Annotated in this window: 52 protein-coding genes and 1 tRNA gene (2 of these 53 only partly in view); 35 read left to right on the forward strand and 18 right to left on the reverse strand. The window is 63.9% G+C overall.

What is annotated here, in order from left to right; all coding sequences use genetic code 11:
• Window positions 1–542, forward strand: partial view of an antibiotic biosynthesis monooxygenase gene (locus tag IVA92_RS25585; RefSeq protein WP_247276889.1) — the 3' portion only. Its footprint begins 436 nt before the window's first position; the window shows 542 of its 978 coding nt (coding positions 437–978); its start codon lies beyond the left edge, outside the window; its stop codon occupies window positions 540–542.
• Window positions 543–570: 28 nt separating this feature from the next.
• Complete coding sequence (locus tag IVA92_RS25590) at window positions 571–1,473, forward strand: ribonuclease Z (RefSeq protein WP_247276890.1); 903 nt, start codon at window positions 571–573, stop codon at window positions 1,471–1,473.
• A gap of 15 nt (window positions 1,474–1,488) precedes the next feature.
• On the opposite strand, the gene IVA92_RS25595 is transcribed toward IVA92_RS25590, so the two are convergent.
• Window positions 1,489–2,340, reverse strand: a complete 852-nt coding sequence (locus IVA92_RS25595) for an IclR family transcriptional regulator (protein WP_247276891.1) — start codon at window positions 2,338–2,340, stop codon at window positions 1,489–1,491.
• A 102-nt stretch (window positions 2,341–2,442) separates the two neighbouring features.
• Here IVA92_RS25595 and IVA92_RS25600 point away from each other — a divergent pair, with 102 nt between their 5' ends.
• From IVA92_RS25600 to IVA92_RS25635, 8 genes are all read left to right on the forward strand, one after another.
• Complete coding sequence (locus IVA92_RS25600; RefSeq protein WP_247276892.1) at window positions 2,443–3,363, forward strand: dihydrodipicolinate synthase family protein; 921 nt, start codon at window positions 2,443–2,445, stop codon at window positions 3,361–3,363.
• 26 nt (window positions 3,364–3,389) lie between these two features.
• On the forward strand, window positions 3,390–4,835 hold the full coding sequence (locus IVA92_RS25605) for an FAD-binding oxidoreductase (protein ID WP_247276893.1): 1,446 nt from the start codon (window positions 3,390–3,392) through the stop codon (window positions 4,833–4,835).
• Entirely contained in the window at window positions 4,832–5,938 is a 1,107-nt protein-coding gene (locus tag IVA92_RS25610) for a four-carbon acid sugar kinase family protein (RefSeq protein ID WP_247276894.1), read from the forward strand. The genes IVA92_RS25605 and IVA92_RS25610 overlap by 4 nt, the downstream gene beginning before the upstream one ends.
• A complete protein-coding gene (pdxA, locus tag IVA92_RS25615) occupies window positions 5,935–6,972 on the forward strand; it encodes a 4-hydroxythreonine-4-phosphate dehydrogenase PdxA (RefSeq protein WP_247276895.1) in 1,038 nt (345 codons plus the stop codon). The genes IVA92_RS25610 and pdxA overlap by 4 nt, the downstream gene beginning before the upstream one ends.
• Before the next feature lie 11 nt (window positions 6,973–6,983).
• The gene (locus IVA92_RS25620) at window positions 6,984–8,114 is read left to right on the forward strand and encodes an iron-containing alcohol dehydrogenase (RefSeq protein WP_247276896.1); all 1,131 of its coding nucleotides are present in this window, start codon (window positions 6,984–6,986) and stop codon (window positions 8,112–8,114) included.
• Window positions 8,115–8,257: 143 nt separating this feature from the next.
• Window positions 8,258–9,229, forward strand: a complete 972-nt coding sequence (locus tag IVA92_RS25625) for a tripartite tricarboxylate transporter substrate binding protein (protein ID WP_247276897.1) — start codon at window positions 8,258–8,260, stop codon at window positions 9,227–9,229.
• A 265-nt stretch (window positions 9,230–9,494) separates the two neighbouring features.
• Window positions 9,495–9,568: transfer RNA gene (locus IVA92_RS25630), tRNA-Gln, on the forward strand.
• 173 nt (window positions 9,569–9,741) lie between these two features.
• Entirely contained in the window at window positions 9,742–10,104 is a 363-nt protein-coding gene (locus IVA92_RS25635; RefSeq protein ID WP_247276898.1) for a DUF1428 family protein, read from the forward strand.
• Between the two features lie 9 nt (window positions 10,105–10,113).
• On the opposite strand, the gene IVA92_RS25640 is transcribed toward IVA92_RS25635, so the two are convergent.
• From IVA92_RS25640 to IVA92_RS25650, 3 genes are all read right to left on the reverse strand, one after another.
• Window positions 10,114–10,680: an invasion associated locus B family protein gene (locus IVA92_RS25640; protein WP_247276899.1), complete on the reverse strand. Its 567-nt coding sequence runs from the start codon at window positions 10,678–10,680 to the stop codon at window positions 10,114–10,116.
• A gap of 64 nt (window positions 10,681–10,744) precedes the next feature.
• Complete coding sequence (locus tag IVA92_RS25645; protein WP_247276900.1) at window positions 10,745–13,891, reverse strand: multidrug efflux RND transporter permease subunit; 3,147 nt, start codon at window positions 13,889–13,891, stop codon at window positions 10,745–10,747.
• Window positions 13,888–15,060: an efflux RND transporter periplasmic adaptor subunit gene (locus IVA92_RS25650; protein WP_247276901.1), complete on the reverse strand. Its 1,173-nt coding sequence runs from the start codon at window positions 15,058–15,060 to the stop codon at window positions 13,888–13,890. Before IVA92_RS25650 ends, IVA92_RS25645 begins: the two co-directional genes overlap by 4 nt.
• A gap of 376 nt (window positions 15,061–15,436) precedes the next feature.
• On the opposite strand from IVA92_RS25650, the gene IVA92_RS25655 reads away from it, so the two are divergent.
• From IVA92_RS25655 to IVA92_RS25680, 6 genes are all read left to right on the forward strand, one after another.
• Complete coding sequence (locus tag IVA92_RS25655; protein ID WP_247276902.1) at window positions 15,437–15,676, forward strand: hypothetical protein; 240 nt, start codon at window positions 15,437–15,439, stop codon at window positions 15,674–15,676.
• Window positions 15,677–15,899: 223 nt separating this feature from the next.
• Window positions 15,900–18,302: a TonB-dependent receptor gene (locus IVA92_RS25660; protein WP_247276976.1), complete on the forward strand. Its 2,403-nt coding sequence runs from the start codon at window positions 15,900–15,902 to the stop codon at window positions 18,300–18,302.
• A 2-nt stretch (window positions 18,303–18,304) separates the two neighbouring features.
• The gene (locus tag IVA92_RS25665) at window positions 18,305–18,994 is read left to right on the forward strand and encodes a Fe2+-dependent dioxygenase (RefSeq protein ID WP_247276903.1); all 690 of its coding nucleotides are present in this window, start codon (window positions 18,305–18,307) and stop codon (window positions 18,992–18,994) included.
• Window positions 18,991–19,956, forward strand: coding sequence for a tonB-system energizer ExbB (gene exbB / locus IVA92_RS25670; protein WP_247276904.1), 966 nt, complete (start codon window positions 18,991–18,993; stop codon window positions 19,954–19,956). The genes IVA92_RS25665 and exbB overlap by 4 nt, the downstream gene beginning before the upstream one ends.
• A gap of 3 nt (window positions 19,957–19,959) precedes the next feature.
• Window positions 19,960–20,418 (forward strand): TonB system transport protein ExbD, encoded by a 459-nt coding sequence (gene exbD / locus IVA92_RS25675; RefSeq protein WP_247276905.1) that lies wholly within the window; start codon window positions 19,960–19,962, stop codon window positions 20,416–20,418.
• 9 nt (window positions 20,419–20,427) lie between these two features.
• Window positions 20,428–21,243, forward strand: a complete 816-nt coding sequence (locus IVA92_RS25680; protein ID WP_247276906.1) for a TonB family protein — start codon at window positions 20,428–20,430, stop codon at window positions 21,241–21,243.
• On the opposite strand, the gene IVA92_RS25685 is transcribed toward IVA92_RS25680, so the two are convergent.
• The 3 genes from IVA92_RS25685 to IVA92_RS25695 all read right to left on the reverse strand — a co-directional run bounded on the left by IVA92_RS25685 (window position 21,231) and on the right by IVA92_RS25695 (window position 23,339).
• A complete protein-coding gene (locus IVA92_RS25685) occupies window positions 21,231–21,653 on the reverse strand; it encodes a hypothetical protein (RefSeq protein ID WP_247276977.1) in 423 nt (140 codons plus the stop codon). The two genes, IVA92_RS25680 and IVA92_RS25685, sit on opposite strands and share 13 nt — an antisense overlap.
• Window positions 21,654–21,716: 63 nt before the next feature.
• Entirely contained in the window at window positions 21,717–22,397 is a 681-nt protein-coding gene (locus tag IVA92_RS25690; RefSeq protein ID WP_247276907.1) for a site-2 protease family protein, read from the reverse strand.
• 78 nt (window positions 22,398–22,475) lie between these two features.
• Window positions 22,476–23,339, reverse strand: a complete 864-nt coding sequence (locus IVA92_RS25695) for a LysR family transcriptional regulator (RefSeq protein WP_247276908.1) — start codon at window positions 23,337–23,339, stop codon at window positions 22,476–22,478.
• 89 nt (window positions 23,340–23,428) lie between these two features.
• Here IVA92_RS25695 and IVA92_RS25700 point away from each other — a divergent pair, with 89 nt between their 5' ends.
• On the forward strand, window positions 23,429–24,337 hold the full coding sequence (locus tag IVA92_RS25700; RefSeq protein WP_247276909.1) for a DMT family transporter: 909 nt from the start codon (window positions 23,429–23,431) through the stop codon (window positions 24,335–24,337).
• 2 nt (window positions 24,338–24,339) lie between these two features.
• Here the strand turns inward: IVA92_RS25700 and IVA92_RS25705 are convergent, their stop codons facing one another.
• From IVA92_RS25705 to IVA92_RS25725, 5 genes are all read right to left on the reverse strand, one after another.
• Window positions 24,340–24,732 carry a GFA family protein gene (locus IVA92_RS25705; RefSeq protein ID WP_247276910.1) on the reverse strand — a complete coding sequence of 131 codons (393 nt, stop codon included), beginning with the start codon at window positions 24,730–24,732 and terminating at the stop codon, window positions 24,340–24,342.
• 7 nt (window positions 24,733–24,739) lie between these two features.
• Window positions 24,740–25,486 (reverse strand): SDR family NAD(P)-dependent oxidoreductase, encoded by a 747-nt coding sequence (locus tag IVA92_RS25710; RefSeq protein WP_247276911.1) that lies wholly within the window; start codon window positions 25,484–25,486, stop codon window positions 24,740–24,742.
• Between the two features lie 19 nt (window positions 25,487–25,505).
• Window positions 25,506–26,237 carry an SDR family oxidoreductase gene (locus IVA92_RS25715; protein WP_247276912.1) on the reverse strand — a complete coding sequence of 244 codons (732 nt, stop codon included), beginning with the start codon at window positions 26,235–26,237 and terminating at the stop codon, window positions 25,506–25,508.
• A 135-nt stretch (window positions 26,238–26,372) separates the two neighbouring features.
• A complete protein-coding gene (locus IVA92_RS25720) occupies window positions 26,373–28,199 on the reverse strand; it encodes an IlvD/Edd family dehydratase (protein WP_247276913.1) in 1,827 nt (608 codons plus the stop codon).
• Window positions 28,200–28,321: 122 nt separating this feature from the next.
• The gene (locus IVA92_RS25725) at window positions 28,322–29,422 is read right to left on the reverse strand and encodes a LacI family DNA-binding transcriptional regulator (RefSeq protein ID WP_247276914.1); all 1,101 of its coding nucleotides are present in this window, start codon (window positions 29,420–29,422) and stop codon (window positions 28,322–28,324) included.
• 201 nt (window positions 29,423–29,623) lie between these two features.
• Between IVA92_RS25725 and ugpC the strand changes: the two genes are divergently transcribed.
• The 14 genes from ugpC to IVA92_RS25795 all read left to right on the forward strand — a co-directional run bounded on the left by ugpC (window position 29,624) and on the right by IVA92_RS25795 (window position 42,701).
• On the forward strand, window positions 29,624–30,691 hold the full coding sequence (ugpC, locus tag IVA92_RS25730) for a sn-glycerol-3-phosphate ABC transporter ATP-binding protein UgpC (protein ID WP_247276915.1): 1,068 nt from the start codon (window positions 29,624–29,626) through the stop codon (window positions 30,689–30,691).
• Between the two features lie 42 nt (window positions 30,692–30,733).
• Window positions 30,734–32,053 (forward strand): ABC transporter substrate-binding protein, encoded by a 1,320-nt coding sequence (locus IVA92_RS25735; protein WP_247276916.1) that lies wholly within the window; start codon window positions 30,734–30,736, stop codon window positions 32,051–32,053.
• A gap of 64 nt (window positions 32,054–32,117) precedes the next feature.
• Window positions 32,118–33,071 (forward strand): sugar ABC transporter permease, encoded by a 954-nt coding sequence (locus tag IVA92_RS25740; protein ID WP_247276917.1) that lies wholly within the window; start codon window positions 32,118–32,120, stop codon window positions 33,069–33,071.
• The gene (locus IVA92_RS25745; RefSeq protein WP_247276918.1) at window positions 33,064–33,999 is read left to right on the forward strand and encodes a carbohydrate ABC transporter permease; all 936 of its coding nucleotides are present in this window, start codon (window positions 33,064–33,066) and stop codon (window positions 33,997–33,999) included. Before IVA92_RS25740 ends, IVA92_RS25745 begins: the two co-directional genes overlap by 8 nt.
• A gap of 64 nt (window positions 34,000–34,063) precedes the next feature.
• Window positions 34,064–35,050 carry a D-erythronate dehydrogenase gene (gene denD / locus IVA92_RS25750; protein WP_247276919.1) on the forward strand — a complete coding sequence of 329 codons (987 nt, stop codon included), beginning with the start codon at window positions 34,064–34,066 and terminating at the stop codon, window positions 35,048–35,050.
• 23 nt (window positions 35,051–35,073) lie between these two features.
• On the forward strand, window positions 35,074–36,060 hold the full coding sequence (locus IVA92_RS25755) for a sugar kinase (RefSeq protein ID WP_247276978.1): 987 nt from the start codon (window positions 35,074–35,076) through the stop codon (window positions 36,058–36,060).
• 16 nt (window positions 36,061–36,076) lie between these two features.
• Window positions 36,077–36,727 carry a bifunctional 4-hydroxy-2-oxoglutarate aldolase/2-dehydro-3-deoxy-phosphogluconate aldolase gene (eda, locus tag IVA92_RS25760; RefSeq protein WP_247276920.1) on the forward strand — a complete coding sequence of 217 codons (651 nt, stop codon included), beginning with the start codon at window positions 36,077–36,079 and terminating at the stop codon, window positions 36,725–36,727.
• A 59-nt stretch (window positions 36,728–36,786) separates the two neighbouring features.
• A complete protein-coding gene (locus IVA92_RS25765; RefSeq protein ID WP_247276921.1) occupies window positions 36,787–37,956 on the forward strand; it encodes an acetyl-CoA acetyltransferase in 1,170 nt (389 codons plus the stop codon).
• 121 nt (window positions 37,957–38,077) lie between these two features.
• Complete coding sequence (locus IVA92_RS25770; RefSeq protein WP_247276922.1) at window positions 38,078–38,284, forward strand: hypothetical protein; 207 nt, start codon at window positions 38,078–38,080, stop codon at window positions 38,282–38,284.
• 122 nt (window positions 38,285–38,406) lie between these two features.
• Window positions 38,407–39,606 carry a CoA transferase gene (locus tag IVA92_RS25775; protein WP_247276923.1) on the forward strand — a complete coding sequence of 400 codons (1,200 nt, stop codon included), beginning with the start codon at window positions 38,407–38,409 and terminating at the stop codon, window positions 39,604–39,606.
• A gap of 129 nt (window positions 39,607–39,735) precedes the next feature.
• Window positions 39,736–40,872 (forward strand): thiolase family protein, encoded by a 1,137-nt coding sequence (locus tag IVA92_RS25780; RefSeq protein WP_247276924.1) that lies wholly within the window; start codon window positions 39,736–39,738, stop codon window positions 40,870–40,872.
• Window positions 40,869–41,228: an OB-fold domain-containing protein gene (locus IVA92_RS25785; protein WP_247276925.1), complete on the forward strand. Its 360-nt coding sequence runs from the start codon at window positions 40,869–40,871 to the stop codon at window positions 41,226–41,228. The genes IVA92_RS25780 and IVA92_RS25785 overlap by 4 nt, the downstream gene beginning before the upstream one ends.
• Window positions 41,229–41,845: 617 nt before the next feature.
• A complete protein-coding gene (locus IVA92_RS25790) occupies window positions 41,846–42,373 on the forward strand; it encodes a carboxymuconolactone decarboxylase family protein (protein WP_247276926.1) in 528 nt (175 codons plus the stop codon).
• Window positions 42,374–42,398: 25 nt separating this feature from the next.
• A complete protein-coding gene (locus tag IVA92_RS25795) occupies window positions 42,399–42,701 on the forward strand; it encodes a nucleoside triphosphate pyrophosphohydrolase family protein (RefSeq protein WP_247276979.1) in 303 nt (100 codons plus the stop codon).
• A gap of 54 nt (window positions 42,702–42,755) precedes the next feature.
• Here IVA92_RS25795 and glsA read toward each other — a convergent pair whose 3' ends face one another.
• From glsA to IVA92_RS25815, 4 genes are all read right to left on the reverse strand, one after another.
• Window positions 42,756–44,603 carry a glutaminase A gene (glsA, locus tag IVA92_RS25800; RefSeq protein WP_247276927.1) on the reverse strand — a complete coding sequence of 616 codons (1,848 nt, stop codon included), beginning with the start codon at window positions 44,601–44,603 and terminating at the stop codon, window positions 42,756–42,758.
• 21 nt (window positions 44,604–44,624) lie between these two features.
• Entirely contained in the window at window positions 44,625–46,700 is a 2,076-nt protein-coding gene (locus tag IVA92_RS25805; protein ID WP_247276928.1) for a TRAP transporter permease, read from the reverse strand.
• A 9-nt stretch (window positions 46,701–46,709) separates the two neighbouring features.
• Window positions 46,710–47,876 carry a TAXI family TRAP transporter solute-binding subunit gene (locus IVA92_RS25810; protein WP_247276929.1) on the reverse strand — a complete coding sequence of 389 codons (1,167 nt, stop codon included), beginning with the start codon at window positions 47,874–47,876 and terminating at the stop codon, window positions 46,710–46,712.
• 145 nt (window positions 47,877–48,021) lie between these two features.
• Window positions 48,022–48,243 carry a biotin/lipoyl-containing protein gene (locus IVA92_RS25815; RefSeq protein WP_247276930.1) on the reverse strand — a complete coding sequence of 74 codons (222 nt, stop codon included), beginning with the start codon at window positions 48,241–48,243 and terminating at the stop codon, window positions 48,022–48,024.
• Between the two features lie 94 nt (window positions 48,244–48,337).
• Between IVA92_RS25815 and IVA92_RS25820 the strand changes: the two genes are divergently transcribed.
• From IVA92_RS25820 to IVA92_RS25835, 4 genes are all read left to right on the forward strand, one after another.
• Window positions 48,338–49,312, forward strand: coding sequence for a helix-turn-helix domain-containing protein (locus tag IVA92_RS25820; protein ID WP_247276931.1), 975 nt, complete (start codon window positions 48,338–48,340; stop codon window positions 49,310–49,312).
• Complete coding sequence (locus tag IVA92_RS25825) at window positions 49,242–50,801, forward strand: carboxyl transferase domain-containing protein (RefSeq protein WP_247276932.1); 1,560 nt, start codon at window positions 49,242–49,244, stop codon at window positions 50,799–50,801. The genes IVA92_RS25820 and IVA92_RS25825 overlap by 71 nt, the downstream gene beginning before the upstream one ends.
• A gap of 111 nt (window positions 50,802–50,912) precedes the next feature.
• Window positions 50,913–52,610, forward strand: coding sequence for a GMC oxidoreductase (locus IVA92_RS25830; RefSeq protein WP_247276933.1), 1,698 nt, complete (start codon window positions 50,913–50,915; stop codon window positions 52,608–52,610).
• Window positions 52,611–52,881: 271 nt separating this feature from the next.
• Window positions 52,882–53,475 carry a hypothetical protein gene (locus IVA92_RS25835; protein ID WP_247276934.1) on the forward strand — a complete coding sequence of 198 codons (594 nt, stop codon included), beginning with the start codon at window positions 52,882–52,884 and terminating at the stop codon, window positions 53,473–53,475.
• 101 nt (window positions 53,476–53,576) lie between these two features.
• Here the strand turns inward: IVA92_RS25835 and IVA92_RS25840 are convergent, their stop codons facing one another.
• Both IVA92_RS25840 and IVA92_RS25845 read right to left on the reverse strand, forming a co-directional pair.
• Window positions 53,577–55,052, reverse strand: a complete 1,476-nt coding sequence (locus IVA92_RS25840; protein ID WP_247276935.1) for an FAD-binding oxidoreductase — start codon at window positions 55,050–55,052, stop codon at window positions 53,577–53,579.
• A gap of 211 nt (window positions 55,053–55,263) precedes the next feature.
• A protein-coding gene (locus IVA92_RS25845; RefSeq protein WP_247276936.1) for an MFS transporter crosses the window boundary here: on the reverse strand, window positions 55,264–56,431 show its 3' portion. Its footprint extends 128 nt past the window's final position; 1,168 of the gene's 1,296 nt are visible here — the last part of the coding sequence; its start codon lies beyond the right edge, outside the window — the gene reads right to left on this strand; it ends in the stop codon at window positions 55,264–55,266.

The following is a 56,431-nucleotide window of genomic DNA, read 5'->3' on the forward strand; positions in this document are numbered from 1 at the left end:
TTTTGCGCCACAAGATCGAGCGACCGATTCCGGGCCTGCACGACGAATGGATCATCATCCTGTCGTTCGACTGTGATGCCAACCTCAATGCGTGGCTGGACTCGCCGTTGCGGCAGTCGCTGCTGAGGGAAGGCGAGCGCTTCAACGCCGGCATGAGCGTGAAGCGGGCGAGCTACGGCTTCAATTTCTGGTTCCCGGCCGGCAAGGCGGCGGAGCAAGGACCTGGCCTGATCTGGAAGAGCAATCTCATCGTCCTTCTGGTGCTCTATCCCGTCGTCTACCTCTGGGGCTACTTCATCAGCGCGCCGTTGATCGACAGCCACGGCGTGCCGGTCTGGCTGTCGCTCTTCGTCGGCAATCTCGTCAGCACCCAGCTGCTCGGCTGGTGGCTGGTGCCCGCCGCCTTCAAGGCGCTCGATTGGTGGATCGCGCCGAAGGCGAGGATCGGACGCCAGATCGCAGGATACGCACTCCTCGCCGCGCTCTATGCCGCGTCGATGGGCTTGTACGCGCTGCTGCTCGCATGGCATTGGGGGCGGTGAGACCGTCCACAGCTGGACACGTGAGACCATGTTCGCCCTGACATTTCTCGGAACCTCGGCCAGTGTTCCGTCGGCGGAGCGTAACCATCCGGCGCTCCTGGTCGAGGCGGCGGGCAAGCGCGTTCTGGTCGATTGCGGCGAGGGCACGCAGCGCCAGTTGCTGCGCGCTGGCGCCGGCTTTCGGCGGCTCGACCGCATCCTGCTGACGCATGCCCATCTCGATCACGTGCTCGGCATTCCCGGTCTCTTTTCAACGCTGGGGTTGCGGCAGAGCGCCGACATGATGACCGTTCATGCAGGGCAGCGCACGCTCGACCTCGTCGTCCGCCTGCTCGCAAGCCTGTGGGGCGCGGGCAGGGCGCCGATCGCGGTGGAGTTCGCGCCGCTGACCGAAGGGCAGGTCATCGATGCCGGCGCCTTCACCATCGGCTGCTTTCCGGTTCGCCATCGCGACACCGACAGTTTTGGCTTCGCCTTCCAGAGTCCCGCCCGCCGCCGTCTTCGGCCGGAGCGCCTTGCTGAGCTGGGCGTTCCAGACGGGCCGATGCGGGGAGAATTGGCTGCGGGACGAGCAGTCGTGCTCGCTGATCGAACCATCGACCCGGGAGACGTCCTGGGGCCGCCGAGCGGCGGCAGGAAGCTCATCGTGATCGGCGACACCGAAACGACCGAAGACCTCTCCAAATACGTTTCTGGCGCCGATCTGCTGGTGATCGAGGCAACGTTCCTCGATCGCGACGCATCGACCGCGCGGGACTATGGGCACCTCACTGCGCGCGATGCGGCTGCATTTGCGGCCGAAACCGGCGTCGGCCAGCTTGTGCTCACGCATCAGTCGGGCCGCTATGACGACGATGAGGTCCTTGCGGAGGCAGCCAGAATTTTTCCGAACACCCGGATAGCTGCCGACTTCGACCGCATTGCCGTCTAGCACTCGCGACGGCGTTCAGGTCGTCAATCCCGACTTGATGGCGAGGTCCTGCACCTGGCGCGTCACCTGCATCAGGCGCGGGAGCGCCTGATCGCGAAAGGCCGGCATGTCCATGCGCACCGCATCGATGGTGACGCTCAATCCCCCGATCGCGAGCCCCTGAGCGTCGAAGATCGGCGTTGCCAGCGTGCGCAGGCCGTAGGCGTTCTCGCCGTCGGAGACGGCGTGCCCCTTCTTTTTCACCTGGTCGAGTCGGGCGAGCAGGGCGTCGAGGTCGGTGAGCGTTCGCTCCGACAGCTTGACGCGCGGTCGCGACTCCAGCCGCTCGATCTGCTCGTCCCGCGCCAGATGCGCCAGCATGACATGGCCGAGCGCGGCGCTATAGGCCGGGATTCGCGTGCCCGGCCGGCGATCCATCTTGTGACGATCGAGGCCCGCGCCGACCCGTGCGAGATAGACCACGTCGCCGCCATCGAGGATGCCGAGCGAGGCCGCATCGCCGACATCAGGAACGAGGTCGCGCAGCAGCGGCTCGACGATCGGCCGCAGCGATCCGTGCGACAGCACGGTATAGCCGAGGTCGAGACAGGCAACGCCCAGGCGAAACCGGCGGCTCTGCGGAACGGCCTGAAGGTAGCCAAGTTCGATCAAGGTCTGGATCAGGCGGAATGCGGTGCCGCGATCGAGGTCGGCCCGTGCGGCAATCTCACTCAGGGTGAGCTCGAAGGCTTCGCCGGTGAAGCTCTTGAGCACGGCAAAGGCCTTGCCGACGGATGCGACGTAGTTCTTTGGATTCGTTGCGCCAGCGCCCGGTACGCGTTTCGTGGCCTTCTTTTCGACCTTGGGCACGTGCGAATGTCTCGCCATGACATGTCCCCTTGACGTGGCGGCAAGCTGATTTTACCACGGGCCAACTGCATAACAAATGTTCGCATTCCGAACAATATCGATTTAAGGATGGGAGGAAGTTTGTCGACATCATCGCTGCACCCTCATGGCGTGTTCTCCGCCGCGCTGACGCCGCTCGACGCCGAGCTCGCTCCCGATCATGCGCGCTTCGTCGCGCATTGCCGCTATCTGCTCGACCAAGGCTGCGACGGCATCGCGCTGCTCGGCACGACCGGCGAGGCGAACTCGTTCTCGGCCGCCGAGCGCATCGCGCTGCTCGAAGCGGTGGTGGCCGCCGGCATCGCGCCGCAGCGGCTTCTTCCGGGCACCGGTGTCGCCGCGCTCAGCGAGACCATCGCCTTGACGCGTCATGCGCTCTCGGTCGGCGTCGACACCGTGGTGATGCTGCCGCCGTTCTACTACAAGGGCGTCACCGACGACGGCATTTTCGCATCCTACAGTGAGGTCGTGCAGCGCATCGGCGATGCCAGGCTCAGGATCGTGCTCTATCACATCCCGCAGATGTCAGCGCAGCCGATCTCGCATGCGCTGATCGAGCGATTGCGTGCGGCCTATCCGGCGACGTTCACCGGCATCAAGGATTCCTCCGGTGACTTCGTCAATATGACCGCGATGGTCGAGCGCTTCCCCGGCTTTTCGGTACTGGTCGGCGCCGATCCGTTGCTGCTGCCGCTGCTCCGCAAGGGTGGTGCCGGCTGCATCACCGCGACCTCCAATCTCGTCGCGCGCGACCTTGCCTATGTCTATAAGCATTTTCGCGACAGCGACGACGACGCCGCCCTCAAGGCGGCGCAAGCGCGTATCGTCAAGGCGCGCGAGTTGGTTTCGCGCTTCGCACAGATGGCGTCATTGAAGGCGCTGGTGGCCGAGCGCACCGGCCATGCCGGATGGCAACGGCTACGTCCGCCGCTGGAATCCTTAGCGTCGGCCCAAGTGAAAGAGCTGCTTGCGGATGCCGCCGCATTCGCAGCCGCCGTTTAGTCGCGACGCGGCAGCGAGGCGATCCGATGTCCGACTCCTTCCAGGATGCGCTGCCCGGGCTCGCTGACATCGTCGGCGACAAGCACGTCATCCCGTCCGGACCCGACCATGAGCCCTATGTGGTGGACTGGCGCGGTCGCTATCACGGTCGCGCAATCGCGGTGGTGAAGCCCGCCTCGACCGCCGAGGTCGCCTCAATCGTCAAATACTGCGCGGCAAGGCAGCTCGCGATCGTGCCGCAGGGCGGCAACACAGGCATGTGCGGGGCCGCGACGCCGGACGATCGTGCGGGCAATGTCGTGATCCGGCTCGACCGTCTGCGGGCCGTGCGCGACGTCAGCCCGCTCGCCAACACGATCACGGTGGAAGCTGGCTGTATCCTCGCCGAGGTGCAGAACGCAGCCCGTAGCGTCGATCGCTATTTTCCCTTGAGTCTGGGTGCCGAGGGCTCCTGCCAGATCGGCGGCAACATCTCCACCAATGCCGGCGGCACGGCCGTGCTGCGCTACGGACCGACACGCGATCTGGTCCTCGGGCTCGAGGTCGTGCTGCCCGACGGGCGTGTCTTTAACGGCCTGCGCGCGCTGCGCAAGGACAACACCGGTTACGCGCTCAAGCAGCTCTTCATCGGCGCAGAAGGCACTCTCGGCATCGTCACGGCGGCGGTCCTGAAACTGTTTGCACCGCCGCGCAGCTTCGCGCTGGCGCTGCTGAAATTGCAAGGCGTCGAGCAGGCGCTCGAGATCATGCAGCGCCTGCGCGGCACAGTCGGCGACCGGCTCGGCAGCCTCGAGATCATGTCGCGCTCGCAAATCGAAGCGATTGCGCAGACCGTGCCGCATGTCACGATCCCATTCGAGCTGACGACGCCTTGGTATCTGATCGTCGAACTGACCGACACGCTCGCAGGCGTTGACCTCGACGAACCGCTCGCCACGGTGCTCGCGGCAGCGATGGAGGCCGGGCTCGCTGAAGACGTGATCTTCGCGTCCAACCTTGCGCAAGCCAAGGCGATCTGGGTGGTCAGGCACAGCGTGTCCGAAGGCAACAAGCGCAGCGGCTATGTCGTGTCGCATGACAGCGTGGTGCCGCTGGAGAGGCAGGCGGCCTTCGTGACCAATGTCGAAGCCCGGATCAAGGCCGCCGTCCCGCATGCGCGCGTCGTGATGCACGGCCATATCGGCGACGGCAACATCCACGTGATCGCCCTGATTGACCGCGCGCGTTGCCAGGATGGCGCTGCCACGGCCGCGCTGGTGGCGGAGATCAACGAGATCGTCGACGACGAGACCGCCGCGCAGGGCGGAGCCATCAGTGCCGAGCACGGCATTGGCATCACCAATTGCGGCCGCCTCGCTCGCGTTACTGATCCCCTCGACATCGAGCTGATGCGTGATATCAAGCGCTTGCTCGACCCGAATGGACTGATCAATCCGGGCAAGATCTTTAGTGCCGGAGGCGCGCGACGATGACGAGCGTCCGCCTGCTTGCCGACGATCTCTCCGGTGCACTCGACACCGCGGCGGAGTTCGTCGGTCTGTGCGGGCCGTTCGACGTCACCTGGCTACCTGCGCCTGCAGTACCGAACAGTCGGAGCCTCGCGATCGATAGCGGTACCCGCGAGCGGTCGAAAGCCAAGAGCGTCGAGATCGTTGGACGACTGGCGCCGCAGCTCCGCGGGGCGACGATCGCCTACAAGAAGGTCGATAGTCTCCTTCGTGGCGCGTGGGCGGCCGAGCTCGGCGCCTGCCTGCATAGCGGCGATTGGGCGTCCTGCGTAGTCGCGCCCGCCTTCGACTATCAGGGGCGCCGCACCGTGGATGGCCAGCAATTCGCGCGCACGCTACAAGGCGAGTGGCATCGCGTCGGCGACAATCTCCTGACCGAGCTGCGGCAGGAAGACATCGAGGCGCGGCAGGGCGGGGCCGATACGCTATCGCAGGGCGGCGTTCAGGTTTTCGATGCCGAAAGTGATATCGACCTCGATCGTATCGTCCAGATGGGACGGCGGATGCCAGGGCCTGTGCTGTGGTGCGGAAGCGGTGGGCTCGCCGGCGCGCTCGCCCGCAGCCATCGCGCCGAGGCGCCGGGCCAATTGAAGCTGCCGGTGCTGGGGCTGTTCGGCTCGGATCAGCCTGCGACTGCGTCTCAGCTGGCCGCGTGCGGCGCGGCAACCATCGCACTTGCGGAAGGCTGGAGCGCGGCGCCTGTCCGGCACAAGCTTGCCGATGACGGCGTGGCACTGGTCAAATTCGCTCTCGCCGAGGGCCTGGCCCGCGCCGAGGCGGCGCGGCGGATTGCGCGCGAAATGTCGGCACTGATCGCGGCGCTCGAACCTCCGGGCACGCTGATCGTTGCCGGCGGCGAGACCCTGAAGGCGGCGTGCGTTGCCCTTGGCGCGCATGCGCTCCAGGTGACGGGACGTATTGTGCCGGGACTGCCGCGCTCGATCTTGCAGGGCGGCCGTTGGGCCGGCGTCGACGTCATCTCGAAATCCGGTGCATTCGGACCAAGCGAGCTCTGGCGCGATCTACTCCGGGACAATCATTTGCTCAATATGGGGAGCCCGACATGACCTCTTGTCATCTTGCCATCACCATGGGTGATCCCGCCGGGATCGGGCCGGAGATCATCGTCAAGGCTTGCGTCGCGCTGAAGGACCGGATCACGAAGGGCGATCTGCGCCTGTTGATCATCGGCAGCGGCGCGGCGCTTGATGGCGCGAGAGCGGCACTCGGCGCCAATGTCGCCATTCCCGAAGTCAGTGTCGAGGACCCCGACTGGTCCAATCTCTGTTTTCTTCAGGCCGACGTCGAGGGCGACCCGATCAGGCCTGGCGTGCTCAGCGCCGATGGCGGCCGCTTTGCCTACAAAGCGATCGAGCAGGGCGTGCGCCTGACGCAGGCGGGCCGCACCGCCGCCATCGTCACGGCGCCGCTGAACAAGGAAGCGCTCAACAGGGCCGGCTATCATTTTCCTGGACATACCGAGATGCTCGCACATCTCACCGGCGTGCGCGGCTCGGTAATGCTGCTGGCCCATGGCAACATGCGCGTCAGCCATGTCTCGACCCATGTCGCGCTGGAGGACGTGCCGAAGCGCCTGACGCCGGAGCGCCTGCGCATGGTGATCGACCTCACCGATGGCGCGCTGCGCCGGCTCGGCATCGAACGGCCGAAGATCGCGATCGCTGCGCTCAACCCGCATGCCGGCGAGGGCGGTCTGTTCGGCCGGCAGGACATCGACGTCTCGGCGCCGACGATCGCCAGGGCGGTCGCCGACGGTCTCGACGTCGTCGGCCCCGTGCCTGGCGATACCATTTTCGTCAAGCTGCGCGCCGGCCAGTACGATGCTGCGGTCGCGATGTATCACGACCAGGGCCACATCCCGGTCAAGCTGCTCGGCTTCCAGGTCGATCCCGCGACCGGCCGCTGGCAGGAGCTCTCCGGCGTCAACATCACGCTAGGCCTGCCGATCATCCGCACCTCCGTCGATCACGGCACCGCCTTCGACATTGCCGGCAAGGGCATAGCCAACGAGCACAGCCTGATCGAGGCCATCGATTATGCCGAGCGGCTGGCCGCAGGCGCTTCCGCATCCAAGTCATGAGATCGAACACGATGACCAACGCCTTCACGCCCATTGAAATCCTCCGCCCGACTGCGATCGAGTTCGGCTGCGGTACAATCGCCGCCGCAGCGCGTTTCGCCGAGCGGATCGGCGCCAAACGGCCGCTGGTGATCTCGGACCCATTCAATGCGCAACGCGTCGATACGCTTGCGTTGCCGGGCTCAGTGAAGGTGTTCGGCGATGTGAAGCCCGAGCCGGACTTGCCCAATCTCGAGAAGGCTGTTGCCATGGCGCGCGACGCCAAGCCCGATCTCGTCGTCGGGTTCGGCGGCGGCAGCGCGATGGATCTGGCCAAGCTGGTCGCGGTGATGTGCACGAGCGACGTGGCTTTCGCCGACATCGTCGGGTCAGAGAAAGTGGCCAGCCGCAACGTGGCGCTGATGCAGATTCCCACCACGTCGGGCACTGGCAGCGAAGCCGGCACCCGCGCGCTCGTCACCGACCCCGTGAGCCAGAACAAGCAGGCGGTGCAGAGCCGCGTCATGCTGGCTGACATTGCCATCGTCGATCCGGATCTGACAATGACCGTGCCGAAGGAGGTCACTGCGGCGACTGGCGTCGACGCGCTGGCGCATTGCGTCGAGGCTTATACCAGCCGCAAGGCGCATCCGATGATCGACCTCTATGCGCTCGAAGGCGCGCGCCTGGTTGGGCTGTATCTCAAGCGGGCGGTGGCCGATGGTGGCGATCGCAAGGCGCGCGCGGGCCTGGCGCTGGCCTCGCTCTATGGCGGCTATTGCCTGGGACCGGTGAACACGACCGCCGGCCATGCGGTCGCGTATCCGCTCGGCACGCGTCACCATGTGGCGCATGGGCTTGCCTGCGCGGTGATCTTCCCGCACACCCTGGCCTTCAATATGCCGGCCGTGGAGGCGAAGACCGTCGCGGTGCTCCAGGCGCTTGGATTGCCGAAGCAGGGCGATGCAAAGCTGGCGTTCGACGCAACCTACAAGTTCTGCGCCGATCTCGGTATCGAGATGCGGTTGTCGGGGCTCGGCGTGTCCAGGGACGACCTCGGCGTGATGGCCGACGAGGCGTACGCCATTCGCCGCCTGCTCGACAACAATCCGCGCGATCTTAGCCGGGATGCGATCCTGCACATGTATGAGGTCGCGTTCTAAAGCATGATCCGGAAAAGTGTGTAGCGGTTTCCGAAACGATCATGCTCAAACAAAAACCTAAAGCGCGATGCATCACGCTTTAGCCATCCCCGCCGCTCGTTCGCGGCAGCCAATCAACAACACTGAAAACAGAGGAAACTTCGATGAGATCGCTGTGGCTTGTTCTTGCCTCACTCATGCTGCTGGCGGCGTCGCCGGCCAAGGCCCAGGACGGTTATCCGTCCAAGCAGGTGACGGTGATCGTGCCCTTCGCCGCCGGCGGCACCGCGGATATCTTCGCGCGCATGGTCGCCAACGATTTGCAGGTGAAGTTCGGCAAGCCCTTCGTGGTCGAGAACGTCGGCGGCGCCGGCTCGATCCTCGGCGTGACGCGGTTAGCGAGGTCGGCGCCGGATGGCATCACGCTCGGTCTTGCTAGCACGTCTGCGCTCGCAATCAACCCCACGCTCTACGGGCCGAAGCTCAGCTATCAGGCGGACAAGGATCTTGCGCCGGTCGCCCAGATCAGCGTCGTGCCCAATGTGCTTGTCGTGAACCCCAACAAGATCAAGGCGCGCACCGTGCCGGAGCTGATCGCCTATCTGAAAGCCAATCCGGACAAGGTCTCGTTCGGCTCGGCCGGCGTCGGCACCTCGCAGCATCTGGCAGCCGAATTGTTTCAGCAGATGACCGGCACCAAGATGGTGCACGTACCCTACAAGGGCTCCAGCCAGATGCTAACTGACCTGTTGAGCGGCCAGATCGATCTCGCCTTCGACAACGTGCCGCTGCTGTTGCCACAAGTGAAGACCGGCCAGCTCGCGATGCTTGCGACCGCAACGCCGAAACGCGCCACTTTCGATCCTGAAGTGCCCGCCGTCGCCGAATTCCTGCCGGGCTTCGAGGCCGTGGCCTGGCACGGCTTCTTCGTGCCATCAGGCACACCGAAGCCGATCGTCGAGAAGCTCTCGGCCGAAATCCGCGTCTTCATGCAGCAGCCGGAGACGGTGCAGAAGATGGCCGAACTCGGCGCCACCGCGGTCGCGGTGGATTCCGAGCCCTTCAAGGCCTACATCGTCTCCGAGACCGAGCGGTGGAAGAAGGTGATCGAAGCCGCGAACATCAAGCTGGACTAAGCGCCTAAGGCGCTGGCGACGTTCGAGACGTCTGCGGGGCCGGACCGTGACCCGATCGCCTCATGCGGTCGGGCGCGGTCCTTGTCGCCGCGGACTCCGACCTCTCGTGCCATCGCCCGTCGAGACAACCCAGTACCGCAGCGCTTGCCAGCCCAGAGCCGAGCGGGTAGAACGCTGCCACGCCTGAGCCGTGATTTGCGCCAAACGCGCTTCCGGCCACGGTCGAGCAAGTCGACAAGTCCTTGAATTTGTTCGACTATTCCGGTGGGGAATGGTGTAACGGTAGCACAACAGACTCTGACTCTGTTTGTCTTGGTTCGAATCCAGGTTCCCCAGCCAATTCCGGGCGCTTTTTCCCAGACTTAACCCCCCGGCCTCTCTGCGGCAGGGACCAAAATTCGTTGACGGCACCATCGATCGCGACCGTTTGCCTCATCTGAAAATCGCGTTTCGTGTCGGATCGCAGTGCGCCCCATCGTCCTCGGACCACACACAACCGAAGGAGATCCGTGATGCCCTATGTCGATGGTTTCGTGCTGGCCGTGCCGAAGGACAAGATCGAGGCCTACAAGGCGCTGGCGACGACCGCCTGCGCGCTCTGGCTGGAGCACGGCGCGCTCGACTATGTCGAATGCATCGGTGACGACGTTCCCTATGGCGAGCTCACCTCGTTTCCGCGCGCGGTCATGGCGAAGGAGGACGAGATCGTGGTTTTCTCCTGGATCGTCTACCGCGACCGGGAGACCCGCGATGCCATCAACAAGAAGGTGATGGCGGACCCGCGGCTCAAGTGCACCGACATTCCATTCGACGGCAAGCGCATGATCTATGGCGGCTTCTCGACGCTGCTTCGGGCAGGCGACATCGCGACCTGACGGCGCTCGTTACTTGATCTTGTCGTAGGCCGCGGCGAAGTCGTTGAGTGGCATCGGGATCGCGATCGTTTCCTTGGCCATGTTCTGGAAGGAAACCTTCAACTGCTTGCCCACCCGCAAGGCGGCGAGCAGATCCGGCGCGACCGGCGTCGAGGCGTAGCAGCCGCGGTTCTCGCAGGTCTGGATCTCGAGATCGAACGTCTTGCCCTCGTCGACCTGGAGCTTGGCGCCGACGGGCAGGTTGAGGCCGAGCGGCAATTGCAGCAGCGCGATCGGCGTGCGGGTGTCGGGCGCGATGCGGATGTTGATCAGGATGACGGTCTGGCCGGTCTTGGTCAGTACAGCGTTCTGCTCCATTGCGCATTCGAGCGGCGCGTCGCGGCTCGCGCTGGTGCAGCGCACGATCCAACCGGGCTGGCCCGGAGCGCCGTCCGCCTGCGCTTGCGTCGGGACAGGCGCGGGATGTGCGGTCGAGGTAGGCGGAGCGGCGTTCTTCTTGGCGCCCTGCTGGGCATACGCAGCGCTGGTCGACAACAAGACAGCGGCGAGGGCGACAAGTCTGGATTGCATGAACATGGCGAAACCGCGTTAGCGTGAACCGTGAGTCCCGCTGTAGCGTCGCGAGAGGTGCGGTGCAAGCTTACTCGGCGGCTTGCTTGACGGTGCTGTGCTCGGGCGCCTCGTCGCCTTCGCCGTCACCCGAACGGCCCCAGGTGGAGAACCAGTTGTTGAGCTTGTCGAGATAGAGATAGACCACCGGCGTGGTGAACAGCGTCAGCGCTTGGCTGACGATCAGGCCGCCGACCATGGCGTAGCCGAGCGGTTGGCGGATCTCGGCGCCGGTGCCGTGGCCGAGCATCAGCGGCACGCCGCCTAGCAGCGCGGCCATCGTGGTCATCATGATTGGCCGGAAGCGAAGGAGCGCGGCCTGGCGGATCGATTGCTCCGGCGTCTTGTGTTCGTCGCGTTCGGCGGCGATCGCGAAGTCGACCATCATGATGCCGTTCTTCTTCACGATGCCGATCAGCAGGATGATGCCGATCAGCGCGATCAGGCTGAAGTCGAAGCCGGCCGCCATCAAGATCGCGAGCGCGCCGACGCCGGCCGAGGGCAGGGTCGACAGGATGGTGATCGGATGGATATAGCTCTCGTAGAGGATGCCGAGGATCAGGTAGACCACGACGAGCGCGGCGAGGATCAACAGCGGCACGGTGCCGAGCGATTGCTGGAACGCCTGCGCGGTGCCCTGGAAGCTCGAATTCAGCGTCGGCGGCGCGCCGAGCTCGGTCATCGCCCGCTGCACGGCTTCCGTGGCCTGGCCAAGCGCGGCGCCTTGCGCGAGGTTGAAGCTGATCGTGATCGCCGGGAACTGACCCTGATGGCTGATCGAGAGCGGGCGGACCGGATCGGTGGTCCAGGTCGCGAAGGTCGACAGCGGCACCTGCTCGCCGGTCAGCGGCGATTTCAAATAGAGCTTGTTCAGGCTTTCGAGATCGCCCTGCATCTCGGGCAGGATCTCGAGGATCACCTTGTAGGTGTTGAGCTGGGTGAAATACTGCGTGACCTGCCGCTGGCCGAAGGCGTCATACAGCGTGTCGTCGATCATCTGCGGCTGGATACCATAGCGCGAGGCGGTGTCGCGGTTGATCTTGAGCTGGACCGTGGTGCCCTGCGTCTGCTGGTCCGTCGCGACGTCGCGCAGCTCCGGCAACGTCTGCATCTTGGCGAGGATCTTCGGTGCCCAGTCGTTGAGCTCGGCGAGATCGGCGTCCTGTAGGGTGAACTCGAACTGCGTGCGGGTCGGCCGGCCGCCGAGCCGGACGTCCTGGGCCGCTTGCATGTAAAGACGGGCGCCCTCGACCTTGTCGAACTGCGGACGCAGGCGCGCGATGATCTGCTGAGCCGATGCCTCGCGCATATCGCGAGGCTTCAGTGTGATGTACAGGGCGCCATTGTTGCCGGCGCGTCCGCTGCCGCCGATCGCCATGGCAACGCTCGCAACGTCGGGATCGGCCAGGATGATCTTGCCGAGCTGCTCCTGGCGTCTGAGCATCTCCTTGAAAGAAATGTCCTGCGAGGCTTCGGACGTGGCCGTGATCAAGCCGACGTCCTGTTGCGGGAAGAAGCCCTTCGGGATCAGAATGAACAGGTAAATCGACAATCCAAGCGTGGCGAAGAAGATCGCGAGCGTGGTGCGGCGCCAGGCCAGAGCGTGGTCGAGCACATATTCGTAGCCGCGCAACATGCCGTCGAAGGCGCGCTCACTCCATTGGTAGAACTTGCCGTGGGTCACCTCGCCATGCGCGCGCAGGAAGCGCGAGGCCATCATCGGCGTCAGCGTCAGCGACACGAACATCGAGACGAAGATCGTCATCGCCAGCACTACGGCGAATTCGCGGAACAGGCGCCCGATGATGCCTCCCATCAGCAGCAGGGGAATCAGCACCGCGACCAGCGAGATGCTGATCGAGACGATGGTGAAACCGATTTCCTTGGAGCCCTTGAAGGCCGCCGCGAGCGGGGATTCGCCTTCCTCGATATAGCGGGTGATGTTCTCGAGCATCACAATGGCGTCGTCGACCACGAATCCGACCGCGATGGTGAGCGCCATCAGCGACAGATTGTCCAGCGAATAGCCGACCACCCACATCAAGGCGCACGCACCCAATAATGCCAATGGCACCGTCACCGTGGGAATGACGGTGGCCCAGAAGCTGCGCAGGAAGATGAAGATGACCATGACCACGAGCGCGATGGTCAGCAGCAGCGTGAACTGGACGTCCTCGACCGCGGCACGGATCGTGGTGGTGCGGTCGCTGATCAGCTCGATCTTGATTGCGGGCGGAATAGCGGCCACCAGCCTGGGTAGGGTGGCCTTGATGCGGTCGACAGTGTCGATGACGTTGGCACCGGGCTGCTTGAAGATCACCAGGAACACGCCGCGCTTGCCGTTGGCCCAGGCCGCCTGCTTGGCGTCTTCGGCGCCGCTGACCGCCTGGCCGATATCGCGGATTCGCAAGGGGCCGCCATTGCGATAGGCGATGATGACGTCGTTCCAGTCCTTGGCGTGGGTGAGCTGGTCGTTGGCGTAGATCGTGTAGGCGCGCTTGGGCCCGTCGATATTGCCCTTCGGGCTGTCGACGGTGGTAATGGCGATCTGGCTGCGGACGTCCTCCATCGACAGGCCCTTGGCGACGAGCTTCGCCGGGTCGATTTGAATGCGGATGGACGGCTTCTGCTGGCCGCCGATGAAGACCTGCGCGACGCCGGAGAGCTGGCTGATTTGCTGGGCGAGCTGGGCGTCGACGGCGTCGCTGACGCTGGTCAGCGGCAGTGTCTCGGAGGTGGCCGACAGCAGCAGGATCGGGGCGTCCGCAGGGTTGACCTTACGGTAGGTCGGCGGCGAGGGCAGGTTCTTCGGGAGCTGGCCGCTGGCGGCGTTGATCGCCCCCTGAACGTCGTTGGCGGCGCCGTCGATGCTGCGATTGAGGTCGAACTGGATGGTGATCGACGCCGTGCCCAGATAGCTCGTCGAGGTCATCTGGGCGATGCCGGGAATTTGGGCGAATTGCCGCTCGAGCGGTTGCGCCACCGACGAGGCCATCGTCTCGGGGCTGCCGCCCGGCAGGTTGGCGGTGACCTGGATGGTCGGGAAGTCCACCTGCGGCAGCGGCGCAACCGGCAGCAGGGGATAGGCGACGAGGCCGACGAAGAGAATGCCGGCCATCAGCAGCGAGGTGCCGATGGGATAACGGATGAAGAGTGCCGAAATCCCGCCCTCGGTCATTCCTGTCGCACCTTGTTCTGGGCCGGATCCGAGCTCGCCACCGCTGTCGAGACGAGGCTTCCAGGCTGCACCTTGAACTGACCGCCGGTGATGACCTGCTGCCCGGGCGTGAGGCCTTCATCAATGACCGAACGTCCATCGATGCCATAGCTGACCTTGATCTTGTGCACTTCGGCCTTGTTGTCCTGATTGACGGTATAGGCGTACAGGCCGTTGGTCGAATGCTGGACTGCATCATCGGGAACGACGGTCGCATCCCTCAGCGTCCGCACCAGAAGACGCGTCGAAACCGACTGGCCCGGCCACAGCGAGTGGTCCTTGTTGTCGAACACCGCCTTGAGCCGAATAGTCCCGCTGCTCGCGTCGACCTGGTTGTTGATGACGGCGAGCTTACCTTCCGCCAGCGTCTTCTTGCCGTCGGTGGTGAAGGCGATCACCTTGAGCGCGCCGGCCTTCTGGCCTTCGCTGATATAGGGAAGCTGGTCTTCCGGTGCCGTGAAGATCACGGCGATCGGCTCGACCTGCGAGATCGTGACGATGCCGGTCTGCGTCGATGCGTTGACGATGTTGCCAATGTCGACCTGGCGCAGCCCCGCGACGCCCGTGATCGGCGCCTTGATCTGGGTGTAGTCGAGCTGGGTCTGGGCGTTGGCGATCGCTGCTTCGTCGGCGGCGATCTGGGCGGTGAGCTGGGCGACGGTGGAGCGCTGGGTATCGACCCGCTGTGCGGTTGCGAATTCGCCGAGCCTCATAGCGCGCTGGAGTTCGAGATTGGCGTTGGCGAGGTTTGCCTCGTCCTGCGCCTTCTTGGCCTTGGCCTGATCGAGGGCGGCTTGATAGGGGCGGGGATCAATCGAGACCAGAAGCTCGCCTTGCTGGACGATCTGGCCTTCGCGGAAGGCGAGCTTGTCGATCTGACCATCCACCCGGCTGCGGACTTGGACGGTGTTGAAGCCCTGAACCGTGCCGAGACCGGTCAGATAGACCGGAAAGTCGGTCTTCTGGACCGGGGCAACGCTGACCGGGACGGGCTGCGGCCGGGGCGGAGCTTTCTCGGCTGTCTGGGTCTTTCCGGCCCCAGGCGAGCCGAATTTCTGCCAACCATAGTAACTCGCGGAGCCCACGGCCGCGATAATCAGAATCCAGAGGATCGGCCGTGTTTTTTTCATATCGGCTCGGCGGCTCTCGTGCCCCCAAGCTACGAATTATGGGGCAATCATAGGGTTCCAGCGCGCTTGTATAATACACGCCAAGTTTAAGTGTAAACAGCACTATCGGTCGAGAATCCTAAACAATTGGAAAGCTTTGCACCCCATGCAGCAGTCTGGCGCGGCGGTGTGCAATGCTGCTTTTTTCCGACTCGAACGATCCGCGTGCGAGCGCTGCCCAATGCCCCGGACGCCGTGTGTGTGGCGCTGGGGGACAACGCGGAAAGCCACCAGGTCGGCAGGTCACGAGAAGGGTTCTAAATCGCGCGCAGCCCGTTTCGGTTGTCAGGAAAATCAGCATCGGTCATATCGGCGCCGCCACGAATGGAGCGCAGCGATGGACGAATTGAACGGCAAGCTGATCGCGTGTCAGATTCTGATCACGGGGCTGATCGCGCGCGTCGCCAACGAGCAGCGCGATCCCTTCCGCTTTCTCACCGACTTCCGCGACGAGATCAAAGCCGTCGTCAACGGCGTCAACATCGCGGGGATGGGCAACACCGATCGCGTGCGTGCGGTCGCGCAGAAAACTGTCGACGAATTGTTCTCGCTGATGAAGCCGCCGAGCAGCGACTGATGCCACGAGCACGACGCCGATTTCGCGGCGTTTTCGCGCTCGTTTTAGAACGACTCCAATCTTTGGTTAGAATGATTTCAAACAGCAGTTTAGAATCGTTTTGATCTGGACCTATTCAAGCGTTCTCGCGGCGTGCTCGCATTGACCCGCTATTTTGTGGCCGATACCACAGCCCATCGTTCATCGAAGTGAATGAGCGAACAGGAAGATGGGGCGTTTGGTAATGGGGCAGGTGGTCGCACCGAAGTCGTTGCGTTCGGTCGTAGCGTTCAACTCAATGGATGAGAAGTCCGCTGGCATTTCCGGCAAGAAGGTTTCAGCAGTCGCGAGCTTGATTGCGGTGGCGTCGGTGTCAAGCGGCGCAGAAGCACAGCAGTCGAACCTGCCGCCGGTGACGGTCGATGCTCCGGTCCAACGTCCGCGTCCGGTGGCCTCGAAGCCTTCGCCGGAGCAGGTCCGCGCCCGCAACGCGCTTCGCCGCGCCGCGCAGCGGCAGCAGGCAGCCCAGCAGACTGCGCCCTCCGTCCCCGCGGGCGAAGTGGACCGCAATCCGTATTCCGATCCGGCGGCGCCGTACAAGGTCGACCACGTCCAGGCTTCCGGCAAGTTTCCCGAGAAGATGCTGAACACGCCCAAGACCATCACGGTGCTCAGTAAGGAAGTGCTCGAGGACAAGAACGCGACGACGCTGAAGGAGATCGGACGTTCGACCGCGGGCGTCACGCTGGGCTCGGGCGAGGGCGGCAACGCGTTCGGCGACCGCTTCTTCATCCGCGGTTTCGACGCGCGCAACGACGTCTTCATCGACGGCATCCGCGATCCCGCCGTGTCCATCCGCGAGAACTTCTTCACCGAGCAGATCGAGATTCTGCGCGGACCGGCATCCTCCTACGCCGGCCGCGGCACCGCCGGCGGCGCGATCAACATCGTCACCAAGCAGGCCGGCGACGTCAACTTCAAGCGGATGGACAGCGAGTTCGGCACCGATCAGACCAAGCGCGTTACGCTCGACGTCAACCAGGTCATCGATCCGACCTTCTCGGTGCGTGCGGGCGGTTTGTTCCAGGACGCCAATGTCGCCGGGCGCAACTACGTGACCGATAATCGCTGGGGCAGCTTCATCTCGACGAAGTACACTCCGACCAGTGACATCAAGATCACAACGAACTACGTCCATACCGACCTCAGCGGCTATCCCGATTTCGGCGTGCCCTATTACAAGCAGGGCAACGTGCCGGTGACCTCGGCCGGCATTCCGCGCGAAAACTGGTACGGCTTCCTCAAGCGCGACTTCCAGACCGCGCGGCAGGATTTCGGCACCGGCACGATCGAGTACAAGGTCAACGAAGCCATCACGCTGACCAGCAAGGTGCGCGGCGAGCATTCACTGCTCAACTACATCGGCACGCTGCCGCAGAACCCGAATACCACCAGCCCCAACCGGCTGCTCTGGACCACGACGGCGAGCGCACAGAGCCGCTACCAGAACGTGGACGTGTGGGCCAATCAGAACGAGGCCACGTTCAAGCTCGACACAGGAGGCGTCAAGCACACCGCGGTGTTCGGCGTCGAATATTCGAACGAGAACATCTCGATCGACCGTTATGCCGGCCTTGCGTCGGAACTGTCCGGCTCCGGATTCACGAGCAACGGTGCTGTCCAGGGCGTCAATCTTTACTCCCCCCAGTTCACCTACATTCCCTTCGGTATACCGTCGCTAATTGGAAATCCGACGCGCTATGGCGTCAACACCAGCAGCGTGTATGTCATGGACACCGCGAATTGGCAGGACACGATCATCGTCAATGGCGGCGTCCGCTACGACGGCTATAGCCAGAGTTCGTCGACCAACGCGGCTTATCTGAAGCAGAACGCCGACCTGGTGAACTACAACGTCGGCCTGGTCTACAAGCCGATGACGATCGGCAGCCTCTATGCGGCTTATGCAACCTCTGCCAATCCGTTCGGATCAGAGCTTGATGCGACCGCTACCGATTACGGTGGTGTTCCGCCCAACACGGCCGTCTTGCTCGGGCCCGAACGCAACAAGGCGATCGAGCTCGGCACCAAATGGGAGCTCGCCGATCGCCACCTGCTGGTGACCGGCGCGCTGTTCCAGACCACCAAGGACAATGCGCGCGAGACCAATGCCGCGGGCTTGCTCACCTCCAATGCGGCCTACCGCATCCAGGGCATCGACATCGAGGCCGAAGGCAAGATCACTGACCGCTGGAGCATCTTCGGCGGCTTGGTGCTGATGCAGTCGAAGGTTACGCAGAGCAACATCCCCTCCAATATCGGCCTTCAGCTTGCCAATATTGCCCACCAGTCGTTCAGCATGCTGACCAAGTACAAGTTCGACGGCGGCTGGGAACTGGGCGGCCAGGCGGTGTACCGCTCGAAAGTCTATGGCGGCACGTTCGCGGCCAACACCAACGAGCTGCCGAGCTATTGGCGTTTCGATGCCTTCGTCGAGAAGAAGATCGACCAGAACTGGACCATGAAGTTCTACGCGCAGAACCTGACCAACAAGCTCTATTACGACTCATTCTATCGCAGCAACGTACCGTTCGTGGCGGTCGCGCCGGGGCGGGCGTTCTACATCGTGACGACAGCGAAGTTCTGATCATGTTGACGTGCCTGCCTGGCGTTCTCAGCAAGGATGATGTGGCGGATTTCCGCCGCATCATGGATGCCAGCGACTGGGAGGACGGCCGCTCCACCGCCGGCGCGCAGTCGGCGATGGTCAAGCGCAACGAGCAATTGCCGCCGGATGGCGAAGTCGCGCGCAAGCTCGGCAACCGCATCATCTCGGCGCTGACGTCGAACCCGCGCTTCATCGCGGCGGCAATCCCGCTCCAGATTTTCCCGCCGCTGTTCAACCGCTATGCGGCGAGCAGCGGTCACCATTTCGGCCTGCACGTCGACAATGCGATCCGCGGCGACCGCCTGACCGGCCTTCGCATCCGCACAGACCTGTCGGTCACGCTTTTCCTCGCCGAGCCGGAAGAGTACGACGGTGGCGAACTTGTGATCGAGGACACCTACGGATCGCACGAAGTCAAGTTGCCAGCCGGCGACTGCGTGCTCTATCCCTCGAGCAGCCTCCATCTGGTCACTCCGGTGACGAGGGGAACGCGGGTTGCGTCTTTCCTCTGGCTTCAGAGCATGGTACGGGACGATCAAGCCCGAAGCATGATCTTTGACCTCGACACCGCGATTCAGGCGCTGGTGGAACGGCTCGGGCGTGACGATCCCGAAACGGTCAAATTGACGGGTATCTATCACAACCTCATTCGCTACTGGGCCGAAGTATGAAGATCATGACCTTCCAAGCCAGCCTTGCCGCCGCCGCGATGCTGGCCGCCGCCTGGCTCGCATCTCCTGCTTCCGCCCAGATACAAACCCCGCCGGCGCCGGCGCAATCGACGGCTCAGCCGGCCCCGGCCGGTGCGCCGCCAGCGGCTACCGCACCTGCTGCCCCGGCACCTTCGGCTTCGACCGCAACCGCGCCCGCTGCTGCGACGGCGCCCCCCGCGACCGCCGCTTCGACCGCCAAGCCCGATGCAGCGGCCGCCATCGCGCCGGCCATGAAGGAATTGTCGCCCTGGGTGATGTTCATGTCGGCGGACGTCATCGTGAAGGCGGTGATGATCGGGCTCGCCTTTGCTTCGCTGGTGACTTGGACCGTCTTCATCGCAAAGTCGATCGAGCTGTCGGTTGCTTCCACCAAGCTGCGCTCGGCGCTGAAGAAGACCGCAGAGGCGCGCTCGCTCGCGGAAGCCCAGATGGCGCTCGGCACTAAGGAGGGCATCCTGCCATCCTTCCTGACGGCGGCCCTGCGTGAGGCGCGGATGTCGGCCGGCCTGTCAAGCGATGCCGGCATCAAGGAGCGCGCCGCTTCGAGCTTTGCCGAGATCGTGCGCGCGGAACAGCGCCGCATCCGCATCGGCATGGGCGTGCTCGCCACCATCGGCTCGACCTCGCCCTTCGTTGGCCTGTTCGGCACGGTCTGGGGCATCATGAACAGCTTCATCGGCATCTCGAAGTCGCAGACCACGAACCTCGCCGTGGTCGCGCCCGGCATCGCCGAGGCGCTGCTCGCCACCGCAATCGGTCTCGTCGCCGCGATCCCCGCCGTCATCATCTACAACCATTTCGCGCGCGTGACGAAAGGCTATCTCGAGCTCGTCAGCCGCGCCTCGGGCGCTGCGGGACGGCTGCTCTCGCGCGATCTCGATCGCAGCCACGGCAGCGTGCATTCGCGCGCAGCGGAGTGAACCATGGGCGTTTCGCTCGCAGACAACGACGGCGAAGACGACGATTTCTCGGAAACGCATGACATCAACGTCACACCGTTTATCGACGTCATTCTGGTGCTGCTGATCATCTTTATGGTCGCAGCGCCGCTCTCGACCGTCGACCTGCCGATCGATCTGCCGACGTCGAGCGCGACGCCGCAGAAGAAGCCAGACAAGCCGACCTATCTCAGCATCAAGCCCGATTTGACGCTTGCGATCGGAGAGAACCCGGTCCATCGGGCGGAGCTGATCGGCACCCTCGACGGTCTGTCCGACATGAGCAAAGACAAGTATGTCTTCCTGCGTGCCGATCGCTCTGTGCCGTATGGCGAGTTGATGGGGGTCATGGAGCTCTTGCGCTCAGGCGGCTATACGCGGGTGAAGCTGGTCGCGCTGGAAGGCGCTCCGGGGGCGCCCTCGGCAGGCGCCGCTCAGCCTTAGAGGCGCACCATGTCGAACGAACCCAGACCATCCAGGAAGCTTTGGGTCTTGGCGGCGGTGGCGGCGCTCGCGCTTCATCTGGGTGGTGCGGCGCTCGCGCTGGCGCACCTGCAAGCCGATGACGGCGACGACGGTCTGGGTGCGGCCGGCGCCGAGTTCGCCGTCGAGGTGGCCTCGCCAAAGGCGCCCGATACCGACCTTCCGCCCGGGCCTGACAGCGAAGCGATGCAGGAGCAGCAGGCGCTTCCCGAGCAGAAGGCTGAGACCAAGGAAACCGAGCTGCCAAAGGATCAGTCGCAACAGGTCGACGATCCTGATCGGGTCGTCACTGAGAACATCTCGAAGAAGCCGCAGGACGAGGATCCGAAGATTGCGGCGGTCGAAACTCCCGCTGCCGAGGCCTCGCCGAAGTCGGTTGCCACGGCACGGCAGGCACTCGATGAAGACGCGCGCGAGGCTGAGAAGGCCTTGGCGCCGGTGCTTGGGCTTGGCAAGGACATCCTGAAGATTACCGCGGACTGGAACCGCAAGATCAGCGCGCATCTGACGGCCCACAAGGTCAATCCGGAGGGCAAGGAGCCCAATAACCAGAAGGTCAAAGTGAGCTTTGCGATCAACCGCAGAGGAAACGTGCTTTCGGTCGAGGTCGTTGAGTCGTCCGGGGACGCGGCTTACGATGCGGCGGCAGTCTCGATTGTCCGTAAATCCGATCCCATTCCGCAGCCGCCCGCCGGGCTGACAGAGGACCGGTTCGAGCGCACCGTCGACATCATTTTCACGCCACCGGACGCGAAGAAAAAGAAGAAGACGGCTCAGCGCCAGTAGAGCCGGATCCCGACATAGACCACGATTAGACAGGCAAAGATCAGCGCCACCGGCAGCGGCCGTTTCTGGGTTCCGGCGAATGCCGTCGCCCCGAAGGCGGCGGCCTTCTTTGGCTTGGGGGTCGGGCGGCGGAAGGCGGTAACATTATCCGCCGCCGTTTCAGGCGGACGGGGGCGGACGTCAGGCGGCGTTCCCGCTCCGCCCATCTCGGCATAGTAGGCCTTGTAGATCGCGCCGATGGTGGCCTCGGTGGCTTCGCCCTCGCTCATCTCCGCCAGCAGGTTCTTGTAGCTCGCGAGGAACTCCTGGGCTTCCGCAGGCAGCGCGGACGCCCCGTTGAGCTTGGCCATCATCTTCCATGTGGCAAAATCGGCGCGGGCGCGGGTGTCGGCGCGTCGCGCGATCAGCATATCGGCAGCTTTGACCAAGTCGGCCTCTGGCCCTTCGGCTTGTGTTCGGGTGTCGCTGTTCAACTACACATTGCCGGTCAGGAACAGAACAGCCTGAATCACATAACCGGTCAACGTTCGCAGTATTGCTGAAATAACATCAAGATTTAGACCGAACTGCGAACCCGCCAGCGGCAGCAGGATCAGGAGGCCGATCAGGATCAGCATCCCGACTGGCTCGAGCCGGGCCAGCGGCAAGGCAAGCCGCTGCGGCAACAGCCCGACCGCGACCCGACCCCCGTCAAGCGGTGGGATCGGCATCATGTTGAACACCGCCAGGATCGCGTTGATCACGAGGGCATTCTTGAGGTTGTCCGCAACCCATTTCGCCGAACTCGCGGGCACCAGTGGCAGGGCATGAAAGGCGAGGGCGGCGGCGAGCGCCAGCAGGACGTTGGTGACGGGCCCGGCCAGCGCCACCCAGACCATGTCGAGCCTGGGGTTGTTCAGCTTGCGGAAATTGACCGGCACCGGCTTGGCGTAGCCGAACAGGAACGGCGAATGCGCAAACAGCAGCATCGCCGGCAGGATCAGGGTCCCGAACGGGTCGATGTGGCGGAGCGGATTGAAGCTGACGCGACCGAGCTGCGAGGCTGTGTTGTCCCCGAGCTGATGCGCGACGAAGGCGTGCGCAGCCTCATGGAAGGTGATGGCGAGCAGCACCGGCATCACCCAGACGGATAGATCATAAAAAGAAATGTTCACCAGCTCATCCGTTTCGGCTTCTGCCCGCGCGCCTCCCAAAGCAGGCCGTATAGGGCCACAACCCTTCACAATCTACCGTTATATGGCGTTCAATTCCGAAATTCCCCGTTGCAAATGGTCCGCGAGAAGGCCGCCTGCCGATGATAGGTGGCGCGCGCGGTGAAGGCGAATTTCCGCCGGCGGCAACGGCGGCATGCCGTCACAATCGGACAGCACGCGAAGGCTCGCCGGCAAGGTCCCTGCTTTCACCACCGTCACCACGAGGCCTTGAGCCGCAATCGTCTCGACTGCTGCGAGCGTCCGGCTGACATAGGCGAGGCGCCAGGGCACGCCAGCCGTGTCGAGCGCCTCCGCAGCCCATTGCCGGAACAGACACCCTGGCGGGTAGAGTGCCACGGGCAGGGGATTATGCGCCGCGGCGCGATAGGATGAGGCAGCCGCCCAGACCGCCCGCTCACGCCTCAAAAGCTCGCCGTCGCCACATCCTTGCGGATGCATGGCGATGACAAGATCGTAGGCATCGCCGAGCCGCGCCGGCATCGTCGCGGTCAGTCCCGTCTCGATCTCAATCCGGACCAGTGGATGATGCTTGGCAAAGCTCGTCAGCAGGGGCGGAATGACGATGGTGCCGTAGTCGTCCATCACGCCGAGGCGGACCACGGCTTCGGCCTTGCGTGCGCGAAGCGCCCCGACCGCCTCCGCGTTGAGCGCGAGAATGCGCTGCGCATAGGCGCGCAACTCTTCGCCTGCCGCGGTCGGCAGGACGCCGGCCCTGGTGCGCTGGAACAATCTTGTGCCGAGCCGCTCCTCTAAGCGCCTGATTTGAACGCTCACCGCCGATTGGGTCCGGTTGAGGACGTGGGCCGCGCGGGTGAACGAACGATGCTCGGTGACCGCGAGAAATGCCTTCAGCAGATTGGGATCGAGATCTGGTGTGGTCATGATGTAACGTTATCCCAGCATGACGGAAAATCCATTCCCCGTTTCGGCGCGCCTCTTATGCTGCCTTCGAAGCATTGATGGGAGCAATCGTGACCGAGATCTCTGGCGTTCTGGCTGCCGTGCTGTCGAGCGGCCTCGGCGGCACTTCGATCGGCGCCACGCGCTATCTCGTGAGTATGCTCGATCCGCTCGCGATCGGCTCGTTCAGGTTCGGCATCGGCTTTCTCCTGCTGCTGCCGCTCACGCTGCTGCGCGGAGACCGCTGGCCGGGGCGAGGGGACCGGGTCGCCGCGATCGGGCTTGGTCTTTTGTTCTTCGCCCTGTTCCCGATCCTATTCAATGCATCGCTGATCTTTACCACCGCCGCGCGCGGCGCGCTCGGTTTGTCGACGCTGCCTCTGCTCTCGCTGGTGATGGGGGCTGCGCTCGGCGCCGAATCGCTCACTTGGCGCAAGTCGATCGGTGTCGTAATTGCGACGTTTGGCGTCGCCCTTGCGCTTCTCTTCGACTTGGCTTCGGCGCCGTCGGGCGCCTGGCGTGGCGATCTGTTGATGATCGCTGCGGCCGCGTGTATGGCACTTTACGGTATCTGGTCAAAGCCGCTGATCCGGCGTTCCAGCCCGATCGCCTTCACGACCATGAGCATGGCGGCAGGCGCGACGTGCCTCATCCTGCTCTCATATGTACGCAGCAGTTTTGTGCCGGTGACCGGCTTCGGCACACCGCAATGGCTCGCGGCGCTCTATCTCGGGGCCTTCGGAGCCGCGCTGACCTTTTATCTCTGGGCCTTCGCGCTCGAGCGGACCACGCCGACGCGTGTCGCGATCTCGGTGACGGTCAATCCGATCACGGCATCGCTGGTTGGCGCCTATTTGCTGCACGAACCGCTAAGCTGGAATCTGGCGGCCGGCATCGTCGCGGTGTTTGTCGGGATATGGATTGCGACGACGGACCAGCGTGCTCAGGCGGTGAGCGCATCCGTTTCAAACCAGGCCTGACATCAAGCCGGGATCGTGGTCTGATATTGCGTCAGGCCGTCGTCGAGCTTCAGCCAGGCAAGCTTTTCCGAGACCCAGATGTGCTCGGTGGGCGCGAAGGCGTTGCGATCATCGAACGTGGCCAGCGCGACGCCGGCGAGCGTACCGTTGCGGCGCCAGGCGAACAGCCGCGTGCCGCACCGCTTGCAGAACACGCGGTCGATGTTCTCGGAGGAGGCGAAGCGGGCGGTATCGCCCTCGACGCTGAGCGCGCGCTGGTCGAATTGCGCGCGGGCGAAGTAGGGCGAGCCCATTGCTTTCTGACAGATGCGGCAATGGCAGATGCGGACGTTGAGCGGTTCGCCCTCGGCCTTGAACCGCACCGCGCCGCAGAGGCATCCGCCTTCCCGGATCATGATGTCCTCAATAAGTTGCGCGACCGCCAGAGATATCGAAGACCGCGCCGGTGGAGAACGCGCAGTCCTCGGATGCGAGCCAGGCCACCATCGCGGCCAGCTCTTCCACCAGCACGAAGCGCCCCTTCGGGATTTTCGACAGCATGAAGTCGATATGCTGCTGCGTCATCTGGTCGAAGATCGCGGTCTTCGCCGCCGCCGGTGTCACCGCGTTGACAAGGATGTCGTGGGCGGCGAGCTCCTTGCCGAGCGATTTCGTCAGTGCGATCAGACCGGCCTTGGACGCCGAATAGTGCGAGGCGTTCGGATTGCCTTCCTTACCGGCGATGGAGGCGATGTTCACGATGCGCCCGTATTTCTGCTTGAGCATCACGGGCACGATCGCCTTGGAGACGATGAAAGGACCGTCCAGGTTGATGCGTAGCACCTTGCGCCATTCCTCGATGTCGGTCTCCCAGACCGGCTTGTTGACGCCGGCGATGCCGGCATTGTTGACGAGGATGTCGATCTTGCCGAAAGCGCCGAGCGTGGCATCGCATGCCTGCTCGACGGCTGCGGTGTCGGTGACATCGACCTTAAAGACGCGGACGCCGTCGCCGATCTCCTTCGCCGTCTTCTCGGCCAGCGCGGCATCGAAATCCCAAATGGCGACCTTGGCGCCGGAGACGACGAAGCGCTCGGTAATCGCGCGGCCAAAGCCCTGCGCGCCGCCGGTGACGACAGCGGCGCGGCCGTTGAGGTCGATCTTGTTCATGAGACGTGACCCCTGAACATCAGAGCATGTAGCCGCCGTCGACGACGAGGTCGACGCCGGTGGTGAAGGCGCTTTCGTCACTGCCGAGATAGACCGCCATCGCCGCGATCTCGTCGGCGGTGCCGAGGCGGCCCATCTTCTGGCGGGAGATGAACATCTCCTTGCCTTGCGGCCCCTGCGCGGCGGCGCGGTCGAGCATCGAGGGCGTCTCGACGGTGCCGGGACAGATGCTGTTGCAGCGGATGCCCTTGGTGATGAAATCGAGCGCGACCGCGCGCGTCAGCAGCGACACCGCCGCCTTCGACGCGCTGTAGACGTAACGGTTGGCCGGCGGCCGCAGCGCCGCGCAGGACGAGATGTTGACGATGCTGCCGCCGCCCCCTGCCAGCATCTCGGGCAGAAACGCCCTGATGGTCCGGTGCATCGACTTGACGTTGAGGTCGAACGAGAAGTCAAAATCCTCTTCCGAGCACTCCAAGATCGTGCCGTGGTGCACGAAGCCCGCAGCGTTGAGCAGGATGTCGATCTTGCCGACGCGCTTGGCGAAGGCGTTGACGTCGGCGGTGTTGCGGACGTCGAGTTTTGCGACTTCGGCGACGCCTTCCTTGGTGAGGCTCGCAATGCCGCTCTCGTTGATATCGGTGGCGATGACGGTCGCGCCCTCACGCGCGAATGCGACGGCGCAGGCACGCCCGATGCCTGCGGCTGCAGCGGTGACGACGGCCCGCTTTCCCTTGAGGCGGTCTGCCATGTTCTTGTTCTCCTTCGTGTAGTTTCAATGCCAACCCACGTCATTGCGAGGAGCTCTTGCGACGAAGCAATCCAGGCCATCTCCGTGGAGATATCTCTGGATTGCTTCGCTTCGCTCGCAATGACGGTGTGGCTGCTAGTGGTTATCTCTTGCCACGCCAAAGGTGCCGGCGACGTTCTGATAGCGCGTGGCGAGCTCCATGCAGGCGCCGGTCGATTGTTGGCCGACCGTATTGCGATAGATCTCCTGCCACGGCGTCTGGTTCGGCGGATGCTTGAAGCCGCCGCTGGCCTTGAGCTCGGCATGGCGCTTCTTCAGTTCCTCCTCCGAGATCAGGATGTTGGCGCTGCCCTTGTTGAGGTCGATGCGCACCTTGTCGCCGGTTTTGAGGATGGCGAGCCCGCCATTGGCCGCCGCTTCCGGCGAGGCGTTCAGGATCGAGGGCGAACCCGAGGTGCCGGACTGGCGGCCGTCGCCGATGCAGGGCAGGGACAGGATGCCGCGTTTGATCAATGCTGCCGGGGGCTGCATGTTCACGACCTCGGCGCCGCCGGGGTAGCCGATCGGCCCGGTGCCGCGGATGAACAGCACGCAGCGCTCGTCGATGTCGAGCGAGGGATCGTCGATGCGCTCGTGATAATCCTCGGGCCCCTCGAACACGATGGCGCGGCCTTCGAAGGCGTTGAGGTCCTTGGGGTTGCTGAGATAGCGGTCGCGAAACTCCTTGGAGATCACGCTGGTCTTCATGATCGCGGAATCGAACAGATTGCCCTTTAGGACCAGGAAGCCGGCGTCCTTCACCAGCGGCTTGTCGTAGGTCCAGATCACGTCCTTGTCAGGCGCCGGTGCGTTCCTACAGTTCTCGCCGATGCCGCGGCCATTGACTGTCACTGCGTCCTCATGGATGCGCTTGTGCTTCATCAGCTCGCGCACCACAGCCGGAACGCCGCCGGCGCGGTGGAACTCCTCGCCGAGATAGAAGCCGGCCGGCTGCATGTTGACCAGCAGCGGCACGTCGTGGCCGAATTTCTGCCAGTCGTCGATCGAGAGCTCGACGCCGATGTGGCGGGCCAGCGCGTTGATGTGGATCGGCGCGTTGGTCGAGCCACCGATCGCCGAATTGATGACGATGCAGTTCTCGAACGCCTTGCGGGTCAGGATGTCCGAGGGTTTCAGATCCTCCCAGACCATCTCGACGATGCGCTTGCCCGTCTCATAGGCGATCTGGCCGCGCTCGCGGTAGGGGGCGGGAATCGCCGCGCAGCCCGGCAGCGAGAAGCCGAGCGCTTCGGCGAGCCCGTTCATGGTCGAGGCGGTGCCCATGGTGTTGCAATGGCCGACCGAGGGCGCCGAGGAGGCCACGATTTCCATGAACTCTTCATAGTCGATCTCGCCGGCGGCGAGCCGCTCGCGCGACTTCCAGACGATGGTGCCGGAGCCGGTGCGCTCGCCGGCATGCCAGCCGTTCAGCATCGGGCCGCCCGACAGCACGATCGCGGGCAGGTTGACGGTCGCCGCGGCCATCATGCAGGCCGGCGTCGTCTTGTCGCAGCCGGTGGTCAGCACCACGCCGTCGAGGGGATAGCCGTAGAGGATCTCGACCAGGCCGAGATAAGCGAGATTGCGGTCGAGCGCCGCGGTCGGACGTTTGCCGGTCTCCTGGATCGGATGGGTCGGGAATTCCATCGCAATGCCACCGGCCTCGCGGATGCCCTCGCGGACGCGATGGGCCAGCTCGATATGATGGCGGTTGCAGGGTGAAAGATCATTGCCGGTTTGCGCGATGCCGATGATCGGCTTACCGGATTGAAGTTCGGCGCGGGTGAGGCCGTAGTTCAAATAGCGCTCCATATAGAGCGCGGTCATGCCCGGATTGTGTGGGTTGTTGAACCATTCCTGCGAGCGAAGGTGGCGGCGAGCGCCGTTGCCGGCAGCGTGCCCATTGGTTGGCTTTTTTGTCATTGGTCTCTCCTGCAATGCAAACGCACTGGCGTCCGTCTCAATCTGTCGGCTGGTGCGATGCCCAGCGGCGCGAGCGATGGTCTGCCGGCCCGCTGGCGGGTCATTTCCTCACAAGTACGATACTAATCTTGGCTACTTGGTAACGCTACCATTTTGTTGGCGGCGCCGGCTCCGGAAGCGGCTGGTCGATTGTCCGAACGCCGCGACAACGAGCTTTGACGCTCGATCACCTTGAAGCCGAGGTCGAGCACCGGTTGCTCGGGCCGCCGTCCATCGATCGCGTCGATCAGCATGGTCGCGGCCGTTTTCCCCATCTCGTAGCGATTGGTGCGCACGCTGCTGAGGGTGGGGACGGCTGAGGCCATGAATTCGAGGTCGTTGAATCCGACGATCGCGATCTGCTCCGGGACGGCGATCTCCCGGCGCCGGCATTCAAACAGGACGCCGAGCGCGAGGTCGTCATTGGCACAGAACACCGCATCGATGCCGGGGTCCCGCGCGAGCAGGTCGGTGAACAGGGCGCCGCCGAGCGTCACCGATGTCGGCGTCGCCGTCGTCACGACGAGCCGCTGCTCGAACAGGGCGGCGTCCTTCATGGCCGAGACATATCCATCGAGCCGCCGCTGCACCCGCGGATCCATCCGCGCGCCGATGAAGCCGACCTTGCGGTGACCCTGCGCGAACAGGTGGGCAACTGCCGCGCGCGCAGCATCATGGTGCGAAAAGCCGATCATCATGTCGACCGGATTGGGGCCGATCTCCATGATCTGCACGATCGGGCAGTCGGCAGCCTCCAGCATCGCGCGCGATTCTGTGGTCTGGTCGATGCCCGTGACGATCAGCCCGGCCGGCTTCTGCGCCAGAAACAGGCGCAGCAGCTTCTCCTCCTGGAGGATGCTGTAGCGGGTGTTGGACAGCTGGATCGAGTAACGGCTGCCTTCGGAGGCGTCATAGATGCCGCGCAGCACGTCGGAGAACACGTTATTGGTGAGGGATGGGATCAATACACCGATCACCTCGGTGCGTTGCGAGGCCAGCGCGCGTGCAGCAAGGTTCGGCACATAGCCGAGCTCCTTGGCGGCGCTCTCGACCCGCGTCCGCTTGGCAACCGACAGTGCTTCCGGATTGCGGAAGAAGCGGGACGCCGTGATCGGGCTGACGCCGGCAAGCTCGGCGACTTCCGCCAGCCGGATTTTGCCTGACTTGGTGCGTTTTCGACCCATTGCTGCTCTTAACACAGTCACGGTCGCAAACAAAGGAACGTTGACAGCGCTACCAGCAACGACTAACCAAAGACAAATTGCCAAAACCGCACAAACTGCCGACAATGTTGCCCGCTATGATCGGGCCTGGTTCGGTAAAGTCTGAAAAAGCAAGACGGTCGCGGCGCGAAGGGCGTCGTCGACTTTCGAGGAGGGAGCTAGATGTCGTCTGTGCAAATCCGCGACGTGCGGAAATCGTTCGGCAATTTTGAAGTCCTGCACGGCGTGACCATTCCGATCGAAGACGGCCAGTTCGTCGTTCTGGTCGGCCCCTCCGGCTGCGGCAAGTCGACGCTTCTGCGCATGCTCGCCGGTCTCGAGAACATCACCTCCGGCACGATCTCGATCGGCGACCGCGTCGTCAACAATGTCCAGCCCAAGGAGCGGGACATTGCGATGGTGTTCCAGAACTACGCGCTCTATCCGCACATGACGGTGGCCGAGAACATGGGCTTCTCATTGAAGCTGCGGAATGCCAGCTCGGACGAGATCAACAAGCGCGTCAAGCGCGCCGCCGAGATCCTGGCGCTGTCGCCGCTGCTCGATCGCTATCCGCGCCAGCTCTCGGGCGGCCAGCGTCAGCGCGTCGCCATGGGCCGCGCCATCGTGCGCGATCCGCAGGTGTTCCTGTTCGACGAACCCTTGTCGAACCTGGACGCCAAGCTGCGCGTCGCCATGCGCACCGAGATCAAGGAGCTGCACCAGCGGCTGAAGACGACGACCGTCTACGTCACCCACGACCAGATCGAGGCCATGACCATGGCCGACAAGATCGTCGTCATGCATGACGGCATCGTCGAGCAGATGGGCACGCCGCTCGAGCTCTACGACAAGCCCGACAACCAATTCGTCGCCGGCTTCATCGGCTCGCCCGCCATGAACTTTCTCAAAGGTCATGTGCGCGTCAACGGCGTTGCTACCTTCGAGGGACCGAACGGTGTCAAGCTGCCGCTCAAGACTGCGCCGACGGCGTCCGACGGCCGTCCTGCCGTCTATGGCGTGCGGCCTGAGCATTTCACCATCGCCGATGACGGCGCCGAGGCGGAGATCATCGTGGTCGAGCCGACCGGCTCGGAGACGCAGGTGTTCGCCAAGGTCGGCGGCGAGCAGGTCGTCGCGGTCTTCCGCGAGCGCCACCAGTTCAACCCGGGCGACAAGGTGCGGCTGAAGCCCGACCCGTCGCTGGTGCATTTGTTCGACGAGGCCACAGGCAAGCGCCTGAACGCCTAGCGTAAGACGTAAGACAAGAAAAAGCATCACAGGGAGGACGATATGCAAGACTTTACCCGCCGGACTCTGCTTCAAGGCGGAACGGCTCTGGCTGCGACCGGCATGCTGACTGGGCCGGCACTGTTCGATTTCGCCAAGGCCTGGGCGCAGAGCGCGCCCTGGAAGGCGGAGCCCGGTGCCAAGCTGACCGTGATGCGGTGGAAGCGCTTCGTGCCGCAGGAGGACGATGCGTTCAACGCGATGGTTGCGGCGTTCAAGGCTGCGACCGGCACCGAGATGAACGTATTCAGCGAATCCTTCGAGGACGTGCAGCCGAAGGCATCGGTTGCGGCCAATACCGGCTCAGGGCTCGATCTCGCCTGGGGCTTGCACACGCTGCCGCAGCTGTTCCCCACCAAAGTGCTGAAGATGAACGACGTCGCCGACTATCTCGGCAAGAAGTATGGCGGCTGGACCGATGCGGCCGCCAAGACTTGCAAGCTCGGCGACGATTGGCTCGGCATTCCCGTGGCGACCAACGGCGGTTACATGACCTACCGCAAGTCGGCGATCGACAAGGCGGGCTTCAAGGAGTTTCCGACGGACTTCCCCGGCTTCCTCGAAATGTGCAAGGCGCTGAAGGCGAACAACACGCCGGCCGGCTTCGCCCTCGGGCATGCCTCGGGCGACGGCAATTCGTGGCTGCATTGGGTGCTGTGGGGGCACGGGGCCTACACCGTCGATCAGAACGACAAGATCATCATCAATTCGCCGGAGACGGCGAAGGCGCTGGAATATTGCAAGGCGCTGTACGAGAACTTCATCCCGGGCACCCCGTCCTGGAACGATTCCTCCAACAACAAGGCGTTCCTTGCCGGCGAGCTCTATTGCACGGCGAACGGCATCTCGATCTACGTGGCCGCCAAGACCGATGCGACCAAGAAAGAGCTTGCCGCCGATACCTATCATGCCCTCTGGCCGGTTGGTCCGGTCGGCAAGCCGACCGAGCTGCAGCTGGCGCTGCCGATCCTCGCCTTCAACTTCACCAAATATCCGAATGCGGCGAAGGCGTTCGTCGCCTTCATGCTGGAGAAGGAGAACTACGAGAAGTGGCTGGATGGCGCGCAAGGTTATCTGACCCAGACCTTGAACGCCTATGAGTCGGCACCGATCTGGACGGCGGATCCGAAGAACGCCGTGTTCTCGCAGGCCTCCAAGCGCACGCTGCCGGCGTCCGGCATCGGCACGGTCGGCGAGAAGGCGGCGACGGCGATCGCCGATTTCATCGTCGTCGACATGTTCGCCAATTACTGCACCGGCGCCAAGGATGCGAAGGGCGCGATGGCGGAAGCCGAGCGCCAGCTGAAGCGCATCTATCGCTGAGGGTCACGGAGCGGGCGGCCGTCCGGCCGCCCGCTCGTCAACATTTCGATCAGGGATATCGGGCATGGCTGATGTCGCAATTCCCCGGGCCAAGCCTCAGATGAGCGAGGCTAGCGCCTGGACCCAGCTCAAACACAATCGAAATTGGCTCGGCTTCTGGTTCATGGTGCCGGCCATGGCGTTCCTGATCTTCTTCCTGGCCTATCCGCTGGGGCTCGGCATCTGGCTGTCCTTCACGGACACGCGTATCGGAAGGGTCGGGCACTTCATCGGCACCGAGAACTACGAGTGGCTCTGGGACGATTCGATCTTCTGGCTCTCGGTGTTCAATACGCTGCTCTACACCTTTGTCGCCAGCGCTCTCAAATTCGCGGTCGGACTCTATCTGGCGCTGCTGCTCAACGAGCACATGCCCTTCAAGGCGATGCTGCGCGCGATGGTGCTCATCCCCTTCATCGTTCCGACCGTGCTCTCGGCACTCGCCTTTTGGTGGATCTTCGACTCGCAATTCTCGATCATCTCCTGGTCGCTGAAGCATCTCGGCCTGATCAGCCAGAACATCAATTTCCTGGGCGACACGACCTGGGCGCGTATTTGCGTGATCTTCGCCAATATCTGGCGCGGCGTGCCGTTCGTGGCGATCACGCTGCTCGCTGGCCTGCAGACCGTCTCGCCGTCGCTCTATGAAGCAGCAACGCTCGACGGTGCCACGCGTTGGCAGAATTTCCGGTACATCACCTATCCGCTGCTGACGCCGATCATCGCTGTCGTGATGACCTTCTCCGTGCTCTTCACCTTCACCGACTTCCAGCTGATCTGGGCGATGACTCGCGGCGGCCCGGTCAACGCCACCCACCTGATGGCAACCTTGTCCTATCAGCGCGCGATCATCGCCGGGCAACTGGGCGAGGGGGCCGCGATCTCAAGCGCCATGATTCCATTCCTGCTCGCTGCGATCATGGTTTCCTGGTTCGGCTTGCAGCGTCGCAAGTGGCAGCAAGGGGAAAGCAATGACTGATCTCCCCACCTCGCGGATCGATCTCAAGGCCGTGCTGCATGGCTCGGCGCCGACAGTCGCGAAGGATGATCACAGCGAAGGCATGAGCTATCTGCAGTCGGTGCCGCGCCGGCTGGTGACGCTCTATCTGCCGCTTGCGATCATCGTCGTCGTCCTCCTGTTCCCGTTCTACTGGATGGCGCTGACCTCGGTGAAGCCCGACGAGCAGCTGCTTGATCTTGACAAGTACAATCCGTTCTGGACCTGGAACCCGACGTTCAAGCACTTCCACAAGCTGCTGTTCGAGAGCTACTATCCGTACTGGCTCTGGAACACGATGTACGTGGCGATCTGCGCCACGGTGCTCTCGATCATCGCATCGGTGTTCGCGGCCTACGCGATCGTGCGGTTGCGCTACAAGGGTGCCAATCTCGTCGGGGGGCTGATCTTCCTCGCCTATCTCGTGCCGCCGTCGATCCTGTTCATTCCGCTCGCCACCGTCGTGTATCAGTACGGCCTTTTCGACTCGCCGCTGGCGCTGATCCTGACCTATCCGACGATACTGATCCCGTTCTCGACCTGGCTGTTGATGGGCTATTTCAAGACCATCCCATTCGAGCTCGAGGAATGCGCGCTGATCGACGGAGCGAGCCGCTGGCAGATCCTGATCAAGATCGTCGTGCCGCTCGCAATCCCCGGCCTGATCTCGGCCTTCATCTTCTGTTTCACGCTGTGCTGGAATGAGTTCATTTACGCCCTGACGTTCCTGCAGTCGACCAGCAACAAGACGGTGCCGGTCGCGATCGTCAACGAGTTCGTCGATGGTGACATCTACCGCTGGGGTTCGCTGATGGCGGGAGCATTGGCCGGCTCGCTGCCGCTCGTCATCCTTTACGCCTTCTTCGTGGAGCATTATGTGTCGGCGATGACCGGCGCCGTGAAGGAATGATCGCGGGGCTTGCCGAGGACGCGTTGGGAGCGGCGCGCTCCGGCCAATAAGAAGGAGTAGGCTCTTGCACATTCTGGTTCTGGGCGCCGCCGGTATGGTCGGCCGCAAACTCTGTGAACGGCTGCTGCGCGACGGCCGGCTCGGCAAGAGCGACATCACGAAATTGACCATGCACGACGTGGTCGAGCCGAAGAAGCCGGAGCGGGCCGGCTTCCCCGTCGAGACCGTGTCCGGCGATTTCGCCGTGCCGGGCGCAGCCGAGAAGCTGATCGCCGGCCGTCCCGATGTGATCTTCCATCTTGCCGCGATCGTCTCCGGCGAAGCCGAGCTCGACTTCGAGAAGGGCTACCGCATCAATCTCGACGGCACGCGGATGCTGCTCGATGCCATCCGCCTCGTCGGCGGTGGCTACAAGCCGCGCGTGGTGTTCACGTCCTCGATCGCGGTGTTCGGCGCGCCGTTCCCCGATGCGATCGGCGACGAATTCTTCCACACGCCGCTGCTCAGCTACGGCACCCAGAAGGCGATCGGCGAACTCCTGCTCGCCGACTATTCGCGCCGCGGTTTCCTCGACGGCATCGGCATCCGCCTGCCGACCATCTGCATCCGCCCGGGCCTGCCGAACAAGGCGGCATCGGGCTTCTTCTCCAACATCCTGCGCGAGCCGCTCGCCGGCAAGGAAGCGATCCTCCCGGTGTCCGAGGACGTCCGTCACTGGCACGCGACGCCACGCTCCGCGGTCGGCTTCCTGCTCCACGCCGGCACCATGGATCTCGCCACGGTCGGCCCACGCCGCAATCTGACCATGCCGGGCCTGTCCGCGACAGTCGGCGAGCAGATCGCGGCCTTGAAGCGCGTTGCGGGCGAGAAGGTCGCCGCGCGCATCAAGCGCGAGCCCGATCCCTTCATCGTCGGCATCGTCGGCGGCTGGCCGCGCAATTTCGATGCGAAGCGCGCGCGCGAGCTCGGCTTCACCACCGCCGAGAAGAATTTCGACGACATCATCCGCATTCACATCGAAGACGAGCTCGGCGGCAATTTCGTCGCCTGATCGCGCACTGAGCGGGTCATATGATGGCGAGCGTTGCTTGCATCGGCGAATGCATGGTCGAGCTCCGGCAGGCCCAGGGCGGACATTCGACCGGATCGTCCGCGGCGCAAGGGCAGGGCGGCGGCCTGTACTCGCGCGGCTTCGGCGGCGACACCCTGAACACGGCGGTGTACTTGGCGCGGCTCGAGGTGAAGGTCGACTATCTCACCGCGCTCGGCGATGATGCCCTAAGCGATGAGATGGTCGCAGCCTGGACTACCGAGGGCGTCGGTACGCGGCGCGTCGTGCGGTTGCCGGGCAAGCTGCCCGGTCTCTACATGATCCAGCTGGATGCAAAGGGCGAGCGCCAGTTCTTCCACTGGCGCGATAGCGCGGCGGCGCGGCAGCTGATGAATTTGCCGGAGACCGACGAGCTGCTCAACTCGCTGATGAGCTACGACATCGTCTATCTCTCCGCGATCACGCTCTCGATCTACGACGCGCCCGGACGCGAGCGCCTGTTCGCGGCGATCAAGCGCGCGCGCCTGCTCGGCACCCGCTTCGTGTTCGACACCAATTTTCGCGCGCGCGGCTGGCCGGGCCGCGATGTCGCGCGCGAGGTGTTTGCCACGGCCTTCGCGGCCGCCGACATCGTGCTGACCTCGATCGAGGACCTGCTCGCGCTCTACCCTGGCGAAAGCCACGAGCAGCTGATCGCCCGCATCCCTGCTCCGGAGCTGGTATTCCGCCTCGCCGAGCCGGTGAGCCTCCTGCGCTTTCCCGGCGGCACCAACGAGGTCCGCGCCGAGCCCATGACCAAGCCGGTGGTGGACACCACGGCCGCCGGCGACAGCTTTGCCGCGGCCTATATCGCCGCCCGGCTCGCCGGCTCGGAGCCGGTCGAGGCCGCCCAGGCCGGGCATCGCCTCGCCAGCCTCGTGATCTGCTATCCTGGCGCCATCATTCCGGGCTATGCCATGCCGCCGAAGAAGCGGCACCGGCCGGCGGCCTCTCGCCAGGCGACCAAGTGAAGAAGCGACCACAACGATGACCACGAGTGCCCAACAGAATCACCTTGTCGCGCTGTTCAAGGCGGCGACCGTCATTCCCGTCCTCACCATCGAGCGTATCCAGGATGCGGTGCCGCTGGCGCGTGCGCTGGTTGCCGGCGGCGTCCGCACGCTGGAGGTGACCCTGCGCACTCCTGTTGCGATCGAGGCAGCGAGGGCGATGATGTCTGAGGTCCCCGAGGCGCTCGTCGGCATTGGCACAATTCTCAATCCGGCCGACTTCACCCGCGTCGAGAAGCTCGGCGTCAAGTTCGGCATCAGCCCGGGTTTGACCCCCGACCTCCTGAAGGCCGCTGCCGACAGCGCCCTGCCGTTCGCGCCGGGCATCGCGACCGCCTCCGAGCTGATGATGGCGCTGGCCCATGGCTTCGACGTCGCCAAATTCTTCCCGGCCGAGCAGGCCGGCGGCATCAAGGGCCTTCGCGCCCTCGGCGGGCCGTTCCCGAGCGTGCGGTTCTGCCCCACCGGCGGCATCAGTGAGGCCAATGCGGCGACCTGGCTTGCCGAGCCCAACGTGGTCGCTGTTGGCGGTTCCTGGTTGTGCCCGACGGCCGAAATCCGGGCGGGGAACTGGGCCGGCATAACTGCCATCTGCCAGCGCACCCTCAAGGCCCTGAAAGCCGCGTGAAGTCTTGCTATCCCTGGGCTAAGACTTAGCTCAGGAAGAGGCCCCAGGGAGAAATGACCATGACCGCCAGCATCGTCGGATGGGCGCATACGCCGTTCGGCAAGTTCGATACCGAAACCGTTGAAAGCCTCGTCACGCGCGTCGCCAACGAGGCGCTGGCGGATGCCGGCATTTCGGCTGGCGATGTCGACGAGATCGTGCTCGGCCATTTCAACGCCGGCTTCTCGCCGCAGGATTTCACCGCCTCGCTGGTGCTCCAGGCCGACCCGAAGCTGCGCTTCAAGCCGGCGACCCGCGTCGAGAACGCCTGCGCAACCGGCTCGGCCGCCGTGCACCAGGCCTTGCGCGCGATTGCCGCAGGCGCCGCCAAGATCGTGCTGGTCGTCGGCGTCGAGCAGATGACGCGCACGCCGGGGCCCGAGATCGGCAAGAACCTGCTCAAGGCGTCTTACCTGCCCGAGGACGGCGACACGGTCGGCGGCTTCGCCGGCGTGTTCGGCAAGATTGCCAGCTCCTATTTCCAGACATACGGCGACCAGTCGGATGCGCTGGCGCTGATCGCGGCCAAGAACCACAAGAACGGCGTCGCCAACCCCTTCGCCCAGATGCGCAAGGATTTTGGCTTCGACTTCTGCCGCGCCGAGAGCGAGAAGAACCCCTATGTCGCCGGTCCCCTGAAGCGCACCGACTGCTCGCTGGTCTCCGACGGCGCCGCCGCGCTGGTGCTGGCCGATGCCGAGACCGCCAAGACCATGAGCAAGTCGATCGGCTTCCGCGCCACCGCTCACGCCCAGGACTTCCTGCCGATGAGCAAGCGCGACATCCTCCAGTTCGAGGGCTGCACCGTCGCCTGGCAGCGCGCGTTGGAAAAGGCGGGCGTGACGCTCTCCGATCTCTCCTTCGTCGAGACTCATGACTGTTTCACGGTCGCCGAGCTGATCGAGTACGAAGCGATGGGCCTGACGCCGAAGGGGCAGGGTGCTCGCGCGATCAAGGAGGGCTGGACGCTGAAGGACGGCAAGCTGCCGGTCAATCCGTCCGGCGGCCTGAAGGCCAAGGGCCATCCGATCGGGGCCACCGGCGTCTCCATGCATGTAATGACCGCGATGCAGCTCGCGGGACAGGCGCCCGAGGGCATGCAGCTCAAGAACCCAAAACTCGGCGGGATCTTCAACATGGGCGGTGCGGCGGTCGCCAATTACGTTTCCGTGCTGGAGCCGTTGAAGTAAGCTCAGTTCTGAAGGTGGGCAAAGGCGCCTACGCCCACCTGCTTTCTTGCGCTAGATGATGGTGGGCATGCTACGCTTTGCCCACCCTACGGCTCCTGATTGACTTTGCGGGAAATGCATCATGAGCAATGACTACGAAGACTCGCTGTCGATGGACGCACTGAACCATCGCATCGCGATCCTCGAGGACAATATCCGCCAGCTCATCGAGCAGGCCGCTGCCGCCTCGGGTGAGCAGAACGAGTCGCGGATCGCCGACCGCATCAATCAGCAGAACGACGAACTCGACCGTCTCATCAAGATCCGCGAATCCCGCCAGAAAAAATAGCGGGCGATATCGCCGCGGATGCATGCCGCCATACGCCGGTTGCCCTTGCGCGAGCGACGGCGCTGCCGTTAGCTGAACCGACATCGCAGGGCGTTTGAGCCCTGGGCAATGGGGAGCAAGCGATGGGGCCGCTGAAGGGCATCAAGGTCATCGACATGACCACCGTGCTGATGGGGCCTTATGCAACCCAGATGCTCGGCGACTACGGCGCCGACGTCGTCAAGGTGGAATCGCTCGACGGGGACGTCACCCGGCTGATCGGCCCGATGCGGCACGCCGGCATGGGCCCGGTGTTCCTCAACACCAACCGCAGCAAGCGCTCGATCTGCCTCGATCTGAAGAAGCCTGCGGGGCGCGATGCCGTGCTGCGGTTGCTTCGGGGCGCCGACGTTCTCGTCTACAATGTCCGGCCGCAGGCGATGGCGCGGCTTCAGCTCGGCTACGATGTCGTTTCCGAGATCAATCCACGTCTCGTCTATGCCGGCGTTTTCGGCTTCGGCCAGGACGGGCCCTATGCCGCAAAACCCGCCTATGACGATCTGATTCAGGGAGCGACCGGGCTGCCGGCGCTGATGGCGCAGACCGGCGACGGCGTCCCGCGCTACGTGCCCAACGCGCTGGTCGATCGCATCGTCGGCCTCACCGCGGTGGGCGCGATCTGCGCCAGCCTCGTGCATCGCGACCGCACCGGCCGCGGCCAGCGCGTTGACATCCCGATGTTTGAAACCATGGCCGGGTTCGTCATGGGCGATCACATGGGCGGGCTCACCTATGAGCCGCCGCTCGACAAGGGCGGCTACGCCCGCCATCTCTCGCGCGACCGTAGGCCTTACAAGACTTCAGACGGCTATCTCAGCGTCATCGTCTACAACGACAAGCAGTGGGAGAACTTCTTTGACGCGACGGGGCGCGCCGATCTACGCGCCGATCCTAAATTCGCAACCTTCGCCGGCCGCGCTGCCAATATCGACGTCGTCTATGCCGAGCTCGCGCGCATTTTTGAGACGCGCAGCACGGCCGAATGGATCGACCTGCTGACCAAGGCCGACGTGCCGGTGATGCCGATGCACGACCTCGCATCGATCCTGCACGATCCACATCTGGAAGCGACGAATTTCTTCCCGGTCGTGAACCATCCGACCGAGGGGCCGATCCGCAGCATGAAGGTGACGGCCACCTGGTCGGAGACCGAGGCGGTGCCGGTTCGGCTCGCGCCGCGGCTCAACGAGCATGGCGCGGAAATTTTGCGCGAGATCGGTTATTCCGCCGACGAGATCGCTGCCATGATCCGCGATGGCGTCACCGGATCGGCGCCGGAGTAGGGAAACGACGATGACCACGGCTCTCTCATCCGTCATTCCGGGGCTCGCGAAGCGAGAACCCGGATCCTCGAGATTCCGGGTTCGGCCCTTCGGATCGCCCCGGAATAACGAAGAGGAAAAGTGAGACCCATGAGCTTCATCACCGGCGTCGGCCTCACGCCTTACGGCAAGCACGAAGGTGCATCCTCGCTCGACCTGATGAGCAAGGCTGCGCAAGCTGCGCTCGACGATGCCGGGCTGAAGCGCGCCGAGATCGACGGCATCCTCTGCGGCTACTCCACCGTCTCGCCGCACATCATGCTAGCGACCGTCTTCGCCGAGCATTTTGGCATCCGCCCCGCTTACGCCCACGCCGTTCAGGTTGGCGGCGCCACGGGTCTCGCGATGACGATGCTCGCACATCACCTCGTCGAGGCGGGCCTCGCGCGCCACGTGCTCGTGGTCGCCGGCGAGAACCGCCTTACGGGCCAGAGCCGCGACGCCTCGATCCAGGCGCTGGCGCAGGTCGGCCATCCCGATTACGAGGTGCCGCTTGGCCCGACCATTCCCGCCTATTATGGGCTGGTCGCCACCCGCTATATGCACGAATACAGCGTGACCGAAGAGGATCTCGCCGAGTTCGCGGTGCTGATGCGTAAGCATGCGTGCACCCATCCTGGCGCGCAATTCCATGATCCCATCACGGTCGCCGACGTTATGGCCTCGAAACCGGTGGCGATGCCGCTGAAGCTGCTCGACTGCTGTCCGGTGTCCGACGGCGGCGCTGCATTCATCGTTAGCGGCGAGCGGACCGGGGAGGCGGGCGTGCGCATCCGTGGCTGCGCGCAGGCCCACACCCATCAGCATGTCACGGCCGCACCCGGCCTCAGCGAACTCGGCGCGGAAATATCGATCGCGCGCGCCAAGGAGGCGACGGGCCTTGCGATCTCGGACGTGCGCTACGCCGCCATCTACGACAGCTTTACGATCACGCTCGCGATGCTGCTGGAGGACCTCGGCCTCGCCGGCCGCGGCGAGGCTGCGGCCCGTGTACGATCAGGCCATTTCAACCGTGATGGCGCGATGCCGCTGAACACCCATGGCGGCCTGCTCAGCTATGGCCATTGCGGCGTCGGGGGCGCCATGGCGCATCTGGTCGAGACGCATCTGCAGATGACGGGACGGGCGGCGAATCGGCAGGTGCGCGATGCCTCAATCGCGCTCTTGCACGGCGACGGCGGCGTGCTGTCGTCCCATGTAAGCATGTTCCTGGAGCGGGTGCGATGAGCGAGCGTCTGGGCGATTGGACCAAGGGCGAACAGGCTATCACCTATCAAACCTGCGCCGCCTGCCGCCATGTGCAGTATTTCCACCGCGCCTTCTGCGCCGCTTGCGGCGTGTCCGATCCGCACGAAGAGCGCGCCAGCGGCAAGGGCAGGGTCTACGCGATCTCGCTGGTCTGCCGCGCTGCGACGCCGGAGACGCGCGCGCACGTGCCCTACAACATCCTGCTGGTCGATTGCGATGAGGGTTTTCGCCTGATGGCGCACGGCGAGACCGGGCTGGCCATCGGCGATTCTGTCACCGCGAGCTTCAGGCTCTTTGCCGGAAAGCTCGTGCCGTTCTTCACCAAAGAGGCGTGAGAGAGAAGCGGGATTCGTCATTCGGGGGCGGTCCAAAGGACCGGGCCTGGAACGGGATTCTGGGCCTGGCGCTGTGCGAGGCGCCACCCCGGAATGACGAAAACTCTAAACCTCCAACTAAAGCGCGATGAGATTAGGATAAATCGTCATCGCGCCTTAGGTTATTGTTTGAGCATGATCTCCGCGAAAACGCGTTCCGCGCTTGTCGCGAGGGAAAACCGCTACAATTTTCCGGATCATGCTCTAACGCCCGTAGAACAAGATGCTGGCGATGACGAGCATGGCCGTCACGGCCAGCATATGCGCGAGCGCTCCCGAGGCCGCCCCCTTGGTGGCTTCCTTCATGCCTTTTTCTCCCTAGACTTGGGCGTGACTCATCGTTGCGCGGCTTGCGCACCCGACGGCCAATTGTTTTACTCGGAACACCCCACTTACGAGTATCCGCCGCGATCTGTCCCCACGCGGCGAATATCGACTGTGTCAAGGTTGATCAGCAATGCGGCGGCAATTTGACTCGATGATGTTGCTCCTGCGTCAGCGCAAGAATAGAGTTTCGGGGAGCTCTCGCCGGCAACGACAAAAAGCATCAAAATCTCCGAGAAGACTTCAGGAAAATCATGGCCCGCATCAATTACAGCGACCCGTCCAAGGCCTCCGACCGCACCCGCGAAATCCTCGACAAGAATCGCAACGCCAACATTTTCCGCATGATGGCGCACTCACCGAGCTATTTCGAGCAGTATTGCCGCTTGGGAGGCGCCATCCGCCACAAAGGTGAGCTCGATCCGGTGGTGCGCGAGCTTGCAATCACACGCACCGGCATTCTGTGCGAGGCGCCCTACGAGATCGTAGCGCACAAGCGCATCGGCAAGAATGTCGGGGTCACCGACGAGCAGAACGAGGCGCTTGAGAATTGGCAGGCCGCGAGTTGCTTCAACGAGGTGCAGCGCGCCGCGCTCGCGTTCACCGACGAGATCGTGAAATCGAACAAACCGACGGACGCGACCTTCAAGGCGATCGCGTCGAAGCTGACACCGGCCGCGCTGATCGAGCTCCAGCTCTCGGTCGGCTTCTACATCATGACATCAAAGTTTTTGGAAACCTTCGAGATCGATCTTCAGCCGGTCACGGAAGTGGTGGGCTGATCCTTAGGAGCGGCGAGGGATGCCGATGACGATCGATGAATATGCGGCTTGGGCCGCGCGCATTGGGAAAGTCGAAGAGCATCCGTCCAACGAGCGGCTGTCCTATCTCGGCCTCGGCCTTGCCGGCGAAGCCGGCGAGGTCGCCGATCACATCAAGAAGCTGCTCCGCGACGGCTGGCTGGATCAGGCGGGTCTCGTCGATGAACTCGGCGATGTCGTCTACTACTGGGCTTGCCTGTGTGCGGCCACAGGCCAGCAGCCATCCGACGTGCTCAAGGCGAGCGCAGCCAGGATCAACCGGCGCCTAAGCGAGGCCGCGAGCCGCTGAGCCGGTTCGGATCACCTCTCCCCGTCGCGGAGAGGTGAAGAACCGCGCCCAGCGCTACGTCGACGTCAAAATATCCACCTTCGCGTTCGCCACGATCAGGCGGTCGGCCAATAGCTGCGCCAGATTGCGCATGATGCGCTCGCTGGCGTGCGGGTGCTGCTCGCGGAAGCGCTCGAAATCCTTCAAGGCCACCTCGAACGCGGTCGCCGCCATGTCGGCGAATACGTCGGCGGACCGCGTTGCTTCCAGCAGCGCCATCTCACCAAAGGCCATGCCTGCGGTGAGCGTTGCCAGCCTGACGCCATCGGGCAGCGTGACGTGGACCGCGCCGCTGCGGAGGAAGAACACGGCATCGGCGGGATCGCCGGTCGTGACGATTTTGGCGCCGGACGGATAAGTCCTGACGGTGCAGATTGCGGCGAGATCGCTCAGCTCGTCCTCGCTCAGCCCCGCGAGCAGCGGCTGCTCGGTAAGCTCGGTGGTCTCGTGGAAGTCGATCGAGCCGCCATAGCGGTAGACGATCTGGTCTTCGGCCCATTCGATCGCGGTGTCGAGCAGGTAGAAGTCGCGGACGTTCTTCAGCTCCGCCGTCCATTCCCGCAAGCTGTCCCATTCCTTGGAGGCGCGCCTGACGCCCGACAGCACCACCGTGACGTTGAGTGCGGCGAGCTCTTCGAACGTTTCGGCGATTAGCCGCGCTCCGGCGCGCGTAGTGGAGGGGACGCGATGCAGATCGAAGATCACGAATTGCGGCCGCGGACGGCCTGCAAGCCGGCGCGAGACGTAGTCGACGGCCGACAGCGACAGTGTTCCGACCAGCTCGATGACCCGCACCTCCTGCTCATGCGCGGAAAGAATCTCGCGCTCCTGGGGCCGGCGCACGCGTCGCGACGGGCTCCTGCCGATGTCGTAATCAGCGATGACGGCGTTGCGTGCGTCGTCGCTGCGGTTGAGCATGTGCAGATCGTAATGCGAGGACAGCGCCTCGCAAACCTTGATGCCGCGCACGCTGTTGCCGTGCTTGTCGAGCTTGGGCGAATAGCTGCCGAGGCCGAGCCGGGCAGGGAGTGCGGCGAGGATGCCGCCGCCGACACCGCTTTTGGCGGGAATGCCGATCCGGTAGATCCATTCGCCGGCATAATCGTACATGCCCGAGGAGGTCATCACGGAGAGCGTACGCGAGATTGCGTAGGGCGTCAGCACCTGCTCGCCGGTGACCGGATTGATGCCGCGATTGGCGAGCGTGGCCGCCATCACCGCGATGTCGCGCGCCGTGACCAGAACGGCGCATTGCCGGAAATAGACGTCGAGCACGGCCGCGACGTTGTCGGAGATCACGGCGTTGGTCTTGAGGAGGTAGCCGATGGCCCGGTTGCGGTCGCCGGTCTGGCTTTCCGAAGCATAGACGGCCTCATCGAGAGCGAGATCGCGTCCGGCGAAACGGCTGAGCGCAAGGCGGATCTGCTCGAAAGCGCCCGCGCCCTTGCTGTCGTAGATCAGCCCCGTGCAGGCGATTGCGCCGGCATTGACCATCGGGTTGAACGGATGGTTCTCCGAATTGAGCCGGATCGAGTTGAAGGGATCGCCGGAAGGTTCGACGCCGATCGCGCTTTCGACCTTGCCTGCTCCCAAAAGGTCCAGCGCCAGCGCGAACACGAACGGTTTTGACATCGACTGGATGGTGAAGGGCACCCGGCTGTCGCCGACTTCGTAGACATGCCCGTCCAGCGTCGCGAGGCTGATGCCGAAATGGGCAGGGTCGGCCTTGCCCAGCTCGGGGATGTAGTCGGCAACGCTGCCTGAGGTGTCGGCAGAGAATTCGTTGAGGCAATTGTTCAGAAACCGCAGCAAGGGCGGTTTCGAGCGGGTCCAGGCGGAGGCGGCGGGCGAGTGCGGCTTCATCGCCTCACTTGTGCAACGCAATCAGGGCGCGCGCAACCCGTCCGGCACGATGGTATGCCGGCGAACCAGGAGAAGCGCGAGCAAAGTCGTGGGCACGAGGATCGCAAGGCCAAGCAGCGTCACCTGCATCTGCGACAGCGGCATGATCCCGCCGCCGGGCGTCGCGACCACGAAGCCGCCGATCACCAGCAGGACACGGATCGGCCATTCCAGCGCGCCGGCGCCGCGAAGGTCGCCGACGAAGGGCTGGTAGCCCTGGATGCCGCCGCAGATGAACAGCGTGCCGAACGCGGCAAGCCCCATCAGGCCGAGGCCGGCGAGGTATGGGCTTGGCCCTTGCAGCACCAGCGCCGGATTGAGCACGAAGAAGAAGGGGATGAAGTAAATGATGCTGCCGACCCACATCGATTCCCACCCGGTCTTCATCGCCGGCGAGCCGGCGATGCCTGCGGCCGCGAACGAGGCGATGGCGACCGGCGGCGTGATCGACGACAGCATGCCCCAATAGAAGATGAACATGTGCACGGCCATGCGATTGAGCCCGAGCTTCTCCAGCGCGGGCGCGACCAGGATGGCGAGGAAGATGTAGCAGGCCGTCGTCGTCAGGCCGAGGCCGAGGATCAGGCTGGTGAGCGCGCACATGCCGAGCAGCAGGAAAGCATTGTCGCCGGCAATGTGCAGGAGGTCGTTGGCAAGGCTCGACACCACACCGGTCATCGAGAACGCGCCGATCAGCAGGCCGCAGCCGGCGAGGATGCCGACCAGCTCGACGAAGGTGCGGCCGTTGATCTCGAGGAACTTGCCGATGGTCGCAAACGTCCAGCGCGTGTCCTTGGAGAAGAATTGGTTGAGCACCAGCAGTAGCGCGGTGGCGTAAAACGGCGCGTGGCTCTCGCGCTTGAAGTAGAGCAGCATCACGATCAAAAGTGCGATGACGAAGACGTAATACCAGCCCTCCCTGATCGTATCCATGATGCGGGGCAGCTCGGCGCGCGGAATCCCCTTCAGCCCGTGGCGCGCGGCGTAGGCGTCGACCTGCATGAACAGGCCGATGTAGTAGAGCGTCGCCGGAATGATCGCGGCGATCGCGACATCGGCGTAGCTGACATTAAGGAACTGCGCGATCACGAAGGCGGTCGCGCCCATTACCGGCGGCGCCAGCACCGCGCCGGTCGAGGCGCAGGCCTCGATCGCACCGGCATAGGACGCGCGAAAACCGCTCTTCTTCATGACAGGAATGGTCATGGTGCCGGCGGTGAGCACGTTGGAGATGATGGAGCCCGACATCATGCCGAGGAGGCCGCTGGCAAAGATGCAGACTTTCGCCGCCCCGCCGCGGAAGGTGCCGCACAGTGCGAAGGCGAGATTGATGAAGAACTTTCCGGCCCCCGTCATCATCAGCGCCGTGCCGAACACCAGGAAGCCGATCACGGTGTCGGCGAAAGCCTGAATGGGAATGCCGAGCAGGCTCTCGCCGGAGAGCACGTGGTAGGCGGTTGCTTGCTCGAGCGTCGATTGTGTGCCGCGGAACGGGCCGAGCCAGCCGGCCTCGGCGAACAGCGGATAGACGGTGAAGGGCAGGACGCTCAGCAGCAGGCTCCAGCCGCCGGTGCGGCGCAGCGCCTCCATCAGCATCACCCACATCACGAGGCCCGCCGCGATCACGCCGTTAGGCGCGCCGCCGAACTCCCAGCCGGCCTCAGCCGCCTTGCGTACGTTCGACATTAGCATCAGCGCCGCCGCGAAGGTCGCGACGAACAAGACGAGATCGTACCAGGGAATCCGGTCGAGCGGCGCGCGTTCAGTCCCAGGGAAGATCAAGAAGGTGAACGGCAGCATCAACGCTATCAGAAGATAGAAGTATTCGGTGTTGAGCTGGGTGTAGCCGACGAAGAAGCGCAGCGAGAATTGCTGGTTGATGCAGAGCAGGATGGTTGCCGCCGTCGCGACCACCAACGTCCAGCGCCAGGCGCCGCGCAACGTGCGCACGCGCGTGACCTCCGCCTCCTGCATGTTGGCGGCGGCGCCGTGCGGATCGTCGAACACGATCCGCTTGGCCTCGTCCTGCGGGCCGGTGGAGACTGAAGTAGAAGACATGATCCTGTTCTAATCCTCGAAGCCGTTCGGCATGTCGGCCTTAGCGAGCGCAGCGGCGCGGGCCTTCATCCAGCCGTCGAGGAACGCCTTGTCATCCGATGGCGGATTGGATTTGCCGTACTCCGCCCACGCTGCGCCAAGCACCTCTTGCCGGTTGATCAGCTTGTTATTGTGCGCTTCCTGCGCGTCGGTCCACTGTCCGGCTTCCTTCAGCGCCTTCACCGCGCCGGGATGCACCGGCACCACCCAGTTCTTGGTTTGCCGGTCGGCGGCAAGCCCGCCGGCGCCCGGCGCGGAATCCTTGTAGGCGTCGTAGTTCACGATCATCGTCTTCGTGATCGCATAGACCTGATCGGCCGGTTGCGAGGCATAGGCGACGAAGATCGGATAGGGATAGTTGCCGAGCTCGACCGGCTTGTCCGGCGAGATGCCGGCGCCGCAGGTCGCAAGCTGCGGGAAGAAGAACGAGCCGACCTTCTGCATCCGCGCCCAGCCCTCCTTGTCCTTGGCGGGGAGCGGCGGCCAGATCAGCCCGCGCGGCGAAGTCTCGGCTTCCTTGGCAGGACCGGTGATGGTGGTGCCAAAGGCAGCATCGACGTCGTTGTTGATCAGGCCTTTCCACATCGCGCCGTAGCTGGCGAACTCGACCACCTTGACATCCTTCTGCGTCAGCCCCGCGAAGGCGAGCACTGCGAGCGAGTTCTGGTTCAGCGCCGGCGAGCCGACGACGAAGCCGACACGCTTGCCCCTGAGATCTTTCAGCTCCTTCACGCCGGTGTCGGCGGCGACGGCGAGCGAGCCGCAATTGCAGTCGACGGTTGAGAGCAGGATCTGGAGCGGCTGCGGTCCCCATTCCTTCGATCCGAACTCGAATACGCCTTCCTGCGCGAAATAGGTGCCAGATCCCATCGCCGCGGAGGCCGCACGCTTGGCGCGGAGCGGCGCGAGGCGGGCGACGTCGTTGCCGGCGGGGAGCACGCGCACGTCGGTGCCGTATTTGTCCTTCATCATCTTGCCGACGCCGACTGCTATGTTGAAGCCGGCAGTGCCGGTGTCATAGGCGGTGAACGTCAATGTCGCCGGCAGCTTGATGTCCTCGGCGAACGCATAGCGTGTAGACGCAAAAGAAATGCCCGCCACCAAGGCAGGCGCGAGCACGAGCAGCCCACGAAGCATGTTTCCCTCCTTCATCCTCGCGTTTGCCGCGAAGAAACTTTTTGCTTGAATCGGATCATGTCACCGGGATCAGGCGATGGCAACGCCGTCTCGCGAATGCCGCAATGAGACTGACAGATTGTCGCGGAAGTGACGGATTATGCAGTCAGCTCGCGACAATCGCGATCGCCTGTCCCTCGGCAACGACGTCGTCGAGCTTCACCAGCAGCGATGTGATCGTGCCGCTCGCGGGCGATGGCACCGGTATCTCCATCTTCATGGCTTCGACCACCACAACGTCATCGCCATCCGCGACGGTTCCTCCAACTTGCACGGGAGTCGCGCAGACACGGCCCGCGACTTCGGTAACGATTTTAATTTCTGGCATGCCATCGCCTTTTTGTTGTCGTCGCAAAATGCCTGAGGTAGCGTCGTCTGCAAGTGGAATTTAATTCCGCACAGCGGAACAAACGGTAGGGATCATGGGACGACGTTCGGAGCGGTTGAGTAGGCAAGGTGCGCTCGCCGGCGATGCCGGTGAGGGTGATGTCATCCAGGTGGTATCGCGCGCGTTCGACGTGCTGCGATGCTTCGAGGGCCACGATAGCAGGCTCGGCAATCTCGAGATTTCAAATCGCTGCGGCCTGCCGCGCTCGACGGTGTCGCGGCTCACGCACACGCTGACCCGCATGGGTCAGCTTGTGTATCTGCCGCGCGACCAGAAGTATCGCATCGGCCCGAGCGCGGTGGCGATGAGCGCTTCGATGATGAAGGGCGCGCAGCTGCGCAGCATGATCCGCCAGCGGCTTCAGGAAGTCGCCGAGCAGGTTCCGGGCACGGTCGGCTTCGTCGTTCCCGATCGTTTCCATCTCGTCTATCTCCAGTTCGCGCGCTCAGCGACCGCACTCGGCCTGCACGAGGGCACCGGCAGCCGCATCTCGATGGCTTCGACCGCCGCGGGCGCGGCCTACACTGCGGCGCTCGCGCCCGAGATGGGCGACACCTTCATTGCGGACATGGAGCGGGAAGCGCCCGAGGCTGCGAAGATTCTCAAACCCCGCATCGAGGCCAACCGGCAATCGCTGCGCGAGCGCGGCTATGTCGTAGCCTGCGGCCTCTGGAGCCCGCACATCAACGGACTCGCTGTGCCGATCTGGTCGCCGCAGTATCAGACCTTCGTGGTCGTCACGATCGGTCTTTTGGCCGCAATGTATGACGAGCAACGGCTGCATGACGAAGTCGCCCCGTTGATGCTCGCGCTCGGCCGCTCGCTCGGCAGCCTGATGGAAGGCGCGGAGGGCGATGCCTTCAACAACCGTATCTCGCGTAGACCGGTCGCCATAGCCGTGCATAACAAGAACAAGCCGATCAACTCGGAGGGAGTGAATGAACTGGAAGCCGGAACTCGACGAGCTAGCCCGGCGCGAAGCCTTCGCGCGGGAGATGGGCGGCGTTGACAAGGTCAAGCGACAGCATGACCAGGGCCGGCTGACTGTTCGGGAGCGAATCGGCGGACTGATCGACAAAGGCAGCTTTCACGAAATCGGTGCGGTCTCCGGCATCGGTGAGTACGATTCCAGCGGCGAGTTGCAGAAGCTGACGCCGGCGAACTGCGTGTTCGGTCGCGCACGCGTCGACGGCCGCACCGTGGTCGTGGTCGGCGACGATTTCACGGTGCGCGGCGGCTCGGCGGACGCGTCGATCTCGGCCAAGCCGCTGATGGCGGAGGAAATGGCGCACGACTTCCGGCTGCCCATTATCCGCATCATCGAAGGCTCCGGCGGCGGCGGCTCGGTCAAGACCATCGAGACCAAGGGCGCGGCCAATCTGCCGGGCGGCATCGGTGGCACGCGGTGGTATCGCTTCACGACGGAGAATTTGTCGCGCGTACCGGTCGTCGCGCTCGGCCTCGGGTCGGTCGCGGGGCTCGGTGCTGCGCGTCTCGCCGCCAGCCACTATTCCATCATGACCCGAAAGTCCGCGATGTTCGTTGCGGGCCCACCGGTGGTGAAGGCGCTGGGGCAGGACCTCTCGAAGGAAGAACTTGGCGGCGCCGACATCCAGACTCGCGCCGGTGCGGTCGATCATGCGGTCGAGACCGAGGAGGAGGCGTTTGCCTGCGCGCGGCGCTTCCTGTCCTATCTGCCGTCCTCGGTGTACGAGCTGCCGCCGACCTTGCCGTGCACCGACGATCCGGAACGCGCCGAGGAAGCGCTGCTGAACGCGGTGCCGCGCAACCGCAAGCAGGTCTATAAGATGCGCCCGATCATCGACGCCGTCGTCGACACGGGCTCGTTCTTCGAGGTCGCAAAGAACTTCGGTAAGCCTGTTATCGTCGGTCTTGCCCGGCTCGAGGGTAGGGCGGTGCTGCTGCTCGCCAGCGACAGTTTTCACTATGGCGGCTCCTGGACGGCGGATGCCTGCCAGAAGGTGGTGCGCTGGGTCGACTTCGCCGAGACCTTCCACCTGCCGATCGTCTATCTCATGGACTGCCCGGGCTTCATGATCGGCCTCGACGCGGAGAAGGCGGCCACCATCCGCCACGGCGTCCGCGCCATGGCCGCAGTCAACCAGACCACCGTGCCCTGGTGCACAATGATCCTGCGCAACGCCTTCGGCGTGGCCGGCGTCGTGCATCAGCCCGCCGATCGTTTCTCGATCCGCTACGCCTGGCCGTCCGCCTATTGGGGTTCGCTCCCGCTCGAGGGCGGCATCGAAGCCGCCTACCGCGCCGATATCGACGCGGTCGAGGACAAGGCCGCGAAGCTGAAGGAGATCGAGGAGCGCCTCAACAAACTGCGTTCGCCGTTCCGCTCTGCCGAAAAATTCTGGATCGAGGAGATCATCGATCCCAGAAAGACGCGGTCGCTGCTGTGCGAGTTCGCGCGCCTCGCCGAGCCGCTGCGCAAGCCAGGGCCGCCGGAGAACTTTTCGATCAGGCCGTGACGTTCAGCCATCGTCGCGACTGCGCGACAATCTTGTCGCGGCAGCCATGGCGTGACCTCAAAACAAGAACGCGCTACGCTTCCCCGGCAAAAACGAGAGGACGCGCCAATCGTGTATGACTTCATTATCGTGGGCGGCGGCTCGGCGGGGTCCGTGCTGGCCCACCGGCTCTCCGCAAGAAACGCCAGCAAGGTCCTGCTGTGCGAAGCCGGACAGGACACACCACCCGGCAACGAGCCGGCCGAGATCAGGGACAGCTATCCGGGCACTGCGTATTTCGATCCGCGCTTCCACTGGACCGAACTCAAGGTCACGACGCAAGTTGTCAGCCACAACAATCCGAACGAGGAACGTCCTCCTTTACGCAAATACGAGCAGGCGCGCGTGCTCGGCGGCGGCTCGTCGATCAATGGTCAGATGGCCAATCGCGGCGCGCCGACCGATTACGACGAATGGCAGGCGCGGGGCGCCGAGGGCTGGAGCTGGAACGACGTGCTGCCCTTCTTCAAGAAAGTCGAGCGGGACCTCGATTTCGACGGACCGTACCACGGCAAGGACGGCAGGATCCCGGTCCGCCGTATCCCGAGGGAGCACTGGACGCGGCATTCACAGGCCTTCGCCGCGGCCTTCCAGCAGGCCGGCCATCAGTTCGTGCCGGACCAGAACGGCGAGTTCGTCGACGGCTATTTCCCGGTGACGCATTCGAACCAAACCGAGCAGCGCGTTTCGGCCGCGATGGGCTATCTCGATCGCGACACCCGTAAACGCGCCAACCTCACGATCTCCACCAACACGCAGGTTCGGGAGCTGCTGTTCGAGGGCACGCAATGCGTCGGCGTGAAAGCTGTGATCGATGGACGGGAGCAAGAATTTCGCGGTCGCGAGATCATTCTCTCCAGCGGCGCCATCCATTCGCCAGCGCATCTCTTGCGCGCCGGCATCGGCCCGGTCGGTCACCTCAAGGATCTGGGCATTCCCGTGCTGATGGGGCTGCAAGGCGTCGGCCAGCGCCTGATGGATCATCCCTCGATCTCGCTGTCGTCCTTCGTTCGCCGCGGCGCGCGCATGAACGAGCACACCAGGCGCCACATGCAGCTTGGGCTGCGATATTCCTCCGGGCTGCCGGGCGTGCCGAAAGGCGACATGTTCGTCGTCGTCATCAGCAAATCGGCCTGGCACGCGGTCGGCGCGCAGATCGGCTCGCTCCTTACCTTCGTCAACAAGACCTATTCCGAGACCGGGCAGGTCAAGCTTACCTCGCGCGATCCCTCAGCGGAGCCGATCGTCGAGTTCAATTTGTTGTCCGACCGGCGCGACCTCGATCGCCTCATGAGCGGTTTCCGCAAGATGGCGGCGGTGCAGATGAGCGAAGTCGTCAGGAAGGTGACCGACAAGCCGTTCCCGGCCGCCTACACCGACCGCGTCCGCAAGATCGGCGTGGTCAATACCAAAAACAGAATTCTCACCACGATCGCCGCGGCTCTGATGGACGGCCCGGCGGCGCTGCGTCACTACATGATCGACAATTTCGTGGTCGAGGGTTTTACCTTCGATCAGGTGATGAACGACCACGAGGCGCTGGAAGCTTTCGTGCGCAAGGCGACCATCGGCGTGTGGCATGCCTCGTGCTCATGCCGCATGGGCCGGGACGACGATCCGATGGCAGTGGTCGACAACCAGGGCCACGTCAAGGGCGTGCAGGGCCTGCGCGTCGTCGACGCGTCGATCTTCCCGGTGGTGCCATGCGCCAACACCAATTTTCCGGTATTAATGACCGCGGAGAAGATCGCGGCGGCGATGATGCAGTGAGCGGCAGGGTGCGCACCGGACGTTGGCCAATCAAGTGCCTCCGCAACGCTCCAGTTGCGGACGGGACTTGGTTGCATGCCGCAAGCTTGACTTGCTGGGCGGGCATTCGTGCGCTGCGAGTTAATCATCTCAGCCGCTACGTGTAGGCGACGACGATTGCAGGTTGTGTCGCGCAATCCAGCCATTTTTGGCCGCTCTTTAGGCCCATTTCAGCCAAACTGTTATTGGTTTCTCGTTGTCCGGGGCAGGGTCTCTCATTTGGAGTCCTGCAATGTTCAAGCGAGTATTTTCTGCGTGCGTCTTCGTTGTTCTAGGTTCTGTCGCTTCGGAAGCCCGGCCTTATCGCATTCATCAAGCCACTGAATGCAATGTCACCATGCCCTGCGACTTCTCGTATTCGAGAACGCGAAACGAGCGGACTTCCAGGTCCTCACTGATTTCCAGATCTTCACTCAATTCCAGGTCTTCTCTACAAGCCTACCGCTCGACGCAACTGACAGTGACTGATGCAGGGGGCGCCGCCACGCCGGCGACCGTCTCCGGTGTATCCGGCGCGCGCGTTATCGGTGGCCGTCCGGCCGGTTGCCCTTCGTCCTTCTGCGGCTGCGGCGCGGCTCTGCGCGTGTTCGGCCGTATCGTGCCGGAATTGAATCTTGCGGCCAATTGGCTGCGCTTTCGGCGGACATCACCCGCACCAGGAATGGTTGCTGCACGACGAGGACACGTTTTCGTCCTGGAGCAGCACCTCGGGGGCGACGTCTGGATGGCCTATGACGCCAACTCGGGCGGGCGCGCGACGCGAATCCATGCGCGTTCATTGCGAGGGTATACGATCGTCAACCCGCGCGGCGGTTCGATGGCTTGAGGACGGCGGACACTATACTCTCGACAAGACCATGGACAGGTCGCGCCACCTTTGCGACCCGCCCATGCTGGACCATTGATTGGCGCCGGGCGCAGCGTCGATCACAGCCGCAGCACCTTGCCGGGATTCATGATGTTCTGCGGATCGAGCGCGCGCTTGATGGTGCGCATGATGTCGAGCTCGGTCTTCGAGCGATAGTGACTGAGCTCGTCGAGCTTGTCGATGCCTATGCCGTGCTCCGCCGAGATCGAGCCCCCCATGGAGGTGATGAGATCGTTCACGGCCCGCGTGATGACGCCCTTGTATTGGGTCAGCGTCTGCTGATCCATGCCGAGCGGCCCCATGAATGAAAAATGCAGATTGCCGTCGCCGATATGTCCGAGCGGATAGGGGCGGATGGTGGGGAGAATGCCGAGCACGGCCTTGAGTCCCAGATCGATGAACTCGGGAATCCTGGAGATCGCAACGGATACGTCGTAGCTCAGTCCCGGTCCCTCGGCCCGGGAGGCCTCGGCGACACCCTCGCGGATGCGCCACATTTTGCGCGACTGGCTGACCGTGTGTGCGATCGCTGCATCGCGCACGCGACCGGCCTCGAGCTGATCGGCGAGAAACTGCTCCATCTTCTCGGACATGCCCTCGGTGCCGTCCCGGCGTGGGCGTGCGGATGACCATTCGAGCAGGAGGTACCATGACGTATCTGCCTTGAGCGGATCCTGAGTGCCGGGGATATGGCGCAGCACCATGTCTATGGCGGAGCGGCTCATCAGCTCGCAGGAGCCGACATTGTCTTCGGAGGCGCTGTGGGCTTCGGACAGGATTTCCAGAGCCGCGCGCGGATCGCGCACCGCCAGCCAGGCGGTGCAGACGTCCTTCGGGGCAGGCCATAGCTTGAGAACGGCCTTGGTGATGATCCCCAGCGTGCCTTCGGCACCCATGAACAGGTGCTTGAGATCGTAGCCGGTGTTGTCCTTCTTGAGCGCGCGCAATCCGTCCCAGACCTCGCCATTGGGCAGCACGACTTCGAGCCCCAGCACGAGATTACGGGCGTTGCCATAGCGCAGCACCTGCACGCCGCCGGCGTTGGTCGACAGATTGCCACCGATCATGCACGAGCCCTGGGCACCGAGGCTGAGCGGCAGGAACCTGTCGTGTGCGCTTGCTGTCTCCTGAAGCGTCTGCAGCACGCAGCCGGCCTCGACCGTCATCGAATAGCCGACCGGATCGACCTCCAGAATGCGGTTCATGCGGCCGAGCGACAACACGATGCCGGTGTGCGCAGGCCAGGGCGTCGCCCCGCCCATCAGACCGGTGTTGCCGCCTTGCGGCACGATCGCGACGCCGTGCTCGTGGCAAAGCCGGACCACCCTGGAGACCTCCTCGGTGCTGCCGGGACGAACGATGGCACCGGCTCCGCCGACCAGCAATCCGCGCCAATCGGTCACGAACGGTTGCTTGCCGTGCTCGTCCTCGATGAGACCTTTTTGGCCCACGATCGCGCGCAACGCATCGCGCATTTCGGTGGTCAAAGGAGTGGCTGGAATGTCGGGTGGGGACGACGGGAAGGCAGCCGGCATGTGTTTCCTCTGGTGCATCTTTGGTGTGCACTGTGCACGTGACGTGCTGGGGTATTGTCCACGTTTGTGCCCGGGAGTCTAATGGGAATATAGCTCAAATTCCGCGGGGGCTCGGCGTCACTGCCAGCGCCGCGAAGCCGCGAGTCGCCTTTTACGGCGCGGCGTCTCGCCTCGGCAATGCCGCGGTGTTCGGCTTCATCACGATGAGGTACTAGGCCGTCGCCGCTTGCGGGTTCGACCTGGGTTGCCGCGACAGTGCCAGCACGATGACCGAAGCGAACACACACAGCGCGCCAGCGACGAAGAAGGCGGGCAAGTAGCTCTCATAGACGGTGCGCGACAGGCCAGCGCCGAAGGCGGCGGTGCCGGCGCCGAGTTGATGGCCGGCAAAGATCCAGCCGAACACGAGGTTGGCGCGCTCGGGCCCGAACTTCTGCGCGGTGAGCCGTACGGTCGGCGGAACCGTGGCGATCCAGTCGAGCCCGTAGAACATCGCGAACATCGATAAGCCGTAGAACGAGAAATCGCTGAAGGGCAGGAAGATCAGCGACAGCCCGCGCAGGCCGTAATACCAGAACAAGAGCCAGCGATTGTCGTAGCGGTCTGACAGCCAGCCCGACATGATGGTGCCGAAGAAATCGAAGATGCCCATTGCCGCAAGCAGGCTTGCCGCCTGCACCTGCGGGATGCCGAAATCGAGGCACATCGGGATCAGGTGCACCTGGACGAGACCATTGGTTGAGGCGCCGCAGACGAAGAAGGTCGCAAACAGGATCCAGAACGCAGTCGACTTCGAGGCGTCGCGCAGCGTGCCGAGCGCAACGCCGGTGATCGAGCCGTGACTGGCCGGCGGAGCGGGCAGCGGCGCGGTCCCTGCGTCGCCGAATGGGCGCAGGCCGACATCGCTCGGCCGGTCACGCATCGCGAGCAGGACTGCCAGCGCCGAGACGCCGAGCATGATGCAGACGAAGCCGAGTGCGAGGCGCCAGCCGAACCGTTCGGTGAGGCTTGCGAGCAGCGGCAGGAATACGAGCTGACCCGTGGCGACGCTCGCCGTCATGATGCCGACGACGAGGCCGCGTCTTGCTGCGAACCAGCGCGTGGCGATGGTGGCGCCCAAAACCAAGGCGGTCATGCCGGTGCCGATGCCGATCACCACGCCCCAGAGGGCGACGAGCTGCCAGACCTCGGTCATGCCGAGCGAGAGCACGAGCGCCGAGACGACGATCAGCTGGGCGGCGAGCGTGACGTTGCGCAGGCCGTAGCGGTTGAGCAGGGCAGCGGCGAATGGTGCCATCAGCCCGAACAGGATGAAGCGGATCGACAGCGCGGAGGAGATCTCGGCCGTGCTCCAACCGAACTCGTTTTGCAGGGGAACG

The organism is Bradyrhizobium sp. 154 (genome assembly GCF_023073875.1).
Taxonomy (GTDB): Bacteria; Pseudomonadota; Alphaproteobacteria; order Rhizobiales; family Xanthobacteraceae; genus Bradyrhizobium.

Excerpts from the sequence above, each read along its gene's own strand:
- IVA92_RS25650 (WP_247276901.1), bottom strand. The coding sequence starts at position 15,060 with ATGAAAAAAACACGGCCGATCCTCTGGATTCTGATTATCGCGGCCGTG.
- eda (WP_247276920.1), top strand. The coding sequence starts at position 36,077 with ATGACCACGAGTGCCCAACAGAATCACCTTGTCGCGCTGTTCAAGGCG.
- IVA92_RS25710 (WP_247276911.1), bottom strand. The coding sequence starts at position 25,486 with ATGAACAAGATCGACCTCAACGGCCGCGCCGCTGTCGTCACCGGCGGC.
- pdxA (WP_247276895.1), top strand. The coding sequence starts at position 5,935 with ATGACCTCTTGTCATCTTGCCATCACCATGGGTGATCCCGCCGGGATC.
- IVA92_RS25835 (WP_247276934.1), top strand. The coding sequence starts at position 52,882 with ATGTTCAAGCGAGTATTTTCTGCGTGCGTCTTCGTTGTTCTAGGTTCT.
- IVA92_RS25680 (WP_247276906.1), top strand. The coding sequence starts at position 20,428 with ATGTCGAACGAACCCAGACCATCCAGGAAGCTTTGGGTCTTGGCGGCG.
- IVA92_RS25595 (WP_247276891.1), bottom strand. The coding sequence starts at position 2,340 with ATGGCGAGACATTCGCACGTGCCCAAGGTCGAAAAGAAGGCCACGAAA.
- IVA92_RS25740 (WP_247276917.1), top strand. The coding sequence starts at position 32,118 with ATGGCTGATGTCGCAATTCCCCGGGCCAAGCCTCAGATGAGCGAGGCT.
- IVA92_RS25625 (WP_247276897.1), top strand. The coding sequence starts at position 8,258 with ATGAGATCGCTGTGGCTTGTTCTTGCCTCACTCATGCTGCTGGCGGCG.
- IVA92_RS25655 (WP_247276902.1), top strand. The coding sequence starts at position 15,437 with ATGGACGAATTGAACGGCAAGCTGATCGCGTGTCAGATTCTGATCACG.
- IVA92_RS25795 (WP_247276979.1), top strand. The coding sequence starts at position 42,399 with ATGACGATCGATGAATATGCGGCTTGGGCCGCGCGCATTGGGAAAGTC.
- IVA92_RS25635 (WP_247276898.1), top strand. The coding sequence starts at position 9,742 with ATGCCCTATGTCGATGGTTTCGTGCTGGCCGTGCCGAAGGACAAGATC.
- IVA92_RS25715 (WP_247276912.1), bottom strand. The coding sequence starts at position 26,237 with ATGGCAGACCGCCTCAAGGGAAAGCGGGCCGTCGTCACCGCTGCAGCC.
- IVA92_RS25725 (WP_247276914.1), bottom strand. The coding sequence starts at position 29,422 with ATGGGTCGAAAACGCACCAAGTCAGGCAAAATCCGGCTGGCGGAAGTC.
- IVA92_RS25640 (WP_247276899.1), bottom strand. The coding sequence starts at position 10,680 with ATGTTCATGCAATCCAGACTTGTCGCCCTCGCCGCTGTCTTGTTGTCG.
- IVA92_RS25695 (WP_247276908.1), bottom strand. The coding sequence starts at position 23,339 with ATGACCACACCAGATCTCGATCCCAATCTGCTGAAGGCATTTCTCGCG.
- glsA (WP_247276927.1), bottom strand. The coding sequence starts at position 44,603 with ATGAAGCCGCACTCGCCCGCCGCCTCCGCCTGGACCCGCTCGAAACCG.
- IVA92_RS25805 (WP_247276928.1), bottom strand. The coding sequence starts at position 46,700 with ATGTCTTCTACTTCAGTCTCCACCGGCCCGCAGGACGAGGCCAAGCGG.
- IVA92_RS25815 (WP_247276930.1), bottom strand. The coding sequence starts at position 48,243 with ATGCCAGAAATTAAAATCGTTACCGAAGTCGCGGGCCGTGTCTGCGCG.
- ugpC (WP_247276915.1), top strand. The coding sequence starts at position 29,624 with ATGTCGTCTGTGCAAATCCGCGACGTGCGGAAATCGTTCGGCAATTTT.
- IVA92_RS25780 (WP_247276924.1), top strand. The coding sequence starts at position 39,736 with ATGAGCTTCATCACCGGCGTCGGCCTCACGCCTTACGGCAAGCACGAA.
- IVA92_RS25605 (WP_247276893.1), top strand. The coding sequence starts at position 3,390 with ATGTCCGACTCCTTCCAGGATGCGCTGCCCGGGCTCGCTGACATCGTC.
- IVA92_RS25810 (WP_247276929.1), bottom strand. The coding sequence starts at position 47,876 with ATGCTTCGTGGGCTGCTCGTGCTCGCGCCTGCCTTGGTGGCGGGCATT.
- IVA92_RS25590 (WP_247276890.1), top strand. The coding sequence starts at position 571 with ATGTTCGCCCTGACATTTCTCGGAACCTCGGCCAGTGTTCCGTCGGCG.
- IVA92_RS25685 (WP_247276977.1), bottom strand. The coding sequence starts at position 21,653 with ATGCTGATCGCGCGACGCGCCGACACCCGCGCCCGCGCCGATTTTGCC.
- IVA92_RS25720 (WP_247276913.1), bottom strand. The coding sequence starts at position 28,199 with ATGACAAAAAAGCCAACCAATGGGCACGCTGCCGGCAACGGCGCTCGC.
- IVA92_RS25775 (WP_247276923.1), top strand. The coding sequence starts at position 38,407 with ATGGGGCCGCTGAAGGGCATCAAGGTCATCGACATGACCACCGTGCTG.
- exbB (WP_247276904.1), top strand. The coding sequence starts at position 18,991 with ATGAAGATCATGACCTTCCAAGCCAGCCTTGCCGCCGCCGCGATGCTG.
- IVA92_RS25735 (WP_247276916.1), top strand. The coding sequence starts at position 30,734 with ATGCAAGACTTTACCCGCCGGACTCTGCTTCAAGGCGGAACGGCTCTG.
- IVA92_RS25745 (WP_247276918.1), top strand. The coding sequence starts at position 33,064 with ATGACTGATCTCCCCACCTCGCGGATCGATCTCAAGGCCGTGCTGCAT.
- IVA92_RS25705 (WP_247276910.1), bottom strand. The coding sequence starts at position 24,732 with ATGATCCGGGAAGGCGGATGCCTCTGCGGCGCGGTGCGGTTCAAGGCC.
- IVA92_RS25790 (WP_247276926.1), top strand. The coding sequence starts at position 41,846 with ATGGCCCGCATCAATTACAGCGACCCGTCCAAGGCCTCCGACCGCACC.
- IVA92_RS25765 (WP_247276921.1), top strand. The coding sequence starts at position 36,787 with ATGACCGCCAGCATCGTCGGATGGGCGCATACGCCGTTCGGCAAGTTC.
- IVA92_RS25660 (WP_247276976.1), top strand. The coding sequence starts at position 15,900 with ATGGGGCAGGTGGTCGCACCGAAGTCGTTGCGTTCGGTCGTAGCGTTC.
- IVA92_RS25610 (WP_247276894.1), top strand. The coding sequence starts at position 4,832 with ATGACGAGCGTCCGCCTGCTTGCCGACGATCTCTCCGGTGCACTCGAC.
- IVA92_RS25645 (WP_247276900.1), bottom strand. The coding sequence starts at position 13,891 with ATGACCGAGGGCGGGATTTCGGCACTCTTCATCCGTTATCCCATCGGC.
- IVA92_RS25620 (WP_247276896.1), top strand. The coding sequence starts at position 6,984 with ATGACCAACGCCTTCACGCCCATTGAAATCCTCCGCCCGACTGCGATC.
- exbD (WP_247276905.1), top strand. The coding sequence starts at position 19,960 with ATGGGCGTTTCGCTCGCAGACAACGACGGCGAAGACGACGATTTCTCG.
- IVA92_RS25755 (WP_247276978.1), top strand. The coding sequence starts at position 35,074 with ATGGCGAGCGTTGCTTGCATCGGCGAATGCATGGTCGAGCTCCGGCAG.
- IVA92_RS25665 (WP_247276903.1), top strand. The coding sequence starts at position 18,305 with ATGTTGACGTGCCTGCCTGGCGTTCTCAGCAAGGATGATGTGGCGGAT.
- IVA92_RS25820 (WP_247276931.1), top strand. The coding sequence starts at position 48,338 with ATGGGACGACGTTCGGAGCGGTTGAGTAGGCAAGGTGCGCTCGCCGGC.
- IVA92_RS25785 (WP_247276925.1), top strand. The coding sequence starts at position 40,869 with ATGAGCGAGCGTCTGGGCGATTGGACCAAGGGCGAACAGGCTATCACC.
- IVA92_RS25770 (WP_247276922.1), top strand. The coding sequence starts at position 38,078 with ATGAGCAATGACTACGAAGACTCGCTGTCGATGGACGCACTGAACCAT.
- IVA92_RS25840 (WP_247276935.1), bottom strand. The coding sequence starts at position 55,052 with ATGCCGGCTGCCTTCCCGTCGTCCCCACCCGACATTCCAGCCACTCCT.
- IVA92_RS25825 (WP_247276932.1), top strand. The coding sequence starts at position 49,242 with ATGAACTGGAAGCCGGAACTCGACGAGCTAGCCCGGCGCGAAGCCTTC.